We start from the raw sequence: 57,671 nt of genomic DNA, 5'->3' as shown, positions 1-57,671 counted from the left end.
GCCGCCGCCGCCACCGCCGACCAGAGCGGCAATGCCCTTGATCAGGTTGCCGGCGTGAGCGCCCTGCGCGATTGCTCCGTCGGTTGCGGTTGCCATGAGGTTTACCTTGTCGCCGCTCTTACTTGCGATCACGACAACGCCCTCACCGATCTTCTGTCTCAGCTGATCGCCGAGGTTGCGGAGCTCGTTCATCTCGACGTTCTCAACGGCGGTTGCGATGAACTTCACGCCTTTGATCTCGGAGATCTCGTCTTCTGCGGAACCGAGGGAAGCATTGGCGATCTCACTCTTCAGCTTCTGATTCTCGGAATTCAGCTCACGGATCTCGTTCTGGAGAGATTCGATCTTTTCGGTAACATCCGCCGGTGCGGTCTTTAGAAGCTGTGCCGCGCGGTGAAGCTCACTCTCGAGACCTGCGTAGTACTCAAACAGCCCCTTGGATGTCTGCGCTTCGATACGTCTGACGCCTGCTGCGACTCCGGACTCTGAGAGAATGTGGAATGCCTGAATATCTCCGGTATTCTTTACATGGGTACCTCCGCAGAACTCTCTGGAGAACTCGCCCATCTCCACAACGCGGACTTCCGCGCCGTACTTTTCGCCGAACTGTGCCACCGCACCGGTCTTTCTCGCCTCTTCAATCGGGAGAACCTCGGTGACAACCGGAATCTCCTCCGCAATCTTCTGATTGACGATGTCTTCAACCTTCTTCAGTTCCTCAGCGGTTACCGCCTGGAAGTGCGTAAAGTCGAAACGGCATCTCTTTGCTTCCACGAGAGAACCGGCCTGCTCTACGTGAGAGCCGAGAACTTCCATAAGAGCCGCGTGAAGAAGGTGGGTTGCGGAATGGTTTCTTGCCGTCAGGCTTCTCGCCTCGCGGTCAACCTTTAAGGATACCCTGTCGCCGGTCTGGAACATTCCCCTGACAACCTTACCGTGATGAGCGACTTTTCCGCCCTGAAGGTGAACGGTCTTCTCCACGATGAATTCGGCGCCGTCTTTTTCGATTACACCGGTGTCGCCTTCCTGTCCGCCCATGGTTGCATAGAACGGGGTGACATCGGTGATCATAACGCCGCGGTCGCCGTCGGTCAGAACCTCCACGATCTCGTCATCCGGATCGTCTTCATTTCCGCGGTTGATGACAAGCGCGGTTGCCGAAGCATCTGACTCCAGCTGATCGTATCCCACAAACTCGGTGGTGAGGGATGCGTCCAGCTGCTGATAAATGTCGGAGCGGCCCATGTAGTTGGATGTCTTGCGGGCACCTCTTGCAGTGTCCTTCTGAACCTTCATGGCTTTCTGGAAACCATCCTCATCGACGGTCCAGCCCTTGTCTTCCATGATCTCTTTGGTCAGATCGATCGGGAAGCCGTAGGTATCATAGAGACGGAATGCGTCTTCTCCGGAGAGAACGGTCTTTCTTTCCGCTTCCATCTGTTTTTCAATCTCTTCGAGGATCTCCAGACCCTTGTTCAGCGTCTGGTTGAAGCGCTCCTCTTCCTGTTCGATGACACGGGTGATCATCGCTTCTTTTTCTTTCAGTTCCGGATAACCGTCACAGGAAAGGTCGATGGCCTTCTGGGCCAGCTTGCTCATGAACTTCTCCGGCATACCGAGCATGCGGCCGTGACGGGCAGCACGTCTGAGCAGTCTGCGGAATACATAGCCTCTTCCCTCATTGGACGGAAGGATACCGTCGCTGGCCATGAAGGTGCAGCTCTTCACGTGATCGGCGATGATCCGGAAGGAAATATCCTTCACATCATCGGTTTCGTAGGTTGTTCCGCACATCTCTCCGATGAGATCCATCATCGCGCGGTTGGTATCGACATCGAACAGGGAGTAAACATCCTGACAGATGACTGCCAGACGCTCCAGACCCATTCCGGTATCGATGTTCTTGTGCTCAAGTTCGGTGTAATTGCCTTTTCCGTCGTTGTTAAACTGGGAGAAAACAACATTCCATACTTCCATGAAACGATCGCCTTCGCCGCCCATGACATCCTCCGGACCGGTGCCGTACTTCTCGCCGCGGTCATAATAGATCTCGGAACACGGTCCGCACGGACCAGCGCCGTGCTCCCAGAAGTTGTCTTCTTTTCCGAAACGGTAGATGCGCTCCTCCGGAACACCGATCTCGTTCTTCCAGATATCGTACGCCTCGTCGTCCTCCAGATAGACGGACGGGTAAAGACGCTCCGGGTCAAGTTCTACGACCTTGGTCAGGAACTCCCATGCCCATGCGATTGCCTGCGGTTTAAAGTAATCGCCGAAGGAGAAGTTTCCGAGCATCTCAAAGAAGGTTCCGTGGCGGCCGTCATGGCCGATGTTCTCGATATCGCCGGTACGGATACATTTCTGGCAGGTGGTGACCCTGTTTCTCGGCGGGATCTCCTGACCGGTAAAGTACGGTTTCAGCGGTGCCATTCCTGAGTTGATGATCAGAAGGCTGTTGTCATTGTGCGGGACCAGAGAAAAGCTCTTCATCTTCAGATGATCCTTGGATTCGAAGAAATCCAGGAACATTCTGCGGAGCTCGTTTACGCCATGGTATTCCACTTAAGTTTCCTCCTCTTAGTTACAAAAAATATAATCTGCAGCGTCATCTGTATCATGCCGACAAGCCGCAGATGACTGGATTTTTTTCGACAAATGGGAGTAATATCCCCATTTGACCATACATTTGAGAATTTTAGCATATACACGGGTTTTGCGCAAGCAGAACCACGCGCACATCATCTGTTTGCGGGGTACGTCTCTCCAGCCCCGGGTCGGCTATTTTTCCGGCCCGGATTGATACCCGGGGTTATGTCCGGATGGAAACTCAGATTCCCACCGCCTCCTTGGCCAGACGGTCCGCTTCCTCATTGCCCGCCACACCGGAGTGACCTTTGACTTTGATGAAACGGATGGAAATGTGCGCAAGGCTTTTGCGGATAAACTCATAATAGGCTTTTGTGCCCTCTTTGTTTCGTTTCCACTCGCCTCTCGCCCATTTCTCGATCCCCATATAGTCATAATAGATTGCCACTTCCGGAAGTCCCAGCTCTATGGCTTTTTCCACCGCCGCCCGGGAGCCCAGAATTTCGCCGGCGACGTTCCGCATGGATGCCAGATCCGGGTCATTGCCGGACCCCTGAAGGACGTATTTTTTTCCGTGATCGACCAGAAAACCGCCGTAGCCGTAGACCCCGGTGGAAATGTTGAAGGATCCGTCGACAAAAGCGTATACCGCCGGCTTGTCCTCCGACTGTGGGGTTCTGTCCGCGGACAGAACCGGAGACAATCCGGCATTCAGAAAGGCTTCGGCCTCTTCCAGACTCTCAAAACTCTTAAAATCCGCAGCCGGATACTGAAAGACCATCTTTCTGCATTCATCCCAGGTAGAAAAGATTCCCGTCTTTCTTCCGCGGCGGACCGCATAATATTTTTTCTTTGCCATTCTTCTTCTCCGTTTTGATTTGATAACGGGATTATTCTATCGGATTTTTCTTTCTCTGTACAGACAGAGGGCGAACTCTTTATCGGGGATGTTCTCTGTTTTCCGGTTTGACCGGAGTCATCTGCCTCCGCATGGCGATCAGCAGTCAGGCAAGGAAGCAAAACGCAAAAACGGCAAGCGCCTGCCGTGAATATACGAAAGACACTTGCCGTTTGTTCCGGCCTATGATTATAACCGGTCCGGGATTCGTCAAACCGGACCGTTCGTCAACCGACTTCCGTGAAAAATCCGAAGATCACGGATTATGACCGAAAATTACCGGTCCCATTTGTCGCACAGGCGGTTGATCTCCTGCGTAAATTTCTGAAGATCCCGGTTTGCCCCGTCTTTGTTGTGCATAACCGTCTCACGCAGCCGGTCTGCCGCGGCGAGGAGCGCCGCGAAAATGCTGTTCGCCTTCTGCCGTTCCGGAGTGATTCTCTTCTGCTCCACCGGAACGCCCTTGGTCATTGTGATAAACTCACCTTTGGCCAGATCATAGGTGGTTCCGCTGAAGGGAGCGTAAGCCTCAAAGCCGAACTTCTCGGTTACGAGGGCGGCGAAACGGTCCGTAACATCGTCATCGCCGTGAACGATGAAGACCTGAGCCGGATGATTCCGGAAATGGCCCACCCACTCCAGAAGACCGTTCTGATCGGCGTGGCCGGACAGACCTTCAATCTTTTCGATTCTTGCCTCCACATCAATGGACTCGCCAAACAGCCGGACTTCGCTTCTTCCGTCCAAAAGGCTCCGGCCGAGGGTTCCCAACGCCTGATACCCTGCAAAAAGGATCGTACATTCCGGTCTCCAGAGGTTGTGTTTCAGATGATGGCGGATTCGTCCGGCATCGCACATTCCGGAAGCGGAAATAATGACTTTCGGTTCCGGATTATTGTTGATCGCAACGGATTCTTCGGTTGCCACCGCCAGATGAAGCCCCGGGAAAGAACAAGGATTTTTCCCCTTTTTGACCAGTTCCAGCGCTTCCTCGTCATAGCAGTCGGCTTCATTTTCCTTGAAGACACCGGTAGCCTCCACGGCCATTGGGCTGTCCAGATAAACCGGGAAGTTTTCATGTCCGGTCACAAGATTCTGCTCTTTGATGATTCGGATATAATTCAGGACTTCCTGAGTTCTGCCGACGGCAAAAGCCGGGATGACCACATTTCCGCCCCGGTCCAGAGTCTCCTGAATGACCGCCGCAAAATCGGCGACGTGATCTCCTTTTTCGTTTTCGTGAAAACGGTCACCGTAGGTGGATTCCATAACCACATAATCCGCATCTTCGATATACTGGGGATTGCGGATCAGCGGTTTATTCTTGTTGCCGATATCGCCGGAGAAGACGATTTTTTTCTCCGTATCGCCCTCTTTCAGCCAGATCTCAATGGATGCGGAACCGAGAAGATGGCCGACATCGATGAACCGGATGTCGATACCGTCACAGATATTGACTCTCTCCCGATAATCCACCGGAACAAACAGATCCAGAACACCCAGCGCGTCTTCCATCTTGTAGATCGGTTCAACCGCCTTCTGTCCTGCACGCTTGGCCTTGCGGTTTTTCCACTCGGCCTCCTGTTCCTGAATATGCGCACAGTCTTTCAGCATGATCTCACAGAGATCGCAGGTTGCCCTGGTGGCAAAAACCTGCCCCTTAAATCCGCGGGAATACAGATACGGCAGCATACCGACATGGTCTATATGCGCGTGCGTGACAAAAACATAATCAATCTGATTGAACGGAATCGGGATCGGAACATTTTCATAAATGTTGATTCCCTGCTCCATGCCGCAGTCAACAAGAAAATTCTTTCCTCCGCTTTGAACCATGTGAAGACTTCCGGTAACCTCATGATCAGCGCCGATAAAGGTAAGTTTCATAAGCATGCTCTCCTGTCGTGATATATTTCCGTTTCGCCAATGATGACTGGACTGATCCCGGATATTCTATACACAATTATAATGTTTTGCACATTTTTTTGCAATATTTTCAGAAAAGAACCCAAAAGAGTTTTGGAATTCCGGGATAGAAGTCTGCTCTTGCAGCCATGGCTCACATGGTTCAAAAAATCGCCCGGATCCAGGGTGTCTGAATCCGGGCGTTTTTCCTTAGAATATCTCTTTTGCGGAGAGATACATTCGTTAGAAAAATGAGTGTGAAAGGATGGAATTCTTTACTCCGAAAGATACGCTTTCTTGATTCTCTCGTCATTCATCAGCTCATGGGCGTTGCCCCGGAGCGTGATGTTTCCGGTCTCAAGGACATAGGCCTTGTTGGCGATGGACAGCGCTTTTTTTGCGTTTTGCTCAACCAGAAGAACCGTTACTCCGTCCTTGTGGATGCTGTCGATGATGGAGAAAATCTCATTGACGTAAATCGGAGAAAGTCCCATGGACGGCTCATCCAGCAAAATCAGCTTCGGATGACTCATAAGCGCGCGTCCCATCGCCAGCATCTGCTGCTCTCCGCCCGACAGTGTGCCGGCCAGCTGATTCTTTCTCTCTTTCAGCCGCGGAAAACGCTGATAGATCTGCTCCAGCGTCGCATCAATCTCCGACTTGTCGCTTCGGGTGTAAGCCCCCATCTTCAGGTTCTGAAGAACGCTCAGCTGGGCGAATACCCGGCGGCCTTCCGGAACGTGTGCCATTCCCATACTCACCAGCTTGTGGCCGGGCAGATGGGTGACATCTTTTCCGTCAAACACGATACTTCCGGTTTTCGGTTTTAACAGTCCGGACACCGTGTGGAGCGTCGTCGTCTTTCCTGCGCCGTTCGCACCGATCAGCGCGATGACATCGCCCTGATCCACTTCGAAGGAGATTCCCTTCAGCGCCTGAATGACGCCATAGTAGACATTCAGGTCTTTAACTTCAAGCAGTGACATGTCCTCTCCCCCTTATTCTCCAAGATAAGCCACAATGACATCGTGGTTGTTCAGTACTTCCGCAGTCGGGCCTTCCGCAAGCATGTGACCGAAATTGAGAACCGTAAGCTTCTCACAGATTCCGGATACCAGTTTCATATCATGCTCGATGAGAAGGATAGTCATGTCGAAATGATCCCGCACAAAGCGGATCGTCTCCATCAGCTCCGCTGTCTCATTCGGGTTCATGCCGGCTGCCGGCTCGTCCAGAAGAAGAAGCTTCGGTTCGGTGGCAAGCGCTCTCGCGATCTCCAGTTTGCGCTGTTTGCCGTAGGGAAGATTGGACGCTTTGTAGTCGAATTCCCCGTCCAGTCCGAAGACTTTCAGAATTTCCATCGCCTTATCATCCATCGCCTTTTCCTGTCTGCGGTAGGACGGAAGCCTCAGAACCCCGCTGAGTGTGGAATACGGGTAATGGTTGTGAAGTCCGGCTTTGACATTGTCCAGTACCGAGAGTTCGGCAAAAAGCCGGATATTCTGGAAGGTTCTCGCAATACCCGCGCGGTTGATGTCAATGGTGTTTTTTCCGGTGATATCCTGACCGTCGAGAAACACTCTTCCGGCGGTCGGTTTGTACACTCCGGTGAGCAGGTTGAAGATGGTTGTCTTGCCCGCGCCGTTCGGTCCGATCAGGCCGTAGAGCTGCCCTTTCTCGATCGTCATGCTGAAATCGTCCACAGCCTTCAGGCCGCCGAACGAAATCCCGAGGTTTTTTACTTCAAGCATTGCCATGGCTCAGGCCGCCTCCTTCGCGTTTTTTTTGAATTTTGCGGACAGACGCTCACGATAGGAAATCATGGACGGAGCGCTTGTCACGATCATCATGATGATCAGAACCACCGCATAGATCAGCATTCGGTAATCATTGAGTCCGCGGAGCACCTCCGGAAGAAGGGTCAGCACGGTGGCAGAGATAACGGATCCGCGGATATTGGCGATTCCGCCGAGAACCACATAGACCAGAATCATAATGGACATATTATAGCCGAAACTCTTCGGTGTCGCGGCAAGGGAAGCGAGATTGTGCGCGTAGAGCACGCCGGCCGCTCCGGCCAGAGATGCCGAGACGGTAAATGCGAGGAGTTTATACTTCGTGATGTTGATTCCGACGGATTCCGCCGCGATCCGGTTATCACGAATTGCCATAACCGCACGTCCCGTGCGGGAATTGATCAGATTCAGAACAATCACGAGGGTCAGAAGAACCAGAATGATGCCGATGACGAAGGTTGCCGCCTTCGGGGTCCCGGTGATGCCCTGCGCGCCGTTGATGATAATCTTTCCGCCTTTTTCAAGGTTCAGCGATGCACTGTTCTTCAGCGAAAAATGAAATCCTTTGCCGTCGACGCCGACATACATTGCATTGATGATATTTTTGATGATCTCACCGAAGGCAAGGGTCACGATGGCAAGATAATCGCCCTTCAGGCGAAGAACCGGAATACCGATCAGAAAACCGCACAGAGCGGCGGTGAGCGCTCCGATCACAAGGGCGATGATGAATCTTGTCAGAATATCCGGAATCACAGCGGCTGCCGCATTGGTGAAAAATGCGCCTGCAAAGGCTCCGATGCACATAAAGCCGCAGTGTCCGAGACTCAGCTCGCCGAGAATGCCGACGGTCAGGTTCAGGGAAACGGCCATGATTACATAGATGCAGACCGGAACCAGAATGCCTTTCATATGGCTGGTCAGTCCGCCGCCGGATCCGATCATCTGGATGACTGCAAACGCTGCGATTACAATCGCATAAGTAATCAGATCTCTGCGGAAAATTTTGTTCTTGTATGATTTCATTCTGTCCAAAGCTGTCACCACCTTATACTTTCTCACTGATCTTGCGGCCCAGAAGACCGGTCGGCTTCACCAGAAGCACAATGATCAGTACCGAGAATACGATCGCATCGGAAAGCTGTGACGAAATGTATGCTTTCGTCAGATTTTCAATCACACCGAGGAGAATTCCGCCGATCATCGCGCCCGGGATGGAACCGATTCCTCCGAATACGGCTGCGGTGAACGCCTTGATGCCGGGCATGGAACCCGTGTACGGTGTCAGTGCCGGGTATGCCGAGCAGAGAAGAACGCCGGCAATGGCCGCCAGTGCAGAGCCGATGGCAAATGTCATCGAGATCGTCTTGTTGACATCGATTCCCATGAGGGTCGCCGCGCCCTGATCTTCCGATACGGCAAGCATGGCCTGGCCGAGTTTGGTTTTGTTGATAAAGGCGTTAAGCCCGAGCATGATCAGGATTGACACCAAGATGGTGACAATCGTCACGCTGGAAATGGAAAGCTGTCCATCCGCCAGAACCAGCGGCGGAAGTGTAATAATATTGGTGAACTGTCTTGCATTGGATCCGAAGACCAGCAAAGCAAAGTTCTGCAGGAAATAACTGACACCGATGGCCGTGATCAGAACTGCAAGCGGGGAAGCGCCTCGAAGCGGTTTGTATGCGATGCGTTCCGTCACGACACCGAGAACCGTGCACACCGCCATCGCGGCAAGGACACCTGCAACCGGAGATAATCCCATGGTGCTGACGATTGTAAATGTCGTGAATGCGCCGACCATGATGATATCGCCGTGCGCAAAGTTCAGCATCTTAGCGATGCCGTAGACCATCGTATAGCCAAGAGCAATGATTGCGTATACGCTGCCAAGGCTGATTCCGTTGATCAGATAGGAAAGAAAACTCATATCTGACACTCCTCTCTTACAGTATAAACAGCATATCGGGGGTTGTTTCCAACAACAGCCCCCGATCATCAGCGGTAATTTGCTGCTTCCCGGTTTACCGGCAAGTTACAAACACTTCTCAGTTCTCAAGCATTTTATATGCGCCGTTTGTGATCTGAACCGCCTTCGGTGCCTTGTTCGGCTCGCCGTCCGCTGTCCATGTCATATCTTTTCCGGTAAGTCCGTCCAGTTTGATCTCGGTCATTGCCTTCTTGAGAGCATCGCAGATCTCGGAAGCACTCTGATCCGGTGTGGCATTTGCCTGTTCCAGAGCAGTCTTTACAGCCATGAGACCGTCATACTCGTCTGCACCGAACTGAAGCGGATCATCCTTGTATGCATCGCGGTATGCCTTTACATAATCCTGAGAAGACTCCTCGTCGATGGAGAACGGTGTCAGAAGCATGAGGCCTTCCGCGAGAGACTTGTCAAAGTTCTCTACGCTCAGGATACCGTCCATACCGTCACAGCCGAAGAACTGCGGCTTAAAGTTCTTGTCAGCGGCCTGCTTCAGGATTACAGATGCCTCCTGATAGTAGATCGGAAGGAATACCAGTTCCGCACCGGCCTCTTTTGCCTTGTCCAGCTGAACAGAGAAATCGGTGTTGGTATCTGCGGTAAATGCCTCGTCGGACACGATCTCAAGACCCTGATTGGAGGACTCCTGAACAAAGGAATCGTGGATTCCGGTGGAGTACTCGCTGGAAGAATCGTAGATGATGCCGATCTTGGTCGCGATCTTGTTGGAGCCGATGTACTCGGCGGATTTGGTTCCCTGTGCCGGATCAGCGAAGCAAACGCGGAATGCATTGTCGCCGCTGATGCACTGAACTGCGGAACCGGACGGGGTAAACAGGAACATATTGTCTGCCTGCGCCTCTGCTTCAACCGCGATACACGGCTTGGATGTAACGGTTCCGAGAAGCATCTGCATGCCCCAGTCCTTCAGAGTGTTGTAGGCATTGACTGCGGACTGCGGGTCATTCTCGTCATCCTCAAAACGTACCTCAACCGGGTATCCGTTGATTCCGCCCTTTTCATTGATCTCTTTTGCTGCAAGTTCAAGAGAATTCTTGACAGAAGCGCCGTAAGCTGCGGCCGGTCCGGTGATCGGACCGATGGAACCGATCTTCCAGGAAGCGCCGTCTGCTGCCGGCTTTGCTTCCGCCTTGGACTCCTCTGCCTTGGATTCTGCTGCTTTCGTCTCTGCCGCGCCTGCTGTTGTGGCAGAAGCAGCGGAACCGCCGCATGCTGCCATGGAAGCGGTCATGGTTGCTGCAAGTAATGTAGCTGTTATTCTTTTCATGATGCATAACCTCCCTTTAAGCTTTAACTGCAAGTTAACTTTAACTCATGCAGTTATTCTCTCTTGTTATGTTGAAGTTTATACACATTATAGTTGATAGAATTTTAATGTCAATAAAAAAAACGTATTTTTTCGTTTTTTTATTCGAATAAAATCCATTATCACCCTTTTTTACACCTTGATTATAACCTATTTTTATAGAAAATAGTCATATGGCTCATAAAAACTTTTCAAAAAATAACCAGCGCAGATAATATGCATAAACATACGCAATAATGCAGACTTTGCCGACGCAGAACAAAGTCCGCTGGTCACCGTTAGGTGACAGCTTCCTTGGCGAAGCTCTTAGCGAGGTCTTTTCGAGCTTAGTGAATTTGCTTACAGCGGCGTGCGCATCCTCGCGGAGCGTTTTTATTTCATAGGAAATCTCGGAGAAATTTCCTATGAAATAAAAACGCCGTCTGACGGAAATGATCCGTCAGACGGCGTTCTGCGCGGGATGATACCTCGAATATTTATTCTGTTTTCTCTTCCGCTTTCTTGGCGGTTTTGGATCCGATCTTGTTCTCATTTCCCGCCAGAAGCCGACCGATGTTCGCCCGGTGCTGCCAGACAGCAAGGATCATCAGAAAAGCGGCGATGCCGATGATCTCCGGATAGAACGGCCTTTCCGCCTGATATGTTCCGTGAAGGCAGAAATACGCATTCATGGCGCAGAATGTAATCGAGACGAGGATAGATCCGAGGGAGACATATCTCGTAAGGAACACGATGCTGACGAACAGGATGAAACAGACCAGAGTCATGCGCAGGTCCATCACGGACATGATACCGGCCATGCTGGCGATTCCCTTTCCGCCTTTAAATCCGAGATAAAAGGGAAAATCATGTCCCAGGGTGACACCCAGCGCCGCGTACATGGCAAACAGGGAAGCATTTCCCGTCTCACGGAACAGCCAGCTGCAGATCAGCATGGCAAAGACCGCCTTGAAGACATCGCCGAGAAGTACGATAAACGCGGCTTTCTTTCCCAGCACTCGGAGCACATTGGTGGAACCCGCATTACCGCTTCCGTAATTGCGGATATCCAGCCGCTCCATCACCTTACCGTAAATATATCCCGTCTGAAACAGACCGAACACATATCCTATAAGAAGACTTACGATTCTTCCGGTCAGAATACTCATACATCCTTTTCCTTCTTTTCTCTGGTAATGAATTTCAGTGAGGTTCCGGCAAAACCGAAAGCCTCACGGATCTTGTTCTCAATGTATCTGGTGTACGAGAAGTGCATCAGTTCTTTGTCATTGACGAACAGGATAAATGTCGGCGGTTTGACACCGACCTGTGTCATATAATAGATCTTGAGTCTCCGTCCCTTGTCTGACGGCGGCTGCTGCATGGCTACCGCGTCGGCGAGAATCTCATTTAGTACACCGGTCTGAACACGCAGCGACTGGCTCTGGCGAACGAGATCAATCTCATCGAAGAGCTTGTCCACACGAAGCCCGGTCTTGGCGGAGATGAAGACATACTCCGCATAAGCCATGAAGGACAGCGTCTGCTTGATCTTGTTGCGGAATTCGTAGATGGTCTTGTCGTTTTTCTCGATGGCATCCCATTTGTTGACCACGACAATGATTCCCTTACCCTGATCATGGGCAATACCGGCGATCTTCGCGTCCTGCTCCGTCACGCCCTCGGTGGCGTCGATCATGACGATGACCACATCCGCTCTCTCCACGGCGGCCACACTGCGGAAGACGGAATATTTCTCGATCTCTTCCTTAATCTTGCCTTTTCTGCGAAGACCCGCGGTATCAATAAAGACATACTCGGTTCCGTTGTGTTTTACCGGAGTGTCGATGGCGTCGCGGGTGGTGCCGGCGATATCCGACACGATGACGCGGTCCTTTCCGGTGAGACGGTTGATCAGCGACGACTTGCCGACATTTGGTTTTCCGATGATGGCAACACGCGGTCTCTCATCCTCTTCGTCATCCCCGAGATCCGCCGGGAATTTTTCCACAACCACATCCAGCATATCGCCGAGACCGAGACGGCTCGCTGCGGAGATCGCATATGGATCGCCGATGCCGAGGTTGTAGAATTCATAGACGTCGGACTCAAACTTTTTGAAGCTGTCGACCTTGTTGACCGTGAGAACCACCGGTTTCCGGGATTTTCTCAGCATATCGGCAACCTTCATGTCGGCGTCGGTGAGTCCCTGGCGGACATCGCACAGGAAAATGATGACGTCCGCGGTATCGATGGCGATCTGTGCCTGCTCACGCATCTGTGCCAGAATAACGTCCTTGCTGTCCGGTTCGATACCGCCGGTGTCGATCAGCGTAAACTTCTTTCCAAGCCATTCCACGTCCGCGTATATGCGGTCACGCGTCACCCCCGGGGTGTCCTGAACAATCGAGATTCTGGATCCCGCCAGTACATTGAATAAGGTGGATTTTCCGACATTCGGACGGCCCACGACCGCTACCACCGGTTTTCTGCTCATATAAAACTCTCTCTTTCTTTAAAATAAAGGAACGGTAAACTGTAAAAAAGTGATTTTTCCGGACAGCTCCGGCACCACAGCCGCAATGAAGCGCTGCGCCGTGTCTTCCGTCAGTTTACAGCTCTTCATACTCGATAAATTCCCCTTCGTCCGGCTCGTACTCGCCGTGCATCGGGGCCGGTCCGTCGTAAGGCGCCGACATTGCCCGGATCAGTTCGTCACCGCCCTCCGGAATGATATCCACGCGGACCCCCAGTTCCCGCTCCACATCGGATTTTGTGACGTCGTCGAGAAAAACCTCCTCTCCGCTCCGGAACATGGCGGTAGTCAGAAGAAGCCGGGAACCGATCTCTTTTCCTTTCAGCTGCGCGATCAGATCCTTTCCGGTCAGAAGTCCGGCCACTGTGATCATATGACCGAAGAAGTCATTTTCAATCAGATAGACATGAATCTTCTTTTCCGGACAGATCTTCATGAATTTTTCCGAGATTTCCTTAATAAACGGATAGGCCAGCTTGGCGGTCGCAATCGAGATCACTTCCTCTTCCGCTTCGCGGTCCGGATCCCGGGAAAGTTCTTCCAGCGCCTCATCGGTTTCTTCCTTTAAAAGACGCAGCATCCCGACGCCGTTCTCATACTGAATATAACCGTCATACCGTTCCGCCTCGGGAAGAGGACGGCCGGCAATCAGATAAAACTCATCACTGGCATGGATGAAATGAACCCCGTGCTGTGGATAGATTAGTTTCTGCCAACGCTCGATCTGATCGATGGCGGCTGCTGCCGTCTCTTTGGTAAAAGAGGTCAGATGGCAAAGGCCGTCGCGGTATTTCGACAGCCCCACCGGAACCACCGATACGCTTCGCATATGCGGAAGATATTTGGTCAGATCGCCGATGGTGCGGTCCAGCTCCTTGCCGTCGTTCACACCGGGACACAACACAATCTGACCGTTCATGGGAGTCCCTGCCTCATAGAGCGTGTCTATTTTTTTCAGAGCCTCCCCCGCAAAGCGGTTGTGCAGCATTTTCACGCGCAGCTCCGGATTGGTGGTGTGCACCGAAATATTGATCGGGGCAAGCTTGAACTTGATGATCCTCTGCAGATCATGCTCTTTCATATTTGTCAGAGTGACATAGTTTCCCTGAAGGAAGGACAGTCTGGAATCGTCGTCCTTGAAATACAGGGTGTCACGCATACCCGGCGGCATCTGATCGATAAAGCAGAAGATACAATTGTTGCTGCATGAGCGGTAATCGCTCATAAGACCGTTCTCAAAATTCAGTCCGAGATCCTGATAATCATTCTCAATGTCCAGATCCCACTCTTCGCCGTTCTTTTTCAGAACGACCGCCGTGACCGTTTCGTTGTTCAATTTATATTGATAGTCAAAAATGTCCTCGATCGGGGCGTCATTGATGGAGAGCAGAATATCTCCCGCCTCAATGCCAAGCTGGTCCGCTATGGAGCCCGGATCGACAGACGCTATCAAATGTCCATTCTTATCCATATTAAAGAATTGTATCAATTTCATTCCTCTTTGTAAAGTTGAGTATTGACGCGGTGTTGCGGAAAATGATATTATTCGACGGGGACAAAGCGTTAATATCGTTATTTTTTATGCTTTGTTTTTATAAAAATACATATTGTTCTAAATTATTGGAGGCCGTCATGTCAGATAATCACGTATTCACAAACACTCTTCCGGTTGGACCGCTGAAGATTGCTGCCCTGGAGAGCTGTAAGGATCTTGCCGATAAGGTCAATCAGCATATCGTTGAGATGCGCCGCAGTGATGCTGCGGTAGACCAGAAAAAACAGGATCTGAAATATAAGGGTTATGAGGCAGATTCCTACCTCCTCAATATTGAATGTCCGCGTTTCGGAAGCGGTGAGGCAAAAGGTCAGGTCAATGAGTCCGTCCGCGGCGATGATATCTTTATCATGGTTGACGTGACAAACTACAGCCTTACCTACCGCATCAACGGTTTCACCAACCACATGAGTCCGGATGATCATTTCCAGGATCTGAAGAGAATCATCGGAGCTTCCGTATCCACCGCACACCGTGTCAATGTTGTCATGCCGTTCCTCTATGAGGGAAGACAGCACAAGAGAAGCGGCCGCGAGTCTCTGGACTGCGCTATGATGTTGCAGGAACTGGTAGCCATGGGTGTGGACAATATTATCACCTTCGATGCGCATGATCCGCGGGTACAGAATGCGATTCCGCTGACTGGTCTGGATAACTTCATGCCGACCTATCAGTTTATCGAGGCAATCTTCGACCGCGAGAAGAAACTGAAGATCGACAAGGATCACATGATGGTCATCTCCCCGGATGAAGGTGCGATGTCCAGAGCCGTATATTTGGCAAACAACCTCGGCGTCGATGTCGGTATGTTCTATAAGCGCCGTGACTACTCTACCATCGTAAACGGTAAGAACCCCATCGTTGCTCACGAGTTCCTCGGTTCTTCCGTAGAAGGAAAAACCGTTATCATTATTGACGATATGATCTCCTCCGGCGAATCCATGCTGGATACCGCCCGTGAACTCAAGGAGCGCAAGGCAGAGAGAGTCATCGTGGCAACCACCTTCGGCCTCTTCACCGACGGTCTGGACAAGTTCGATGAGTTCCACAAGAAGGGATACTTTGATTTCCTGATCACCACCAACCTGAACTACCGCACTCCGGATCTGCTTCAGCGTGACTGGTATGTGGAGGCGGATATGTCCAAGTTCATCGCTTCCATCATCAATTCCCTGAACCACAACGTATCTCTGGAGAGCGCTCTCGTTTCCACCGACCGCATCCAGACCCTGATCCGCAAGTACATGGAAGACTATGACGGCTATCAGTACTATAAGAGCCTGGTTTAATTCCCGCTCATCTGATTTTTGAAATAAATTATATATTGAATTGCACAAGAGCCCCTGCCACGTCGGCAGGGGCTCTTGTGTGTTTCCGATCAGAGATTGATCTCCCGGAATTTATCTTCCAGATATCCGTCCAGCATTCTCTTTAAGTCGGCGTTCTCCTCTTTTTCCAGCTTTGGATCCCGCTCCAGAAGGTCTCTGGCTTCGGCGGCGGCCGTCTTCAGAACTTCCGCATCGGTATAAATGTCTCCGAGCCTGAATTCCAGTTCGCCGGACTGCCGGACACCGAACAGATCTCCCGGGCCCCGGAGTTTCAGATCCTCCTCCGCAATGTAAAATCCGTCATCCGATTTCTTCAGAATCTCCAGCCGCTTTCCGGCATGTTCATCTCCGGAACCGTTGACCATGATGCAATAAGACTGAGCGTCTCCTCTTCCGACGCGGCCCCGGAGCTGATGGAGCTGCGCAAGGCCGAACCGTTCCGCATCCTCGATCATCATGACGGTAGCGTTGGGAACATTGATCCCGACCTCGATGACCGTGGTGGAGACGAGGACATGGATGTCTCCCGCCGCAAAGGCCTCCATGATGCGGTTTTTCTCATCCGTCTTCATCTGTCCGTGAAGAAAGGCGACTCGAATGCCGGTCCCCTGATACTCCGCCGTCAGTTTCTCCGAATAATCCAGAACATTTTCCAGATCCTGCATTTCCCCCGGCTCTACCATGGGACAGATCACATAGGCCTGATGCCCTTTCTGAACCTCTTTTGCGATGAACCGCCATGCATTGGGCCGATAATCCGTTCCGACCACCGCATTACGGATCGGAAGGCGCTTCGCCGGCAGTTCGTTGATGACAGAGATATCCAGATCTCCGTAAAGGATGATGGCAAGTGTTCTCGGAATCGGCGTGGCACTCATAACCATCATATGCGGCTCTGTGCCTTTTTCCTCCAGGACAGCTCTCTGATTGACGCCGAAGCGGTGCTGTTCGTCGGTGATCACCAGCGCCAGACGGTCATATTTCACATTTTCCGAGATCAGCGCGTGTGTGCCGATGATGAGATCCGCCTCGTGGTTCCTGATTTTTTCCAGTATTTCCCGCTTTTCCTTTGCCTTCATGGAACCGGTGAGAAGAACCGGTTTGAAATGAATGTCGAAGGTCCGGAACAGCTCGGAAACCGACTCGAAATGCTGTTTTGCCAAAACCTCGGTGGGAGCCATGAGGGCGCCTTGATATCCGTTTGCCGCACATTCCAGAAGTGAAAGGACTGCGATAATCGTCTTGCCCGATCCCACGTCACCCTGAACCAGCCGTTTCATCACACGGCCCCCGGTCAGATCCTGAAAAATCTCATTCAGAACCGTTTTCTGGGCGTGGGTCAGCTCATACGGAAGATGATCCAGAACTCTCTGGGCGGTCCCGGTGATTCGGAAACGGTTCCGGCTCATCACATCCTCTTTTTTCTCTTTCAGAAAACGCGCAGACAGCGTAAAGAGAAAAAACTCGTCAAACACCAGACGCTTTCGGGCATACATCAGCTCTTCCCGGTTTTCCGGGAAATGAATCCGGTCGACGGCAAAGTTGTATTCCGCAAGACCGTACCGCGCCCGAAGCGATTCCGGAAGGTATTCCCGGGCGAGATCCCGGGTCTCAAAGACCTGCCGCACCGTTTTGGCGATGGTCTTGTTTCCGAGCCCTTTGGTCTGCGGATAAATCGGCTGAAGCGTTCCCTCTTTGGTCCGATACTGATCTTCCGTGTAAATTTCAGGCTGTTCCAGAGTCAGCCGTCCCCGTTTTTTGGCGATGTGTCCTCGGAACACAAAGGTACTTCCCGCAGGGAGCTGTTTTTTCAGCCATGGCATATTGAACCAGACCACAGAAAGGGAAATGCCGTCTTCCTGCACACTGACGGAGGTCACCGGAAGCCGGCCGTAACGCAGAAGATCCGGATCCTTTTTCAGGGTGACCCGGACTGCGGCCTGCGTATCGGGGATCAGCTCACGGACCGGCACCGGCGCTTTGAATTCATCATACGCTCTTGGGTAGAAATGAATCATGTCCTCGATGGTTTTGACGCCGAGACGAGCAAAAAGCTCTCCGGTCTTTGCGCCGATTCCTTTTAATTCCGTGATTTTGTGTCCTCTCATGCTCTCTCTCCCGTTATTCTCCGTGACGATTGTGATGACCGAAAGCCCGGCCTGCGCGCGGAATGACACAGGCATGTTCGTAAATCTGTAAAAAGCCTGCAGCAGGAAATCCCGCCGCAGGCTGTATCGTCGTAATTCTGTTCTTTTTCCCGGGCAACGTGTCCTTCTTATTCTACCGAAAGAACGTAATAGTATACCGGCTGACCGCCGTTATGAAGCTCGAACTCGCATCCGCTGAACTCCTTCTTGGCCAGTTCGCACAGGCTTTCTGCCTTTTCCTGATCTGCTTCCTCACCGTAATAGATGGTAACCAGCTCGGAGTCCTCATCGATGAGCTCACGGAGTGCCATGAGAGCGGTATCTTCGATCTCTCGGCCCACCGCAACCAGACCGCTGTCGCCGATGGCCATGATATCGCCGTGATTGATCGGCTTGCCGTCGATGGTCGTATCGCGTACCGCATAGGTAATCTCGCAGGTCTTCACACCGGCAATTTCATCCGTCATGATTCCGAGATTCTCCTCGGGACTCATCTCCGGCACGAAATTAATGATCGCCTCAACACCCTGCGGAACGGTCTTGGTCGGAACCACCACAATCCGGCAGGATTCACAGATATCGCGGGCCTGATTGGCTGCAAGAATGATATTGGAGTTGTTCGGGAAGACGTATACCACATCCGCATTCGCGTTCTCACACGCTCTCAGAATATCATCGGTACTCGGATTCATGGTCTGTCCGCCGCTGATGACGTCGGTTGCGCCGATGCCGCGGAAAATCTCCGCCATGCCGTCACCTGCACATACAGCAATCATCGCATACGGAAGTCTCTCCTTCGTAGCGGCTGCTCTTTTTGCCTCTTCCTCTGCTTTCTGCTCTCTGGCCAGTTTCTCCGAATCCTTGATCAGCTTTTCCTGATGCTCGACACGCATGTTATCGATCTTCATATTGGTCAGGAAGCCGTAGCTGAGTGCCTTCTGAATTGCATTGCCCGGCTCGTTGGTGTGAACGTGAACCTTGACAATGTCATCCAGTGTGACAAAGACGATGGAATCACCGATGGATTCCAGATAAGCACGGAATTTATCCTGCTCCTTTTCGTCCATCTCCTCTTTGGTGTTGATGATGAACTCGGTGCAGTATCCGAACTTGATATCCGTGTTTTCGACGGCATTGTAATCCGCTCCGGCATTGTCGGTAACCGGCTTTACGCCCTCCGGCATCAGATCGCCGAGATCCTCGCCTTTGAGACCGGCCAGGACACCCTTTAAAACGGTCATGAGACCCATGCCGCCGGAATCCACCACGCCGGCCTCCTTCAGTACCGGAAGAAGATCCGGTGTCTTCTGAAGTGTCTCATCGCCGTAGGCAATAACCTTCTCGGCAAATTCAATCACATCGTCCGTATCGAAAACCAGCTCCGCTGCCTTATCGGCCATTCCTCTGGCTACCGTGAGAATGGTTCCCTCTTTCGGTTTGATAACTGCCTTATACGCTGTCTCCGTCGCGCGGCCGAAGGCATTGGCCAATGTTGTGACGTTGATCGTCTCGACCGTCTGGATCTCCTTGGAAAAACCGCGGAACAGCTGGGACAGAATGACACCCGAGTTTCCTCTCGCTCCGCGAAGGGAACCGGAGGACATTGCCTTTGCCAGTTTCTCCATCGTCGGATCTTCGATTGCGGCAACTTCTCTTGCCGCCGAAAGGATCGTCATCGTCATATTCGTTCCCGTGTCACCGTCCGGTACCGGGAAAACATTGAGCTCGTTGATGAACTCTTTATTCATTTCCAGATTTTTTGCGCCGGAAAGAAACGCTTTTTTCAGCGCCTGCGCATCGACTGAATTCATAACCACAAGTCTGGTCCTCCTTAATCTATCACTCTCACGCCTTCGACATAGATGTTAATCTTGTCGACAGTCATGCCGGTGAATTCCTCGACCTTGTACTTGACACTTTCGATCAGGTTATCCGCAACCGTAGCGATGCTGACGCCGTATGCTACAATCACATGGAAGTTGATGCTAATGGAATTATCATTAATGATGACATTAATGCCGTGTGTCAGGCTGTCTCCTCGAAGCAGTTTTACAAGACCGTCTTTCATATTAACAGCGGCCATACCAACAATACCGAAACACTCGACTGCTGTCGTGCCTGCGTACATGGCAATTACTTCCGGGTCGATGGTGATCGAGCCTAATTTGTTGTCTATGCGTCCTTTCATTATGACAGCCTCCGTTCTTTCATAATATGATTCACCATAATTCGTGATGATGTGAGTATAACCTATTTTGAGTAAAAAGAAAACAATTTTTTAGATTGCACTTGCAATAGCGAAAAGATTCTGCTATTATATCATCGTTATGGACTTTGGAAATGAAGTCCTACGATCTTCAGTAAGGGAGGTGCGATAAGATGGCAAAATGTGCAATCTGTGAAAAGGCTGCTCACTTCGGTAACAATGTGAGCCATTCACATAGAAGATCCAACAGAATGTGGAAGGCAAACGTTAAGTCCGTTAAGGTTATTACCGATAATGGTCCGCGCAAGATGTACGTATGTACTTCCTGCCTGAGATCCGGGGCTGTAGAGCGCGCTTAATCAAGCTCACATACATTCATGTGATTTAAAAGAACCGCCTTCGGGCGGTTCTTTTGCTTTATCACGACATAATATAACGCGCAGAAGAACATTCGCTCTTCCGCGCGTTTGTCATTTCACGGCGCTTATTCCGCGCTGCTCTCCTCTTTTTTCTCTTCTGCGCCGGGCTCGTCTTTCAGCTCTTCGGCGATGGTTTCGGCCTGATGAACCGCATCCTCGGTCACCTGATTCTTTTTTGTAAACCGGTTGATCAGATCCGGCACCATATCCATCGCTTTGGAAACGGCATCCTGGTGCTTGATGCTGACAAGCTTGGTCGCTCCGTTCTGGATTACCAGAACCGCGGAAGGAGACATTTTCGCATTCAGACCGCCTGCCCCGTCATTCTTGGAATCCTTGTTGAACGCCCCGGCAGCCATTCCGCAGCTGACGTCGATCAGCGGTACGATCACTGTCTCCTCATCGATATGAACGGCTTCTCCCACCACGGTTTTCGATGTGACAAACCGGTCCATGCCGTCAAAAAGTGCTTTTACCGTATCATTAAAATGGTTCTCTGCCATCGTAAGCCTCCTGTAGATATATGGTCAGTATAACATAAAAAATCAATGATGCATGAGCCGTTTCAGCCATTTCCGGAAATTCCGGTCAAGGAACATGCGGAGAACAATCCACAGAACCGTGCCGATCCGCACACGCCCGGTTACCATAAGTTCGCCCTCAAGGCAGTTCCGGTCAAAATACGGGGTGACGGACACACATCCCCTGTAAAACGGATATAGAAATGCGCAGACTTCCAGAACGCGGGCGGTAGTTTCCGGATCCTCAAAGCCGAAGGATACATATCCGTCTGCCTTTCGGGGAAGAATATGACCGGCCAGCCGCCGGATCTGACGAAGAAGCAGCCGGACCGTCCTGCGGTTCCTCTCATCTTCAATGACGTTCCGAATATACCGGTATTTCTTTTCCACCCGGCGCCATTTCCTCCGGACATTCCGGAATGCGGAGGAAATCCTGCTTATCACCCGGGAGATAATTCTTTCCAGCCACTTCACAAACGAGAGTTTCTTTCGACGGCGCTGTTTTTTTTCCGTGTGACTTTTTGACAGGGACTCCGGCAGATCCACGTGGACAAGATCGTCCGGAGCGGCATTTTCTTCCGGTAACGAATCCTTTTCTGCGGAAATCATCCCGCCATCGGAATCCGGCACGGAGTCGGTGAGGGAAAACGCTTCCTCAAGATTCTCTTCGCCTGTTCCGCCGGCTGTGTCCTGTGCGGTTCCGTCAGCTTCTGCCGTCTCCTCCGGACCGGAATCGGCAAACACATGGCCGGCAATTTTCAGAGAGTAACAGACCTCGTCCCGATACCCGATGGTGAGATGGATCAGATGCAGCAGCCACGTAAGATCGGCGGTTCCCTCGGGATTTTCGTGATATCTGCCCCGGGCCCGGTATCGGACCGGAACAAGCAGAATAATGAGAAGAATCGCAAGGACCGTTCCGAGCAGGATCAGAAGAAGGATTCCGATGATTTTCAGAACCGTCAGCAGTACGCCCATCATAGATAGGCCTCCAGATTAAAATCTCCTCGTTCCCGGAACATGCCTGCCACGATCGTTCCGGCCAGTTCGCAGGCCTCGTCATAGCCCTTCGCAGCTCCGATAATCAGCGCATCGCGGTAAATCCCGTGCTGCTCCGACAGCGCAGCAGCCGGGAGAATATCCATAATATTCTCCGGATTGGAACTGGGCACAAGAACATACAGCCCATCCACCCATTTCTGATGCCGGATGCGCTGCAGTACCGTAAATCTGTGTTTTGCGGCCTTCGGGCCGAGAAACAGCTTGTCATACATTCTCATGTCGTCTGGTATTCCTTATGCATTTTCCATACCGCTTCATTCCCGATGCAGATGTTCCGCTCTATGCCTACGGCCGGGAGCATCCGAACTTTTTTCAGAGAATGAGAATCATTCCATGTGTATTGTATCAAAATATCCGGGTTCCGTCCATATCCGCCGTCCGCGGACTGGAACCGGAAACCCGGATACTTTTAGATATCTCCCTTCAGGAGAATTTGATAATTTTTGGCAATGTAGTCCACCAGCGAAATGATGGTGAGAATCAGTGCAATCCAGGTGCAGGCTGCGGTGGCCGGCGCAAGAACGGGAATGTCCAGAATCATCAGGATCACGGCGATCATCTGAAAGGTTGTCTTGAATTTTCCCCAGTAGCTTGCGGCAATCACGACGCCGTTGTCAGAAGCAACCAGCCGGAAGCCGCTGATGATGAATTCTCTGGAGATGATCACCACAACCATCCATGCCGGAATGGCATCGAGATCAATCAGACAGATCAGCGCGGAGCAGACCAGAAGCTTATCCGCCAGCGGATCCATAAATTTCCCGAAGTCCGTGACCATATTGTGCTTTCTCGCCATCCGGCCGTCGATGAAATCCGTCAGACTGGCCACAATAAAGATCACCAGTGATATCATGCGGAATGTATGATTTTGACCATGTTCGAGAAGCAGAAAAACCACGAACAGCGGAACCAGAAGTACGCGCAGTGTTGTCAGTTTATTCGGCATATTCATCGTAAAACCCCTCCTCAGATTTGCGAATCATTCCTCTTCTTCGTCGTCCCAGTCGGCAATCTCTTCGCCGATCAGATCATAACCGTCACTGTCGGTCACAGTGCACCGGACAAAATCGCCGCTCATCAGATCGCGTTCCGAATGCACAAAGATCTGGCTGTCGATGTTCGGCGCATCCATATAAGTACGGCAGGTATACACGCCGAATCCGTAGTCCTCCTCCGGCATACGGCCTTCAACCATCACGCGCATCTCGCTTCCGATCTTTTCTTTTTCTTTCCGGAATGCGATTTCCTGCTGAAGTGCCATGATCTCATCTCTTCTGCGCTCTTTCACCTCTTGTGGAATCTGATCCTCCATCGCCGCAGCCGGAGTATCTTCTTCCTGAGAATAGGTAAACACGCCGAGGCGGTCAAACTCAACTTCTCGGACAAAATCCATCAGGATCTGATGATCTTCCTCGGTCTCCCCCGGAAAACCGGAGATCAGTGTGGTCCGGAGCGCAACGTCCGGAATCAGCTCACGGATTCTGCGAATCCGTGAAATAATCTCGTCATGCGTGGTTCTTCTTCCCATGCGCTTCAGAATACGGTCGCTGGCGTGCTGGATCGGAAGATCGATATAATGACAAACCTTCGGTTCTTTGGCAATGGCCTCAATGATCTCGTCGGTGATCTCTTCCGGATAGCAGTACTGCAGACGGATCCATTCCAGCCCCTCGATGCGGCCCAGTTCCCGAAGAAGGGTCGGCAGCATTTTCTTCTGTGACAGATCGGTGCCGTAAAGCGTCGTCTCCTGGGCAACCAGAATCAGCTCCTTCACCCCGTTTTCCGCGATCTTTTTCGCCTGTGAGATCAGTTTCACCATCGGTTCGCTGCGGTACGGCCCGCGAAGATACGGAATGATGCAGTAGGTGCACCTCTTATTACAGCCTTCGGCGATCTTGAGGTAGGAATAAGCGGAACCGGTGGTAAATACACGGTGATCGTCCTCCGGCATTCTGGAGAGATCCTCGTATACCTCAATGTGCTTTTCACCGTCCTGAAGGCGCCTCAGAACTTTGCTGATCTCTCCGTAAGTTGTGGTTCCGAGAACGGCATCCACTTCCGGGATCTCCTTCAGCACTTCTTTTTTGTATCTCTCCGCCATACATCCGGTTACCACCAGTGCCTGACATTTGGCGTCCTCTTTCAGGCGTGCCATGTCCAGTATCGTATTTATACTTTCCTCTTTGGCCGCATCGATGAAGGCACAGGTATTGACAATGACAACATCTGCCTCCTGGTCGTCATCGGTAAGCTGATATCCGTCTTTGGTCAAAAGACCGAGCATCATCTCCGAATCCACCAGATTTTTGTCACAGCCAAGCGAAACGCATAAAATTTTCATGTAAACAGAACCTTTCAGTCAAATAAAACACCACCACCGTCCAGATGAGCAGTGGTGGCATAGTCAGAATTGAGTGTCCGGAGAATATCAGTCGATATCCGCAGTATCATCCTCAGAAAGAATCTGAACCTTTCCCTGATAGATCTCATCAATGGCGATGGAAAGCGGCTTTCTGCCCTTCGGGTCAACCAGCGGCTCGTCGCCGTCGATCAGCTGTCTTGCTCTCTTCGCAGCAGCGATAACGATGGAATAGCGGCTCTCAACAACCGGTTCCTCCTGACCGGAATACTTGTTTGCTGCATCTACCAGTTCATTGAAAGACGGACGTAACATCATAATATCATATTCTCCCTTCAGAATTGTTTCATCTGTTCCTTAATATTGTTTACCAGCTCCAGATGGTTTCCCATCCTTGCATGCGCTGCCATAATCACTCCGTGAAGTTCCTCGGCACAGCGCTCAATGGAGTCATTGACCAGAAGATAGTCATACTGTTCCATCCCCTTGGATTCCTCATCCGCGCGGGCAAGACGCTTTTTTATTGTCTCCATATCTTCCGTTCCGCGGCCGACCAGACGCCGTTTTAATTCCTCGGCGTTGGGCGGTGTGACAAAGATCAGGACAGTATCCGGATACTTCTCCTTCACCTGAAGCGCTCCCTGCATCTCGATTTCAAGAAGCACATCCTTTCCCTGATCCAGCTGATCGAAAACATACTGTTTCGGAGTTCCGTAGGAATGATCCACATACCGCGCATATTCCAGAAAACCGTCTTCCTCGATATGACGGTCAAACTCTTCCTGGGTGCGGAAGAAATAGGACACTCCGTCTTCTTCGCCTTCGCGCGGTTTTCTGGTTGTCCAGGACACGGAAAGTGCATAATTGTCATATTTTTCAAGGAGCGCTTTCATCAGCGTTCCCTTTCCCGAACCGGAAAACCCCGAAATCACCGCTAAAACACCGCGATTATCCATTGTAACTCTTCTTTCTGTGATATATTTGCGAAAAATGTCCGGCGTCAGATCCGGTCAGACGCACAGCCTTCCTTTTTACTCAAGATTCTGAATCTGTTCGCGGACTTTTTCAATTCCTGTCTTCAGCAGGATTGCCCGGTCGCTGACCGAAATGTCGTTTGCCTTTGAGAGAATCGTGTTCGCTTCACGGTTCATCTCCTGTGCAATAAAATCAAGTTTTCTGCCGACACTGCCGCCCTTTTCGAGTTCATTTCTCGTCGAACCGATATGACTCTTTAAGCGGACGGTCTCCTCGTCGGTGCAGATCTTATCGGCATATGCCGTCACTTCCGTCGCAATCAGACTCTCATCCACCTGCGTTCCGCCGATGAGTTCTCTCACTTTATCGAGAAGCTTCGCCCGGTACTCTTCGACGATTGCCGGAGATCTCTCGATAATCTCATCTACAAGAACCGTCATCTCGTCCAGCTTCGCCAGCATATCCGCGCGAAGGTTTTCGCCCTCACGGACTCTTGCTTCCACGAATTTCTCCGCTGCGCTTCGGACAACCGGTTCCAGGATCTTCCAGAGATGCTCTTCATCGTCGTCCTCTTCTTCCATCAGAAATACTTCCGGGAGAGAGGCCATCCGGCTTGTCGTAATATCGTTGGCAATTCCGAATTCCTCCGTCATCTGACCGAAATATTTCACATACTCCGCCGCCATACTGCGGTTGTATTTCAGAGAAACGCGATTTTCCGCATAATCCTCATAGTTGATGTAGACATCGACTTTTCCGCGTTCCATATACTCTTTGAGTACGGCACGGATCTGCGCTTCCAGAGAATTGAACCGTCTCGGCATCTTGATGGAAAGGTCGAGGTATCTGTGATTGACTGCCTTCATCTCAACAGCCATACGGTATTCCGGAGTGATCACTTCACTTCTTCCAAAACCCGTCATACTTTTTACCATAATGAATCACCTCTGACTTTCATCCATAGTTCTAAATATTATACTTCGAATCAAAGTTCACGTCAACCATCTCTGTGCCGTCCCTTGCCGCCTCTTTTCGATTATGATAAAATGTTTATCATATAATTTATCGAATTTCAAAGAAAGTTGTGAATCAATATGGCATTTGACGGCATTACCGTAGCCGCTCTGGTACGGGAATTCAACGATCGCCTGACCGGCGGTCATATCTCAAAAATCGCGCAGACCGAAAAGGATGAGCTGCAGCTCACCGTCAAGACGCCGGACCGGAAGAATCTCCGTCTGACGCTCTCGGCCAATGCATCGCTTCCGCTGGCGGCCATCACGGAGGACGGAAAACCTTCTCCGCTGACCGCACCGAATTTCTGTATGCTTCTGCGGAAGCACCTCGGCGGCGGACTGATCAAAAGCATCACCCAGCCGGGTCTGGAGCGATGCATCCGCTTTGACGTGGAACACCGGGACGAAATGGGCGATCTCGGAACCAAAACCCTTGTCATTGAACTGATGGGCAAATACAGCAATATCATTTTCCTGTCGGATGACAATGTCATCATCGACTCCATCAAACACGTTCCGGTTTCGCTGTCATCAGTCCGGGAAGTATTGCCGGGAAGACCGTATTTTCTTCCGAATACCGTCGGGAAAACCGATCCGCTGAAGGAAGCGGAGGAGAACATTTTCCATGTCCTGTCGGCCTCAAACGTGCCGGCAGCCAAAACGCTCAGCAGCACCTACACCGGCATCAGTCAGTCCATCGCCTCGGAAATCGTTCATCTCTCCGGCGTGGATGCGGATCTGCCGGCGTCCGGACTTTCCGAGGCTGCCCGCGTCCATCTCGCCCACAGCTTCCGCCGTGTGATGGAGGATGTGGCTGCGGGGGCATTTGCGCCCTGCGTGCTCTATCAGGGCGAGGAACCGGTGGAATATTCCGCTTTTCCGATCACCCGCTTTCCGGAAGATTCCCGCATGGTCTCCATGGCTTCCATGAGCAGTGTCATCGTGACCTACTATCGTGACCGTGATGTGACCAGCCGGATCCGCCAGAAATCCGCGGATCTCCGGAAGATTGTCACCAATCTTCTGGAAAAGGACTACAAAAAGCTTGATCTGCAGGAAAAGCAGCTTGCGGACACAGACAAGAAAGATAAATACCGCGTCTACGGCGAACTCCTGAATACATACGGCTACGAACTGCAGGGCGGTGAAAAGTCTCTCACCTGTACGAATTACTATACCGGGGAAGAAATCACCATCCCCCTCGATTCCCAGAAAACCGCACAGGAAAACGCCCGGAAATTCTTTGACCGCTACGGGAAACTCAAGCGCACACAGGAAGCGCTCTCTGTCCAGACCGCGGAGACCAGACAGGAAATCGAGCATCTGGAGTCCATCTCCACCTCTCTGGAGATTGCGCTGAAGGAAGAAGATCTGACGCAGATCCGACAGGAACTGACGGAATACGGCTTCATCCGACACCACGGGCCCCGCGGAAGAAAAGAGAAAGTGACCAGCCGCCCCTTCCATTACATTTCCAGTGACGGCTTTGATATGTATGTCGGAAAGAACAATTATCAGAACGAGGAACTCACCTTTAAGACCGCATCCGGCAATGACTGGTGGTTTCACAGCAAAAAGGTTCCGGGGTCTCATGTCATCGTGAAGACCGGAGGCCGCGAGATGACTGACCGTGCCTTTGAGGAAGCCGGTGCCCTGGCCGCCTATTACAGCAAGGGGAGAAATGCGGACAAAGTCGAGATTGACTACGTTCAGCGCAGAGAACTCCGCAAAGTGGCCGGTGCCGCTCCGGGTTTTGTCATTTACCACACCAACTATTCTCTCATGGCCGTGCCGAAGCTTCTGCTGCGGGAGGCCGAAGAAAAATAATTCTTTACAGTATAATACCGACTCAAATATTAAGACGGTTGTTTCGGTTCACAGGGAGGATGCGCACGCCGCTGTAAGAAAGCTGTCACCTAACGGTGACCAGCGGCGGACTTTGTTCTCATCACTGATCACGGTGCAGAACAGTCCCGTACTTCTGCATATAAAACAGCCCATACCGGTGGTCCGGAGCCTGAGGGCTCCGGTCGGTATGGGCCGTTTCGCATATGAGAATCTCCCGTGGGGATTCATTACGGATTCAATTACTGTTTGTTCTGGGCAGCCTTCTCGATGCTGTTGTAGTTCGGAACAAGAACTTCTTTGCCGCCCATGTACGGTCTGAGCACTTCCGGAATCCGGATGGAACCGTCTGCCTGAAGGTTGTTCTCCAGGAACGCGATGAGCATTCTCGGCGGAGCGACAACAGTGTTGTTCAGGGTATGAGGAAGATACTTTTTGCCGTCCTCGCCGTTGATACGGATCTGAAGTCTTCTCGCCTGAGCGTCGCCCAGATTCGAGCAGCTTCCTACCTCGAAGTACTTCTTCTGGCGCGGAGACCATGCCTCCACATCAAGGGATTTCACCTTGAGGTCCGCAAGGTCACCCGAGCAGCAGCAGAGGGTTCTGACCGGAACGTCCATGGAACGGAACAGATCAACGGTATTCTGCCAGAGTTTGTCGTACCACATATTGGATTCTTCCGGCTTGCAGACGACGATCATCTCCTGCTTTTCAAACTGGTGAATGCGGTATACGCCTCTCTCCTCGATGCCGTGTGCACCCTTCTCTTTGCGGAAGCACGGAGAATAAGATGTCAGAGTGATCGGAAGCTGCTGCTCCGGTACGATCTGATCGATGAAACGGCCGATCATGGAGTGCTCGGAAGTACCGATCAGATAGAGATCCTCACCCTCGATCTTGTACATCATCGCATCCATCTCGTCAAAGCTCATTACGCCATTGACAACATTGCCGTGGATCATGAACGGCGGAATGACATAGGTGAATCCGCGATTGATCATGAAATCACGGGCGTAAGCCAGAACGGCGGAATGAAGTCTCGCGATGTCGCCGATCAGGTAGTAGAAGCCGTTACCGGCAACTCTTCTTGCCGCATCCAGATCGATTCCGGCAAAACTCTCCATGATATCGGTGTGATACGGGATGTCAAAATCCGGAACAACCGGCTCTCCGAACTTCTCCACCTCCACGTTCTCGGAATCGTCTTTTCCGATCGGAACGCTAGGATCGATGATGTTCGGGATTACCATCATGATCTTTTTGATTTTTTCCGCATACTCTTTTTCAAGTCCGGAAAGTTCCTCAAGGCGTGCCGCATTGGCCGCTACCTGCTTCTTAACTTCCTCCGCTTCTTCCTTCTTGCCCTGAGCCATCAGCGCGCCGATCTGCTTTGAGATCTTGTTCTTCTGCGCTCTCAGCTCCTCCGCCTCGGCAATCGCCTCGCGGTTCTTCTTGTCAAGCTCGATGACTTCATCAACCATCGGAAGCTTTCTGTCCTGGAATTTGTTGCGGATGTTCTGTTTAACAGCCTCAGGATTCTCTCTGAGGAACTTTAAATCTAACATAATGACCTCCCACCATGTCCTTAATATAATAACTTTTTCGATTATACACCATCTGCCGGAATCATGAAAGCAAAAATTACCGGCGGATGAACGATTTGTCGCACGATTCGATGACGATCATTTCCCCGCCGTCATAGGTGATTTCCGCCGTGTCGTCCGCAATCTCATTGCTGATCAGAAGGGACCGGCCCATCTCCACATCCCTTTTTTTCAGCGGATATTTGAACCCCCGCAGCGTAATCCCGGAGACCTTTGTTGTCAGCGGAAGAAACGAGATGTACTTTCCGAATTGATCGTCTTTCCGGAACAAACGGCCGCTCCACGCCATGCTGATGCGGTTCTGGGGATCGATCAGAGAAATGAAGGCCCCCTTTTTCCGGTATTCGTAAAGAAGCTGGATATTGGCCATTTCATGGTCAATGCGGCCCCCCAGCGCGCCGAGAACATCCATGCGGTAAAAGCCTGCGTTCAATGCGTCCATCAGGGCAAGCTCCGTGTCCGTCTCATCCTTTTCGGGTTTGTGAATATCCCGCTGAATGCGGTCATCTCTCCCGAACCGTTCAAAAATCTCCGGCTCCAGCGTATCGAAGTCCCCGACGATCTGATCGGGAAGAATCCGGGCCTGTGCGAGAAAACGCAGGCCGGCATCCGCAGCGATGATTCTGCCGTAGCTTCTGCTGCGAATGAAGTCTGCGGCAAAAGCCGGGGCGAGATCTCCGCCGGTCACGATCAGACAGCAATCACTGTCCGGTTTCGTGATCCGGGAAAGACCGCCTTCCGGCTTCTGTTCAAAGTCATATCTGCTCATGCGTTATATTTGCGGAAAATTTCCATAAAATCGGCCGCATTCTTCTCGGCATCGCCGCTGAAGACACCGGAACCGACGACAATGGTATCTGCACCGGCCTGAAGAATCTCCTCGACATTGGAAAGCTTTACGCCGCCGTCGATTTCGATGCGGCATTTCAGACCCTGCTCATCGATCATCCGGCGAAGGGCGCGGATTTTCTCCAGCGTGTACGGGATAAACTTCTGTCCGCCGAATCCCGGGTTGACGCTCATCACCAGTACCATGTCCACATACGGAAGAATGCAGGAAAGTGTTTCCACCGGTGTTGCCGGATTCAGCGCAACCGCCGGACTCATTCCGGCCTCACGGATCTGATTGACCGTTCTGTCCAGATGTCTGCAGGCTTCCTGATGAACACAGACAATGTCTGCTCCTGCCTTTTTCAGGTCATCGACAAATCTTCCCGGCTCTTCCACCATCATGTGAACGTCGAAGATTCGCCCGGTGCATCCCCGGATCGAAGCGATCACCGGCATTCCGAAGGAAATGCTCGGCACAAAGCTTCCGTCCATCACATCCAGATGAATGTACTCAGCTCCTGCTCTGTCAACAGCGGCAATCTGCTCTCCGAGTTTTGTGAAATCTGCTCCGAGAACAGACGGTGATAAGATGATCATGATACTCTCCTTTGCATGTTTCGTAATAAATATTGAGACCCGGGCATACTGCTGTCTTACGCCGGCGGACCTTCCTTTCTCAGTATCTTCTCTTATTCTTGAGTTCCTCGTAGATGAGAAGATAATTCTCATAGCGGGACGCCGCGATGGTTCCCGCGGCAACCGCATCCTTTACGCCGCACTCCCGCTCACCGACATGAACACAGCCGAGAAAGCGGCAGCCGTCCTCATGCTCCGCAAATTCCGGATAATAGGCCTGAAGATCCCTCGCCTCGATTCCGTCGACATAGATCGAACTGAATCCCGGGGTATCGCAGACAAAGGTTCCGTCTTTCACGAAGAAGAGTTCCGAATGTCGGGTCGTATTCTTGCCGCGGCTGATTTTCCGGCTGAGCTCTCCGATCTCCATCGCCGCTTCCGGCTGAAGATGGTTTGTGAGAGACGATTTTCCGACGCCGGAAGGGCCGGCGAGCACCGTCGTCTTTCCGGCCAGAAGCCCGTCCAGCCGGTCAAGTCCCTGCTGTTTGCGGGTGCTGAAAAAGCATACGGTGCAGCCGGCATGTTCATAGATTCTGCGGAGTCTTTCCTCACCCTCCGGATCGGTGAGATCCGCCTTGCTGAAGGCAATGATCACCGGCACCTTCTGCATCCGCATCATGATCAGAAAGCGGTCCAGAAGGTTCAGATTCGGCTCCGGATCGGTCACGGCGAAAACCACCAGCGCCTGATCCACATTGGCAACAGCGGGCCGGATCAGGCTGTTCTTCCGTGGAAGGATCCGGTCCACGCTGCCGATCTTGTTCTCCCCGTCCAGAACCGTGATCTCCACGTCATCTCCGACCAGAGGTTTTTCTTTCCGGTTGCGGAACACGCCCTTCGCACGGCACTCATAAACCGAACCGATTCCGTCGTGGACATAATAGAAGCCCGCGATGCCTTTCACGATCTTTCCCTGCATTATTTGGCCACCTCGACAAACGTGAGATTATAGGTCTTCAGCACACGGTCATTCGTCAGATCCAGAACCTGAAGGGTTCCTCTCCGGACGCCCTCAGCCCCCTCGATGCTGTACTGCACCGGAAGCGCGGTATTCGCCATAATGGTCGTCGGGTCCATCACGACTTTGGTGTGATTTTCTCCATCCACCACCTGTTTCATGACAATGGAGATCTTCAGTTCCGTGTTGCCGGAACTGGGTCCGAAATAATCCTGCAGCGAAAGCGTATCGTTCACTGCCGCCACAAAATGCGTGTCTCTTCCCTCACTGACCACATAGTCGATGGATGAACCCTTTGCGATCTCAGACTGCGGCTCCGCCGACTGGGAAAGGATCGTTCCGGCCGCAGCATCGTCTTTGGTCCGGGTTTCCATGCCGAGAGAAAGACCGATGGTCTCCAGTACCACCTTTGCGTTTTCCACGGACATTCCGGTGATATTCGGAACCGGGACCATGATTTTTTCCGGCCCCAGACTGCTGGTCAGCGTCACCGTGTCCCCCGCCTCGGCTTCCGCCGGGGAGTAACGGATGATTTTTCCCTTCTCAACATCCGTGTTGTTCTCTTCCTCGATTTTGACTTCCAGTTTTTTGTCCGACAGCACCTGCTTCGCATTTTCCAGAGTCATGCCGACCAGATTCAGGGAGTCCAGACGGATGATTTCGCCCGAGCTGCTCTCCTCCGCTACGCTCTCGGCTTCGGAGCCGCTCTCCGATTCACTCTCGGAAGCAGCTTCTTCCGTTCCGCTCCCGGCACTGATTTCCGTGCTCTTGCCGGAATCGGAAAAACTGTCATTGAACAGGCCGGAAAGCTTTACACCGATCACAATAATGATGATGACAATAATCATCGCGGCGGCAATACCGATGGCATTCAGCATCTTGTCCAGCGATGCGGTTTCCTTGTGTTTATGGCGGTTTGCCTCATGGCTGATTCCACGGGATGCGCCGTTCTTCGGCTTTCCGTTGGCCGCGGCCGGTTTTCCGGTCTTTTCCGGCGTTCCGGCGTTTTCTTTTTCCGCTGCGGGCTTCGCATTTTTTCTCTTGACAGATTCCGCGCTGTCCGCAATCCGGTCCAGAATGATCGTCGGGCCGTCATTATCCGCTCCGCGGACCTGTGTCGGCGCGTCGTCGCTCTCCGCCTGACGGTTCAGCTGTTCGTCCTCCGGATCCACCAGAGCTCTCCTGAGTTCGCTGATCAGGTCATAGCAGTCCTGATAGCGGTTTTCCGGCATCTTCTGGGTACACCGGGAAATGATACGGCTGAGGGCCGCGCTCACCTCCGGGTTCAGGCTCTCCGCGTGGGGCATCGGCTGCTGCAGATGCGCAAGCGCGATTTGAACCGGGGTATCTCCCTCAAAAGGAGTCTTTCCGGTTACCATCTCAAACATCGTGATTCCCAGCGAATAAATGTCGCTGCGCGCATCGCTGTACTCGCCCTTTGCCTGTTCCGGCGAGATATAGTGCACCGACCCCACGGCATTGCCGTTGACCGTCTGACAGGAAACGGCTCTTGCAATGCCGAAATCGGCCACCTTCACCTTTCCGTCCTTGTTGATGATCATATTCTGCGGTTTGATGTCGCGATGAACAATGTGCTGATCGTGCGCGGCCGCAATACCCTGGGCCACCTGAATGGCAATCCCGATGGCTTCCCGATTCTCCAGACGCCCCTTGTTGCGGATATAGTTTTTCAGGGTGACGCCCTCGATCAGCTCCATGACGATGTAGTGCAGACTGTCTTCATCGACGACATCGTAAATGCTGACGATGTTGGGATGGGAAAGACCGGCTGCAGACTGCGCTTCCATCTTGAAGCGGCTGACAAAATTCGCGTCGGTGCTGTATTCTTCTTTCAAAAGTTTGATCGCCACCAGCCGGTTGAGCACGTGGCATTTTGCCTGATAGACTTCCGACATGCCGCCGGTGCCGATCAGCGACAGAATCTCATATCGATTCTGCAGATACTGTCCTACCTTAAGCATCATGTCGGTTCACCTCTTTCGTTTCCGGCTCCGCCAGGATGACAGAGATATTATCTCTACCGCCATGTTCATTGGCCAGATGAATCATTTTTTCCACTCTCTGTTTCAGACCGGTGTTCTCTTCGGCAATGGCGAGGATTTCCGCATCACTCAGCATATTGGTGAGACCGTCCGAGCAAAGAAGAATCTTATCCCCCTTCTGAAGTTCCTCCTCAAAAAAGTCGCATTCCACCGTCCGGTCAATGCCCACCGCCCGCGTAATAATGTTCTTGCTGCGCCGGTAGGAGTCACTTCCGCGGGACATCTGCCCCTTCTCGACCATCTCCTCCACATAAGAGTGGTCACGGGTGATCTGACGGATTCTTCCGCCGCGGATCAGGTAAAGTCTGCTGTCACCGACATTGGCGGCATAGAGAATCCCCTCCGACGTGGTTCCGGCAACGACAGTCGTTCCCATCCCCTTGCACTCGTCCCGCTCAAGGGATATGCGGAAGAGCTGAAGGTTTGCCTTTTCCAGCGCTTCACGCATCACGCGGATCGGCGAAGCATCTGCGGACGCGGAAACCGCTTCCGTGAAATGATCCACCAGATACCGGGATGCAAAGTCCCCGGCTTTATGTCCGCCCATGCCGTCGGCGATGATCATCAGATTGTCCAGCGGACCCACCGGCGTTTCGACGGCAGCCAGGCAGTCCTCATTTACCGGTCTTTTCCTGCCGATATCCGTTGCTGCATAAATCCTCATTCGGAAGAATCTCCTTTTCGTTTACTCAGTCACATTCTTATCCATATAACTCTTGCGGAGCTGGCCGCAGGCGCCATTGATATCTCTTCCCATTTCCCGGCGGATGGTCACCGGAATGCCCTTCTGCTCCAGGTAATCCCGAAATGCCTCGATCGCACGGCGGTCCGACTGTCGATAATCTCTCTCCTTAATCGGATTGACCGGAATCAGATTGACATGGCCGTGCTGACCGCGGATCAGCTCGGCGAGCTGCCGTGCCTCCTCAAGATTGTCATTGACACCGGCCACAAGGCTGTACTCAAAGGTCAGCCTCCGCCCGGTCTTCTCAAAATATTCATGGCAGGCGGCCAGGATATCTTTCAGCTGATAGGAATTCGCCACCGGCATCAGAGTCTTCCGCACCGCATCATTCGGCGCGTGAAGGGACAGTGCCAGCGTCACCGGCAGATCCTCTTCGGCAAGTTTCCGGATGCCCGGAACGATGCCGCAGGTGGAAACGGTCACATTGCGCTGACTGATGTTCAGTCCGGCCGGTGATGTGAGAAGCCGGATAAAACGGATTACATTGTCGTAGTTGTCCATCGGTTCGCCCGATCCCATAATGACAACATTGGAAACCCGCTCGCCGGAATCCTTCTGGATCTCATACACCTGATCAAGAATCTCGGAAGCTCTCAGATTCCGCTCCAGTCCGTCCAGGGTGGATGCACAGAAACGGCAGCCCATGCGGCAGCCCACCTGGCTGGACACGCAGACGGAATTGCCGTGATGATAGCGCATGAGAACGCTCTCGATCACATTGCCGTCCGCAAGGCGGAAAAGATATTTTCTCGTCCCGTCGATCTGGGAAATGCGGACGTCCGCGATCTCCAGATGAACGTATTCGGAGTTCTCCGCCAGTTTTGCCCGGAGATCTTTGGACAGATTCGTCATCTCCTCAAAGGAGGAAGCCAGTTTGACGTGCATCCACTGGTAGAGCTGGGCCGCACGGAAAGGCTTCTCCCCGATTCGGGTCATATATTCTTTCAGTTCCTCAAGGGTGAGGGACCGGATGTCTGTTTTTTCACTCATTGTTTATCCTGTTATATCATGCAGGCAGTCGATGGAACACTTCTCTTTGCCGCCCGCTTTCCCAAACAGAGAAAACGGGCGTTCCGTCATGCCCGCCGATTTCGCGCTGCGTATGTTAAATTCTGCGGAAGACCGCGATAAAGAAGCCGTCGCAGGGGTGCGCTCCCGGAAGAAGCTGAACGTATCCTTCTTTCAGCGTCGCATCCTTCAGGCCGTCTCCGAAACGGCCGGTGATATCCACCGCCTCAAAGGGGAAATGTTCCAGAAACCATCTCCTGTTATCTTCGTTTTCTTCTCTTGTCACGGTGCAGGTGCTGTAGACCAGCGTTCCGCCGTGTTTTACGTATTTCCATACTGTTTCAAGAATTGTCCGCTGAAGCTTTGCCAGATCCCGGATCGCCTCCTCGGAAGCGTGATACCGGATGTCCGGTTTTCTGCCGATGACGCCCAGACCGGAACACGGAAGGTCGCAGATCAGGACATCGCAGGCTTCCTCATCTTCCGCCGCAAACCGGGATGCATCCCGAACCTCGGCGGTCAGATTGGAGAGCCCCGTCTGGGCAATATTTGCCTCCGTCAGAAGAATCTTATTCTCCGACAGATCCCGGACCGTGACATGGCCTTCCGGCCCCACAAGCTCCGCGGCGTGAATCGCTTTTCCGCCCGGCGCGCCGCACACATCTATGACGGTATCACCGGCCTTGAAGCCGGCGGCATATCCCTGCAGAGCGGAGCTCAGATCCTGAATCCGGATCTTTCCTTCCTGAAATGCGCGGAGCATATCCGGCTGATCTACTCCGTCAAGGCGGAGGATTCTTCTGTCCGGCCAGAGTTCCGTGACGGCGGCACCGTCCTCCTTCAGCGACCGGATCACCTGCTCCGGTTCCAGTCCTTCCACGACGCGAACCGTCATTCCGGAGGGCTCGGAAAAAGCTTTCAGCATGGCAGCGCATGCTTCCTTTCCGCAGTCTCTGTCCCAACGGTCAAGGATCCACTGCGGCATGGAGTACTGCACCGAACGGTCCGGCCATGTGACGGTTTCTTTTTTCCGGGCAATATTGCGCAGAACGCCGTTGACAAAGCCGCGAAGCCCCGAAAAGCCTCTGGACATCGCCAGTTTTACGGCTTCATTGCAGACGGCCGAATCCGGCACACTGTCCATATGGAACAGCTGATAGACGGACATCCGCAGAATCGTGCGGATCACCGGCTTCATTTTTTTAATCTTCACGGTGGAGAACTGACCGATGACATAATCCTCCTGAATCCGGCACTCCACCGTGCCTTCGATCAGGCGCTTCAAAAACGCGCGCTCCTGACGGCTGAGATAGCGGAACTTGTCCAGCGTCCGTCCGACGACGATGTGGCTGTAGCGGTCATGCTCCAGAATTTCCAGCAGAGCGTCCAGCGCGATGTCTCTCACGGTATTCTTAGTCGTCACGTCGTCTTCCTCCGAACAGGATCAGCAGACGAAGCAGCTGAAGGAGTGATCCGATGGTGGCGGCAACATAGGTGAGCGCCGCAGCCGTGAGCACTTTTCTTGTGTCGTTCACTTCGTCACGGATCAGAATTCCGGTGGACTCCAGAAGCCGGAGCGCACGGTGGGAGGCATTAAACTCCACCGGGAGCGTGACAAGCTGGAAGATCACCGAAAACGAAAACAGCACGATTCCAAGGCTGATCAGACGCCCCTGACTGAGAAATACGCCGATCAGAATCATCGGCCAGGACAGGGAGGAACCGATGTTGACCACCGGGACCATGGCGCCGCGCACCTGCAGCGGAACATACCCAACCGCATCCTGAACCGCGTGGCCGCACTCGTGCGCGGCAACACCGACCGCCGCGATGCTGGTCGATGCATAGACCGGATCGCTGAGATTCACGGTGCGTGTTCTCGGATCATAGTGGTCTGTCAGCTCGCCGGCCACATGAACCACCTGAACGTCATAGATTCCCTGGCTCTCGAGAATGCGCTTTGCCGTCTCCGCCCCGGTCAGACCGAGACGGGAGGAAACGCGGGTGTATTTGAGAAAGGTCGACTTCATCTTCATCGATGCGATGCCGGAGATAGCAATCGCGATCAGAATCAGAAAATACGTCGGATCAAAATAGTAACCATAATATCCGTAATACAAAACAAAACCACCCTTTCATGTTGCGGACCGCGGATCGGCCCGTGCAGAGAACAGAAGGTTACGGGAAATTTATGCTTTTACGAAGCGGTCGCCTTCCTTTACCGGATATCCCCGGAGAAACGCGTCCGCAGCCATGCGTTTTTTTCCGGAAGGCTGGAGTTCCAGAATCCGGAGGAGTCCCTTTCCGGTTTTGACATCAAAGGCAGTCTTGGAAACCGAGACCACTTCTCCCACTTCTTTCTTCTCGGAGGAAGCACTCTCCGGAAGAACCTGAGCCTTCCAGATCTTGATCACCTTTCCGTCCAGAGCGGAAAATGCGCTGGGCCACGGGTTCAGTCCCCGGATCAGCCGTTCGATGGATTCGGCGTCTTTCGACCAGTCAATGTCTCCCATCTCTTTGGTGAGCATGGCGGCATGGGTCGCCTCCTCTTCGTTCTGTTTTTCCGGATGGAGTTCTCCGGCCTCCGCCTTTCGCAGCGTTGACTGGATCAGTTCCGCTCCGAGAACGGCAAGACGGTCAAAAAGGCTTCCGCCGGTCTCATCCGGTGCAAGCTCAATCTCGGCTTTTTCGAGCATATCGCCCGTATCCATGCCGATATCCATCTGCATCGTCGTGACACCCGCCGTGCGGTCTCCGTTGATGACGGACCACTGAATCGGCGCACTTCCACGGTATTTCGGCAGAAGCGACGCGTGAACATTGATGCAGCCGAGTCTCGGAATCTCCAGCACTTCTTTCGGAAGAATTTGTCCGAAAGCGGCAACCACCATGACATCCGGAGCCATATTCCGGAGCAGCTCCACAAATTCCGGATCCTTTTTGATGCGGACCGGCTGATAGACCGGAAGCCCGAGTTCCATTGCTCTCGCCTTGACATCGGAGATCTGAACCGCTTTTCCTCTCCCCTTCGGGCGATCCGGCTGTGTCACAACCGCCGTCACTTCCACGCCCATCTCAATCACCGCGTCGAGAATGGAGACCGCAAAGTCCGGCGTTCCCATGAAAACTGCTCTCATGCTTCTTCCTCGTCTTCCCCGGCCTCCACGTCACGGAGTCCGCCTTCCACTTTATCGACATACAGGACACCGTCCAGATGATCGCACTCATGGCAGATGCATCTTGCCAGAAGGTCTGTGCCTTCGAGGCGGAATTCCTCCATGTTTTCATCGAGCGCGCGGACAATGACGTGCTCTGGTCTGGTCACCGTACCGGTCTTCCCCGGAACGCTAAGACACCCTTCATCGCCGACCTGTTCGCCGTCTGTCTCCTCGATCACCGGATTGATGAGGACATACTGGTTTCCGTCCTCGACATCCATCACGACAATGCGCTTGAGCACACCGACCTGCGGAGCCGCAAGACCGACACCGTTTGTCGCGTACATGGTCTCAAACATATCTTCAATCAGCTGACGGAGTGTCGGAGTCATCTCCTTCACTTCCTTGCATTTTTTTCTCAGCACTTCATCGCCTTCGGTTCTGACTTCTAAAACTGCCATATCTATAATCCTTTCTTATACATCGGTATCGCATGAGACGGCAACTTTTCCCGCATCCGGGAGTTTTTGTGCCATCTTAAGGGCATAGTTCCTGATTTTTAAAAGTATATCATATTTCATGCCCTTTATATATAACATTTTTCGGTAGACATCCTTTACACGGTAGACCGGAGCATCCGCCGGACCGATGATTTCAATGCCGTATTCCGCCGGATCTTCACCGCGTTTTGCCACGCTCTCAAGCGATTTCTCCACCCCGCGCCGGAGAAGTTCCGCGGTTCCCTCCGCCATGCGGATCACCGCGACCTCGTCCGGAGACTGGAACCGGATCTCCATCATGGCGCACACCGGCGGATAACCGGAGATCCTGCGGTAGGCGATCTCCGCCCGGTAAAATGCGTCATAATCCTGTGCCGCCGCAGTCTGCACCGCATAGTGGTCCGGCATGTAGGTCTGAATCACGACGTGCCCCGGCTTCTCTCCTCTGCCCGCCCGGCCCGCAGCCTGCGTGATCAGGGAAAATGTCCGCTCACTGCTCCGGTAATCGGGCGTGTTCAGCGACATATCCGCCGCCATGATTCCCATCACCGTGACGGCCGGAAAATCGTGTCCCTTGACAATCATCTGCGTTCCGATCAGAATGTCGGCCTCATGTTCCGAGAATTGTTCGAGAATCTCTTCTAGGCTTCCCTTTTTCCGGGTCGTGTCTGCATCCATCCGCAGTATCCTCGCGCCCGGGAACTCCTTTTCGGTCATCCATGCAAGTTTCTGCGTTCCGGTTCCGAAACCGGCAAGATACCGGGAACCACAGGCCGGACAGGTCTGCGGAAGCTCCGTCTCATATCCGCAGTAGTGGCAGACCAGCCGTTTTTTTCCGTGGAGCGTCAGCGACACATCGCAGTGCGGACAGTGAAGCGGTTTTCCGCAGGATCGGCAGGATATAAATCCGGCGTATCCCCTACGGTTGATAAAGAGCATCACCTGTTCGCCGCTCTTCAGTGCTGTCTCGATATGACGGTGAAGAGTGCGGCTGAATATGGACCGGTTTCCCCCGGCCAGTTCCTCTCTCATATCCACGATCTCCGTCTGCGGAAGCACGCTTCCCGGAACCGCCCGTCCTGTCAGCCTGGACAGAGAGTATTTTCCCGACTCGGCCCGGAAGAAGGATTCCATGCTGGGCGTTGCGCTCCCCAGTACCACGCAGGCACCGGAAAGCCGGGCTCTCGCCTCCGCTGTTTCCCTTGCGTGATAGCGGGGGACATTCTCACTCTTATAGGCATTTTCATGCTCCTCATCAATGATGATGAGGCCAAGACGGTCAAAGGGCGCAAACAGGGCACTCCGGGGGCCAATCATGATGGACACCTCCCCTTTCTGCGCCCGCATCCACTGATCATACCGCTCTCCGGCGGAAAGCCGTGAGTTCAGAATCGCAATCCGGTCGCCGAACCGGCGGTAAAAGCGCATCACCGTCTGATAGGTCAGCGAGATCTCCGGAATCAGCAGGATTACCTGTTTTCCCTGGGAGAGAACGTGGTCCATCAGTTCCATATAAACTTCGGTTTTACCGCTTCCGGTCACGCCGCAGATCAGCCTTGTTCCCCGGATTCCGGCATCGTATTCGGCCCTGAAATCCGAGACGGCAAGCGCCTGCTCTTCATTCAGCACCGGTTTTTTCCCGGTGTCCTGCCCGGCTCCGCAGCTGCCCCGGATCACCGTCTCTTTCTCCATCCGTATGGTTCCGTCCTCCAGAAGCGGCTCCAGCGACGAGTCCGAGATGTGAAGCTGGGTCCGGGCAATCTCCAGCGGTATGGCCCGCGCCAGGCGGAACTCGGTGAGAAGCCGAAGACGGGCACGGTATTTTTTCCGTTCCGCCTCACGGATCGCCGCCTCCAGTGCATCCTGATCCAGAAGGCAGAGAATGGTCTTCTTTTCCTGAGGACGAATCTTCTGTTTGACCGGAAGAACGGTCTTCAGGGCCTGATTCATGGTTCCGCCGTAGTTTTCCCGGATCCATTTTGCCAGAACAATCAGCTGGGACTGTACGCCAAGGGATCCGTCATCACAGGATAAAATATCTTTTATTTTTTCGGGATCAAATTCCGGCTCCTCACAGATCTCCACAACATAGGCACTCCTCTGCCGGTTGCCCTGGCCGAACGGAACGTGCACACAGGAACCGATGCGGACGTCCGCCTCCAGGCGCGCCGGAATCCGATATTCAAATATCCGGTCGACACTCGATGCCGAGATGTCGACGATAACCTTTGCGTACATCGTTTTCGCTATCCCTCCTGACAGATAAGGGCCTTTACCCCGTGGTTATGGTTTAAAATGAGGCGGACCGTTCGTGATCCGCCTCCTGTGATGGAACAAAGTCCGCAAGCGGACCTCGGCTCCCCTGTTCATTTATGCCTCATCCGTGAACTCGGCCGCTATGGTGCCAAGCTTCATGCTGTTGGAGCCCTTGAACAGAACCGCATCGCCCTCAGTGAGTTCATTCTTCAGAAATTCCGTCATTTCATCCCGGTCTTCCTCCAGAAAGCTTTCAATCCGGAGATTTTCCCGCATGCCGCCGGCCGCAAACGCCCCCTTTGCAATCTCCTTTGCAAGACTTCCGTATACCACCAGAAGATCCAGATGCATGGCGGAAACCGTTGCACCGATGTCCCGGTGGAACCGGATTTCCTCTTCGCCCAGTTCTTTCATATCCGCCAGAACCGCGATGCGGCGTTTGGAGTCACGCATCCCGTTCAGAACGGAAAGTGCGGCGCGCATGGAATCCGGACTTGCATTGTAGGTATCGTCGATCACAAGAATCCCGTTCTTCTCGGAAATCTGGAGACGTCCCTTGAAGCCGCGGAATTCCTTCAGCTTTGCCGCAGCCGCATGAAGATCGACGCCGAAATGCTCCGCCACCGCCATGGCGGCGAGGGCATTGGAGACATTGTGCACACCCGGAACAGAGAGTTCGACGGGAACGCGGACATCACCGTGAACATAGGTAAATGTGCCGCATCCGTGTTTCGGCATGAGATCCTCCGCGTGACATTCGTTCTTCTCCTCACGGCCGAAGTGCAGAATGGAAATGCCGTCTTTCGGGGTTACATCCGCCAGAAGATCGTTATCCCCGTTCACCAGAAGAAGACCTCCCTCCTTCATTCCGTCCTGAATGTGAAGCTTTTCTTCCAGAATGTTCTCGCGGGAACCGAGATTCTCAATGTGAGCCACGCCGATGTTGGTCATCACGGCGCAATCCACTTTCGCGATTTCGGAAATCTTATGCATTTCTCCGGGATTGCTCATTCCGAGTTCCAGAACCGCGATCTCATCCTCTCCGGAGATCTCGGAAACGGTCATCGGAACGCCGACCTGACTATTGTGGTTGGCCGGAGTCTTAAAGGTGCGGTATTTGGCGGAGAGAGCCGCCGCGACCATCTCCCTCGTGGTGGTTTTTCCGACACTGCCGGTGATGCCCACCAGCGGAATGGTAAGACGGTTCCGGAGCCATGCACCGATGTCCTGAAGCGCCTTTACGGTATCCTCCACGCGGATCAGCGCACCGCTCATCTCCTCCGGTGCCTCGTCGTGTTCCGAGGTGAGTGATGCCGCCGCGCCGTTCTGCATTGCCTTGGCAATGAACGCGTGGGCATCGTTTTTTTCGCCGATGATCGGGACAAAGAGATCATTACCGCGCATCACGCGGGAATCAATCGCGATGTTTTCAAGCTTCTGATCCGGGTCTCCGCAGAGAATACGGCCGCCGACTGCCTCCGCAATATCCTTTACTGTAACATTTTCCATAACGTGATCTCCTTTATCTCAGGCTAAGCCGAGCTCGGCAGCGGCCTTTCTTACTTCTTCCTGATCGGAGAAATGATGCTTCACTCCCTCGATTTCCTGGTAGTCTTCGTGTCCTTTTCCGATCACCGCGATGATGTCGCCGTCCTCCGCGTGTTCGAGACTGTAGCGGATTGCATCGCGGCGGTCCGGGATCTCGACATATTTTCCGTCGGACCGCGCGAGACCGGTCTTGATATCGTTCAGAATATCCGTCACGTTCTCAAAGCGGGAATTATCCGCCGTGATAATGTTCAGGTCCGCGTAGCGCCCGCCGATCTCGCCCATGTCGTAGCGGCGGTCTCTTGCCCGGTTGCCGCCGCAACCGAAGACAACCACGAGACGCTTCGGATGATAGCTCCGGAGTGTTTTCAGCAGCGTCTCCATGGAAACGCCGTTGTGGGCATAATCGACAATAACCGAACATTTTGCCGATTTATAGACAATCTCCATTCTTCCGTTGATGTGAAGGTTTTCGAGACTGTGTTCAAACCGGTCTTCCGGAAGATCGAAATGCGAGCATACTCCGGCTGCCGCCAGCGCGTTGCAGGCATTAAAGATGCCCGGAACCGAGACGCGGAAGCGGTGATGTCTCTTCTCTCCGTCTTTTTCGTAATTCATGGTGAATCCGATTCCCACAAAATCATGTTCACGGATATAGTCGATCGCCTCCGCTGTGAAATCCGCGGACTGTTCCAGTGAAAAGGTTTTGATCTCCGCCTTCGCTCCGTCGGTGATCTCGTCAAAATGAGGATCATCCCGGTTTACCAGGCAGACATCGCTGTTCGCCAGAAGCATTTTCTTAAAGCCGATGTACTCCGCGAAATCCGCATGCTCGTTCGGGCCGATATGGTCGTTGGAAATGTTCATAAATATCGCGTAGTTATAGTGAATTCCGTTCACACGCCGCATCTTGTAGCTCTGGGAGGACACCTCCATCACCATGTATTCACAGCCCTCCTCGACCATTCTTGCAAAGCTCTGCTGCAGAATATAGGATTCCGGCGTGGTGTTTGCCGTCGGTGTATGGGTATCGCCGATGACAATGCCGTTGGTGCCGATCAGCCCGGTTTTCTTTCCGCAGGCCTCCAGCATCGCCTTGATCATATAGGTCGTGGTGGTCTTTCCCTTTGTTCCGGTGACGCCGATGGTCGTCATCTTGCGGGCCGGATAGCCAAAACGCGCGGCAGAAAGAAGCGCAAGTGCATCTCTTCCGTCCGAAACACGGAGAACAGTCACATCTGCCGGCACCTCCACCTCATGCTCGGCGACGATGACTTTCGTCCCCTTCGCCACCACATCCGGAACAAACCGGTGCGCATCCACATTTGCTCCCCGCATGCATACAAACACGGTTTGCGGCGCGGCCTTTCTGGAGTCATAGACGACTTCCGTCACTTCCTCATCCAGATTTCCCTGGAGAAGCGTATAGTTCAGTTCTCCCAACCATTCCCGTAATTTCACGGTTTTATCCCCCTGATTCTTTTACATCATACTGTTTTCAAACTGCTCCATGCTCATCAGGATCTCGCGGGGCTTCGTTCCCTGCTCCCCGGCGACAACGCCGGCTTCTTCGAGCTGATCCATGATTCTTGCCGCACGGTTAAATCCGATCTTAAACATTCGCTGCAGCATGCCGATGCTCGCCTTGTCCTTTTCAATGATAAAGCGGGCGGCCTGCTCAAAGTACGCATCGCGCTCACCGCCGCCTCCGCCGAAGCTTCCGACGCTGCTTGCGCTGATCTTGGACTCGATGTCGTCCGCATACTCGGCTTCATATCCCTCATCGGTCAGATAGCGGACCACCTCTCCGACTTCCTCATCCGAGACAAATGCGCCCTGCACGCGTTTCGGCTTCGGATAACCGGACGGATAAAAGAGCATATCGCCCTTTCCGAGAAGTTTCTCGGCTCCGTTCATATCGATAATCGTTCGCGAATCGACGCCGGAGGAAACCGAGAAGGCGATTCGGGACGGAATATTTGCCTTGATAACGCCGGTAATGACATTGACCGACGGTCTCTGGGTCGCGATGACCAGATGAATGCCGGCCGCACGGGCAAGCTGTGCCAGACGGCAGATCGCCTCTTCCACATCGCCCGGTGCCACCATCATGAGATCGGCAAGCTCGTCGACAATGATGATGATCTGCGGCATTTTCTTCGGCTTTTCCTCTCCTTCCAGATCGGAAATGCCGTCGACACGGGCATTGTATCCCTTGATGTCACGAACGTTGTACTTGGCAAATGTGTTATACCGCTCAGTCATCTCCTGTACCGCCCAGTTCAGCGCGCCGGCCGCCTTCTTCGGGTCGGTTACAACCGGAATGAGGAGGTGCGGTATGCCGTTGTAGACGCTGAGTTCGACGACCTTCGGGTCGATCATGATCATCTTGACTTCTTCCGGCTTTGCCTTGTAGATGATGCTCATGATCAGCGTATTGATGCAGACGGATTTACCGGAACCGGTGGCACCGGCAATCAGAAGATGCGGCATCTTTGCCACGTCTGTGACCACCGTCTGTCCGCCGATGTCTTTGCCCACGGCAAAGGCAACCCTGGACTTGTGCTTGGAAAATTCCTGAGATTCTAGCAGCTCACGCAGATAAACCGTCTTCTGTTCTTTGTTCGGAACCTCGATGCCGATGGCCGCTTTTCCCGGAATCGGCGCCTCAATTCGGATATCCGCGGCGGCCAGGTTCAGTTTGATGTCATCCTGCAGGGCGAGAATCCGGCTGACTTTGACGCCCATATCCGGCTGGAGTTCATACCGCGTAACGGTCGGACCGCAGCTGATATTGGTCACGGTGACGCCGACGCCGAAATTCTTCAGTGTCTGCTGAAGCTTCACGGCAGTGTCCTCGTAATAGGATGCGTCAAACTCGCCGCCCGGGCGCATGTCTTTCCGTAGAAGGCTCAGCGGTGGGAAGACATATTCTTTCTTGGGCTGCATTTCCTTCTGTGCGGTGAGCTGGGCCTGAACATCCGCCGCTTTCCGCAGAGCGTCCTGCTGTTCCCGGATCTTGTCCGCCTTTGCCTCAAGCGCCGCCTTCTTCACCAGAATTGCATCCGCATTCGGATCCCGGGGCGGAAGAACCGCGCCGGTGGCTGTGATCACCGGCTGATCCCTGCGATCATATGACGAAGATGCCGGAATCGCAGAGGATGCCGACTGTGAAAACGGACGTGCTTCAGGAGCCGGTGATCCGTTAGGCCGCGCCGTGGAATTTACGGCAAGCGCCGCGGCGGAAAAACCGTCGTCTTCTTCCGTATCATATCCGTTTTCATCGGATTCACCGTTCAGCTCATCGTTTTCATTCTCCTCTTCCGCTTCCTCGTCATCCCCGTCATCCGGCTCCGAATCATGGGCGGAGGATCCGTTTTCGAAAGTATATTCTCCGGACGTTTCATCCGCTCTGTCGAGTGTCTCAGACGATCCGGCTGCTCCGTCGGATGTTTCAGACGATCCGGCCGTTCTGTCGAATATCTCCGAAGAAACGGCTTCTCTGCCGAATGACTCCGGTTCTCCGGCAGTACTGTCAAACGTCTCCGGCTCCCCGTTCTGCCAGTCATGATTGCGAGCAGCCTCCTCGGGAAGCGGATTTCCGCTGTACATTTCTTCAAACGTCCGGGTATCTCTGCGGATATAGACCGCCTTCAGAATATTGTCATCGCTTCGGTTCTCATCCTGATAACGCACCGCGGCCCGGATTCCCTCATCCGGATCCTCTTCTTCCTCAAAGGAACCATCATCACCGTCCCAAGATTCCGACCCGGCGTATTCCTTTTCGTTTTTCGATGAGAACTCCGCAGAAAACGCGCTGTCATCCCCTGACGCATTGTCCCATTCCTCATCCGTCTGTTTTTCCGGTTCCGTCTCCCATTCCGAATCAACATCGTCATCCGGAGTATCTCTCCGGATATCTTTGGTCATCTCATTTGCTCTGTCCGGATATCTCGGAGACGGACCGGTTTTCCCGGTTCCGGCGTCCGGCCCGTCAGATTCCGTCATGTCTCCGGATGCCGAAGCCGAATCCTCATCCGTCTCATTCATGCCGGAGTAACGGATCTTTCCGCGGAATACCGAAGCAGGATCTGTTTCATCCGCCGCCCTGGACGCCGCGGCCAGAACTTCTCCCGCCTTGCGGAGACGCGAATCCATCTCCTCCGACTGTGCGGTAAGGTGTTCGGAGACTTCCGGTACCATCTCCGGAGAAGGTGCACTTTCCCCGGCGGGCGACGGGAAGTCAACCACCCGGTCGCCGCGGGAAGTGACGGAAAAGATCGGTTCCGGTCCGTTTTCCTCTTTTCTTCCGAGAATCCGCTCTTCATCAAACTCCGCATCTTCCGGACGGCGTCTGCGCGCCGGAAGCTCCTTTGCGGCATTCTTAAAGGACTGGCTGAGTGTCGCACCGCGAAGTTCGGCCGCCTCAAGATTTACCCCGCGGACATTCTGGTCCTCCAGCCGTTTCGCCTCCCGGATTTCCCTCTCGGCCGCTCTCATCTCTCTTCTCCGGGAGATGTCCTCTCGCGCATACTCATAGGTTGACTCGCTCTTTTCCCGTACCACTTTGACCAGAGATTTTCCGGTAACCAGCACACAGCCGATGGCCATGAGCGCGGTCAGAATCAAAAAGGTTCCGACACCGCCGACCACCGCATGGAGTGCCATGTAGAGAAGGCCGCCGAAAAAGCCGCCGGCGCCGCCCTGCAGGTAATAATCCGCCGGAGATCCGGTTCCCGCTTCACCGATAAACAGCTGAATCATCGAGCCGAGAGCCCAGAGGAACAGCACGCTCCCGCCAAGACGCACGCAGGCACGCATGCTTCCGTTATTGGACAGATAAAAGCACACGCCGATAAAAATGGCGATGGGCGCAAGATAGCCGAGCACGCCGAAAAGTCCCAGAGTAAACGCGCTGAGATAACTGCCGAATGTTCCGATCACTCCGAAATTGCTCAGGAAAAAGAGCGCACAGAGGGCAAAGGACAGGATGATGCCCAGCTCAGTGCTGAGTTTTCCGTCCTCATAATAAATCTCCTCCTGCTCTTCCTCCGCTGTATTCCGCGCAGTTCTGGTTTCTCTCTGCGCAGCAGTATTTTTCTTCTTATTTCCGTTTTTCGAAGATCCTCGTTTTGTCTTCTTTTCCGATGCCTCCGCCGGTGCAGAGGTTTTCTTTCTTGATGCCATTCAGAACCTCCATGTCATCATTTGCCTAACTTCATAAGTATACAAAAAGTCACGGAAAATTGCAAGATTTAAGAGAACGCATGTGCGATAATGTGCGATAAACCGGCGACAGAGTATCTCACTCCGCCGCCGGTTTATCCGCTGTCAATATCCCATTACAAAGCCATCGGCCCGCGGATCGGAAGCTCCAACCAGCGTTCCCTCATCATTTCTCAGAATGATCTGACCTCTTCCGTAGGAGATCCGGTTCTCCGCGATCTGAACATCATGTCCTCTTCGGATCAGATCTTCCCGGATTCTCTCCGGCATTTCTTTTTCTAGTCCAATCTCCAGTCCCTTCATCCACTGCCAGCGGGGACGATCCAGCGCTTCCTGCGGATTCATGCGGTAATCAATCATGTTAGTCAGCGCCTGCAGCTGTCCCTGCGGCTGCATGAACGCACCCATTACGCCGAAAGGGCCCACCGCTTTCCCGTTTTTTGTGATGAAGCCCGGGATGATCGTGTGAAATGCCCGCTTCCCCGGCGCAAGTACATTCGGAGAGTCCTCATCGAGAGAGAAACCGAAGCCCCGGTTCTGAAGGGAAATGCCGGTTTCCGGAATCACGATGCCGCTGCCGAATCCCTTGAAGTTGCTCTGAATGTAGGAAACCATGTTTCCCTCGCTGTCCGCAGTACACAGATAGATCGTTCCGCCGGACATGGGGTCTCCCGCCGACGGAACCGCGGCGTGTTCACCGATCCCGCGTCTGCGCTGCTCCGTATACTCCTCCGAGAGAAGTCTCTCCACCGGCACCCTCATCGTGTCCGGATCAGAAATATACCGGAGGCCGTCCGCATATCCAAGTTTCAGCGCTTCAATCATCCGGTGCACATTTTCCGGGTCATCCGGGTCCTCGTGATTTATGTTCATTCCGTTCAGAATCGCCAGCGCCATCAGAACGACGATGCCGTCTCCGTTCGGCGGAATTTCCCATATATCGTATCCCCGGTAATTGACGCTCACCGGCTTTACCCAGGACGGATGGTATGCCGCCAGATCTTCTTTTCGCAGAAACCCTCCGGTTTCCCGGGCAAAAGCATCCATTCTGTCTGCCAGATCTCCGCGGTAGAATGCCTCAGCCCCGGTGTCCGCGATCCGTCGAAGCGACCGGGCCATATCCTCCGATTTCCACACCTCTCCTGCTGCCGGCGCGTGTCCTCCCGGCGCGAAATGCTCCATCCAGGGGCGAAACTCCGGCTCGGTTCTCTGCGAAAACTCCTCGAAGGCGGCGTTCCAGAGATGGGCGATCACTGGTGTGACCGCATATCCATCTTCGGCGTACCGGATGGCCGGCGCCAGAACCTGACGGAGCGGAAGTTTTCCGAAACGCTCGGAAAGCGCAGCCCACCCGGCGGGAGCCCCCGGCACCATAATCGGCAGCCAGCCACGGACCGGCATCTGTGAAAATCCCATTTTCCGGACCATTCCTGCCGAGAGATTCATCGGCGCCCTTCCGCTGGCATTGAGGCCGAACATTTCGTCCTTCACCCATACGATGGCAAAGGCATCACTTCCGAGTCCGTTGCTGGTGGGTTCCAGAACGGTCATACAGGAAGCGGCCGCAATCGCCGCATCGACGGCGTTGCCTCCGGCTTTCAGGATGTCCAGGCCTGCCCCTGCGGCCAGCGGCTGTGTTGTGGATACCATACCGTTCCTCGCATAGACAAGGCTTCTTCTGGAAGAATAACGGTAGGAAGAAGGGGAAAATTCAATCGGAAACGGCATGGTGCATATCCTCCTGTTTCAAGTCTGCTGTTCAGTAATCCACATTCATCATGCAGAGACCCTGAGGCGGCGCGGTGGGGCCGGCAAATTTTCTCTGCTGCTTTTCCAGAATGGCATCGATCTCTTCCGGCTCCATATGGCCGAGACCGATCTCCAGAAGCGTTCCGGACATAATCCGCACCATATTCTGAAGGAATCCGCTGCCGTGGAAATAAATCCGGATATAGGGCCCCTGTTCTTTGATCTCCGCGTCGAAAATGGCACGGACCGTCGATTTCTTCATCTTATTGTTGCCGCAGAAACTTTTGAAATCGTGGGTTCCGACCAGCCGTTCCAGTCCCCGTCTCATCCGGTCCACATCCGGCCGTTCTTCGATGACGGTTACATATTTGCGGTCAAATACCGGCTTCCGGTCCGCACACCAGAATGTGTAACAGTAGGTCTTACCCTTCGCCTTAAACCGGCTGTGAAAACGGTCGGCGCAGACCTTTAGTTCATTCACACTGATGTCCTCCGGAAGATACTGATTCATATATGCGCGGATCTCATCCTCGGTTTTGCCGGTGTCTAGAAGAACATTTGCCGTCATCGCTCTGGCGTGAACGCCCGCGTCCGTTCTTCCCGCTCCGATCACCGTGACCGTCTCTCCTTCCGGAAGCTCCAGCATACGGTTCAGAACGTTCTCCAGTTTTCCCTGAATTGTCATATCGGTGGTCAGCTGACGCTCCCATCCGTAAAAGCGGGTTCCGTCATAGCTGATGGTCATTTTGTAATTCCGTTTCATGTACTGCATTCGTCCGATTGCGCCGCGGCAGTCGGACGATTCCTTTCCCTTTCTCTTATCGTTTCACTTCGTCTCAGTCTTCCATCCTGCCGCTATCGGTTCAGAACCTTATCGCGGCATTGAAGGAGTCGCTCAAGAAGCCCCTCATAATCGGCATCTGCCCCGGTGCGAAGAAGTTCCGTCATCTCGGACGCCGTCTCGTAAAGCGGCGTGAGCGACAGATTCGCCGTCACTCCCTTGATGGCGTGAACAGCCTCAAAGGCGGTCTTTTTGTCTTCCGCTTTCAGGGCGGAAACCAGCCTGTCAAAATTCGCGTCGTGCAGCGCCATATCCACAAGGCGAAGATACATCGACTCATTGTTCATACAGCGCATCAGCCCGTCTTCGATGTCTGCGCCAAAGGCGCGAAGTGCCTCGACTGTCAGCATTTCACATCACTCCATTCTTTCACAGATCCGTCCCCGGGTCAATCCCGGATCAGTCTTTCCAGTGTTTCAAACAGCATTTCCGGCTGAATGGGCTTGGTCAGATGCGCATTCAGTCCCGCCTGCATGCTGCGCTGCACGTCCTCGTCAAATGCGTTCGCCGTCAGGGCGATGATCGGAATGGTCTTTGCGTCCGTCCGGTCCATGGCACGAATCGCCCGGCTCGCCTCCAGACCGTCCATCTCGGGCATTCTCATATCCATCAGAATGGCATCGTAGTATCCCAGTTCATGGGACGCAAACATCTCCACCGCAATCCGTCCGTTCTCGGCATGCTCGACTTCCATCTGACGCATCTGCAGAACCATCAGCATAATCTCCGTATTGACCTGCACGTCTTCCGCAAGCAATACTCTCCGTCCGGTCAGATCTGCCCTGCCCGCCTCCTGACTTGCCTTGATGCCCTTTCGTATCATAGCGGACCGGAACTCTTCCAGAACCGTCGCCGCAAAGAGAGGTTTGGCAAGAAAACTGTCCACACCTGCCTGCACCGCCGTTTCCAGAATGTCGTCCCACCGATAGGCCGTCAGGATAATGATGGCGGAATCATCCCGCACAATCCGGCGGATTCTTCGGGTGGTCTCCACGCCGTCCATCTCCGGCATCTTCCAGTCAACCAGAATCAGGTTGTAGGGTTCCATTCTCGCGCTGCGAACCGTAATCATTTCCAGGGCTTTCGCTCCGGAGTCGGCGGTCTCGGATGAAATCCCTGCTTTTTCCAGAACCAGTTTTGCATGTTCACAGGCAATCGGATCGTCGTCCACGATCAGGACGCTCATCTCGCGGGGATGAATGACCGCCGCCTCTGCTTCGGAGTGATCGTTCTCACAGTCCATCAGGGTAACCGTTACCGTAAAGACAGAACCGCGGCCCTTTTCGCTCTCAGCCTCAATTCCGCCGTTCATCATTTCCACAATGTTTTTGGCGATTGCCATGCCCAGCCCGGATGACCCGTACTTACTGGTGGAAGACGAATTTTCCTGACTGAATGCGTCGAAGATGTGAGGCAGAAATTCCTTGCTCATGCCGATGCCGGTGTCCGCGACCCGAAACTGAAGTGTTGATCTGCGGTCATAGTGTGCCGTGCGGCTTACGGTCAGCGACACCTTTCCGCCTTCCGGCGTAAACTTCACCGCATTTCCCAGAATGTTGATCAGCACCTGGCGCAGTTTCATGTCATCCCCGATGTAATAATCGTCCACTTCACCCTGAATGTGACACTGATAGTCTAGCCCTTTATCACTGCACTGCCCGCTGATCATGGTATTGATCGCTTTCAGAAACTCGCAGAAGGAGAATTCCTCATTCTTCAGGGATAATTTTCCGGATTCGATGCGGCTCATATCCAGAATGTCATTGATCAGATACAGAAGATGCTCTGCGGACGCCTCGATCTTTTCCAGATATTCACGGGTCCGGTCGGAAATATCCGGATCATTCAGTGCAATATTGTCCAGTCCGATGATGGCGTTCATCGGCGTTCGTATCTCATGGCTCATATTGGAGAGAAATGCCGTCTTTGCCTTGCTGGCTTCCTCCGCCAGCGCCAGGGCATCGCTGAGCGCCTGGCTTTGCTGCTCCAGCTTCTCCTGCAGCGCAATGCGCCGCTCCAGTTCTTTCTGCTTTCCGCGGATTTCCGCCTGTGCGGTCTCGGATTCCAGCGTAAGGCGTGCGTTCTTCCGGATCTGCATATACCCGAAGCCGGACAGAGCCAGAAGTATGGCCGCCGTCAGCGCCGATTGGAAAAAGCTCTGCCGAACAATGTTTTCGGATACCGCGTTCATTTTTTCGCTGATCAGACTTTCCCGAATCAGATACGTCAGCATCCAGTCTGTCCCGGCCACGGGACGGTAGCTTAAGGTTTCCCGGATTCCGTCATAGGTAAAAGATACTTCGCCGTCTTTTCCCTCCGCGAAATCGGCTGCCGCCTGCTCATAGGAATAACCCTCGTCGTATTTTGCGTTTTTCAGGGCCTCCAGAAGATTATCTTCCACCGCAAGGCCGCCCAGAACCGTGTTGCTGAGGGCATTTCCTTCACGGGTGTAAATATTGCAGAACGTGGTGTCCGAACTCTGAAAATCCATGGAGACCCCGGCCAGAAGTTCAGCCATACCGATTTCCATAAAGCAGACGGACAAATCTTCTCCGCAAAACGAAAGCCGTTCAATCGGCACGGCAATCACCGCTTTCTTATTCATGGCCCCGGGATTCAGCACAAAGATGTCGGGCTCAGAGAGCGTTTTGTAATCAAAACCGTAGTCCGCGATATTGGTCTGCGTGCCCGTGGAGGTGTAAATCAGGCCGTTTCGGTCCACAAAAGCAAACTTGTCCAGCCGGAACAGCTTCTTCATTCTGGACTGATACGCCTGCAGATGTTCCGCATCCTTCAGGTCATCCTCTGTCATTAAGGAAACTGCGACCCGGATCACTTCGATTTTATCCTTAAGATTATTTGCCACCACCTGTTCCCGCCGTCCGGTGAGCTCATCCAGATAGAGAAGGCTGACGGAATGAACGGCGGATTTGGTCCCGTTTTTCGCATTTTGTCCCATCCAGATTGTGCTGAGAATCAGAATCAGGGCAACCACTGTGATGCCTGCGCTGGCAATCGCGGTCAGACTGTTCTGCTTGTGCTTGTGCTTGTGCATGTTCATCGTTCCATCCCCCATCCTCTCATTCCTGAAGAAAACGGTTCAAAACTTTGGTTCGGATTTCTTTTCTGCGTTCCAGCGCGACATCCGCATCCCGGAAAACCGCGCCTCCCGTCTTGTCGGTATCGGAAAATGCCACGCCCACGCTCAGTGCAACCGGTATAAGTTCTCCCGGCATTTCCCGCAGCTCCTCGTTGATGCGGTCAATCTTTGACGAAATCCGGTTCCGGTCGGTACTTCCGGAATGGATCATGAGAATGACAAATTTATCCTCGCGAAGGCGGACAATGCAATCCATGCGCCGGAAATTCTTCCGGAGCACCCCTGCAACATGTCTGATGACGCGGTCTGCGTACTCTCTGCCGTGTTCATGCCGTATTTCAGCATAATGATCCACCTCGGCGGAAAGCACGGTAACCTGCTTATGTGCTACCCCCTGCAGCAGAATTTCAAACGCATTTTTGTTGTAGAGTCCTGTCAGCGGATCGTGCAGGGAGTCCGGCTCATCCCGGTCCGTGCCGGACTCTTCCGGGCCGGAAGGACGGAAGACGTTCCGCTTTTCTTTGAGAAAAACTTCAAATTCTTCTGACGGCAGGGGTCTGGAAAAATAATATCCCTGAATGACGTCACAGCCCATGATTTTGAGTGTGATCATCTGTTCCTCCGTTTCCACGCCCTCCGCAATGGTGGGAACGTCAAAGCGGTCCGCCAACTGAATCATCGCCTCCAAAAGCCGGGTATCCTTCTGCTCCCGGAAAGCGCTGCGGATAAACTGCATATCCAGCTTCAGCGCATCAATGGGCAGAGAGGAAAGCATACTCAGCGAGGAATAGCCGGATCCAAAATCATCCATCTCAATGCGGAAACCGGTTTTCCGAAGCTCGCAAACCGTTTCTATCATCTGATTCGAGTCTTCGGTATAAGCGGATTCGGTAATCTCCAGAAGGAGTTCTCTGCTGCTCAGACCATTTGCCGCCAGAATGCTCTTCAGATTCTCCACAAGAGACGGATCCAGCAGATCGACCCGGGACACATTGACCGACACGGGAAGTGCGATGTCGAGCTGTTCCTTCCATCGCCGTACCTGTGCGGCTGCCTCGGCCCATACATACTGATCCAATGCCCGGATCAGGCCGTTGTGCTCGAACAGCGGCACAAATACGCAGGGGCTGATCATGCCCAACGCCGGATGATTCCAGCGCACCAGCGCCTCGGCGCTGACCAGAACCGGTTTGTTCGGGCGCACATCAAATTTAGGCTGGTAATAGACCCGAAACTGTTTTTCCGCAATCGCGGCGGGAAAATCTTCCATCAGCTGGTCTGACAGAAGCTCCGCATCGCGCATCTCATTGCTGTACATTCCGATTGCGCTGGCAAATTGTCCCCTTACCGTTTCCGCCGCCATCTTCGCACGGTCAAACCGCCGCTCCAGATCCAGTGTCTTGTCCACATCGGCATATACTCCCATCCGGATCCGGATCCGGCTTTCTCCTTTCCCGTCTCCCGGTATGGAAATGCCGGCGCGGTTCAGAATCTCTCCGTAATCACTGCGGTGCGGACAGTAGATCAGAAAGGAATCCGCTTCGCTCCGGCATACGATTCCGCCGTTTTCTCTGACCGCCTCCCGGACGCTGCCGGCAAGACGGCGAAGAATCTCATCACCAACGCTTTTTCCATATCGGTCATTGATGGTGTGAAAACGGTTGATATTCAGGAAAATAGCGTCAGCGGAGGCGTTTTTGTGATAGAGGTCCAGCTGTGCGGCGTGATGATAGAAGAATTCTTTATTGTACAATCCCGTCAGATGATCCCGTTCCGTCCACCGGAGTATATCTCTGTTCTCGGACAGTTCGATGGTGCGCAGGATTCGGGCAAGGATGACTTTTTGCTGCGGATATGGTTTCGGAATAAAGTCAATGGCTCCAAGAGTAAGACTTTCCACCTCGGCTTCACTGTCCGCGGTCATGACAATGACGGGAAGACCGGCCAGCACCGGATCGCCTTTCATCCTTCGCAGCACTTCCAGACCATGAAGATCCGGGAGATTCAGATCCAGAAGCACCAGACTCAGTGTCTTGTGCCGGGCGCGGATGAGTTCCATCGCTTCCTGTCCGTTATACGCGGAAAGAACTTCATAGGTGTCGCCGATCAGCATCTTCAGAATTTCCTGATTGACCGGCTCATCCTCCACAACGAGGATACGTCTTTTCTCTTCCGAAAGATCAAAGGAATAATGTATTCCTGACTTCATGCGACACCCCCTAATGCACTCTTTTTTATACATTTTATGGTAACGCAAGAGGAGGCCAATTTCAATCTCAGAGAAGTTTCCTGTCACGCGGAACGAAATTCGCAAGCGGCCTTTGGTTCTCCCATCCCCGGGGTACTGAGGAAAGCCCCGGGGACTTTGCGCGCCCGCCGCGCGGAGCTTTTTCATAGGGATTTTCGAAGAAAATCCATGAAATAAAAAAATCCCCGGAACCATCGTTCCGAGGATTACTCTCTCCGAAGCTACTGACCGGACTTGAACCGGTGACCTGCTGATTACGAATCAGCTGCTCTACCAACTGAGCCACAGTAGCATAACCATGACCTCGCCGGGAATCGAACCCGGGATTACGCCGTGAGAGGGCGTCGTCTTAACCGCTTGACCACGAGGCCTTATTCAATCTATATGAGCCGAACCGCGTTTCACAGTTTTGCTCAATATAATCGAGGCGACAAGATTCGAACTTGCGGCCTCTGCGTCCCGAACGCAGCGCTCTACCAAACTGAGCCACGCCTCGATTCCGGATGTTTCCATCCCATCGCACCGCTCTCGCCGCGCGACTTGTATAATATATCATATCATTTTATGGATTGCAAGTATAAATTTTAAAACAAATCAGAATATTTTTCATGCAAAAAAAGGCACAAAAAAATCCGGAGAAAAATCTCCGGAGTTTCTGGAATGACCTCGCCGGGAATCGAACCCGGGATTACGCCGTGAGAGGGCGTCGTCTTAACCGCTTGACCACGAGGCCTTATTGAATTTATATGAGTC

At 53.1% G+C, this 57,671-nt stretch carries 45 protein-coding genes and 4 tRNA genes (1 of these 49 running past the window's edge); 3 read left to right on the top strand and 46 right to left on the bottom strand.

Going from position 1 to position 57,671, the window contains the following annotated elements:
• The 11 genes from alaS to BMW41_RS05985 form a co-directional block, all read right to left on the bottom strand.
• Positions 1–2,529, bottom strand: the 5' portion of a protein-coding gene (alaS, locus tag BMW41_RS06035; RefSeq protein ID WP_242870300.1) for an alanine--tRNA ligase. 96 nt of this gene lie to the left of the window's left edge; 2,529 of the gene's 2,625 nt are visible here — the first part of the coding sequence; it begins with the start codon at positions 2,527–2,529; the stop codon falls past the left edge of the window.
• 298 nt (positions 2,530–2,827) lie between these two features.
• Positions 2,828–3,445, bottom strand: coding sequence for a ribonuclease H1 domain-containing protein (locus BMW41_RS06030; RefSeq protein ID WP_074649301.1), 618 nt, complete (start codon positions 3,443–3,445; stop codon positions 2,828–2,830).
• A 315-nt stretch (positions 3,446–3,760) separates the two neighbouring features.
• On the bottom strand, positions 3,761–5,371 hold the full coding sequence (locus BMW41_RS06025; protein ID WP_074649307.1) for an MBL fold metallo-hydrolase RNA specificity domain-containing protein: 1,611 nt from the start codon (positions 5,369–5,371) through the stop codon (positions 3,761–3,763).
• A gap of 293 nt (positions 5,372–5,664) precedes the next feature.
• Positions 5,665–6,375: an ABC transporter ATP-binding protein gene (locus tag BMW41_RS06020; protein ID WP_074649300.1), complete on the bottom strand. Its 711-nt coding sequence runs from the start codon at positions 6,373–6,375 to the stop codon at positions 5,665–5,667.
• A 12-nt stretch (positions 6,376–6,387) separates the two neighbouring features.
• Positions 6,388–7,146 (bottom strand): ABC transporter ATP-binding protein, encoded by a 759-nt coding sequence (locus tag BMW41_RS06015; protein ID WP_074649299.1) that lies wholly within the window; start codon positions 7,144–7,146, stop codon positions 6,388–6,390.
• 3 nt (positions 7,147–7,149) lie between these two features.
• Entirely contained in the window at positions 7,150–8,211 is a 1,062-nt protein-coding gene (locus BMW41_RS06010) for a branched-chain amino acid ABC transporter permease (protein ID WP_074649306.1), read from the bottom strand.
• A 22-nt stretch (positions 8,212–8,233) separates the two neighbouring features.
• Positions 8,234–9,115, bottom strand: a complete 882-nt coding sequence (locus tag BMW41_RS06005; protein ID WP_074649298.1) for a branched-chain amino acid ABC transporter permease — start codon at positions 9,113–9,115, stop codon at positions 8,234–8,236.
• A 118-nt stretch (positions 9,116–9,233) separates the two neighbouring features.
• A complete protein-coding gene (locus BMW41_RS06000) occupies positions 9,234–10,463 on the bottom strand; it encodes an ABC transporter substrate-binding protein (protein WP_074649305.1) in 1,230 nt (409 codons plus the stop codon).
• 512 nt (positions 10,464–10,975) lie between these two features.
• Positions 10,976–11,647: a glycerol-3-phosphate 1-O-acyltransferase PlsY gene (gene plsY / locus BMW41_RS05995; RefSeq protein WP_074649297.1), complete on the bottom strand. Its 672-nt coding sequence runs from the start codon at positions 11,645–11,647 to the stop codon at positions 10,976–10,978.
• Positions 11,644–12,975, bottom strand: coding sequence for a ribosome biogenesis GTPase Der (gene der / locus BMW41_RS05990; protein WP_074649296.1), 1,332 nt, complete (start codon positions 12,973–12,975; stop codon positions 11,644–11,646). The genes plsY and der overlap by 4 nt, the downstream gene beginning before the upstream one ends.
• Positions 12,976–13,090: 115 nt before the next feature.
• Positions 13,091–14,485: a DUF512 domain-containing protein gene (locus tag BMW41_RS05985; protein ID WP_074649295.1), complete on the bottom strand. Its 1,395-nt coding sequence runs from the start codon at positions 14,483–14,485 to the stop codon at positions 13,091–13,093.
• Between the two features lie 161 nt (positions 14,486–14,646).
• Here BMW41_RS05985 and BMW41_RS05980 point away from each other — a divergent pair, with 161 nt between their 5' ends.
• On the top strand, positions 14,647–15,858 hold the full coding sequence (locus BMW41_RS05980) for a ribose-phosphate pyrophosphokinase (protein ID WP_074649294.1): 1,212 nt from the start codon (positions 14,647–14,649) through the stop codon (positions 15,856–15,858).
• A gap of 89 nt (positions 15,859–15,947) precedes the next feature.
• Here the strand turns inward: BMW41_RS05980 and recG are convergent, their stop codons facing one another.
• From recG to BMW41_RS05965, 3 genes are all read right to left on the bottom strand, one after another.
• A complete protein-coding gene (gene recG, locus BMW41_RS05975; protein WP_074649304.1) occupies positions 15,948–18,005 on the bottom strand; it encodes an ATP-dependent DNA helicase RecG in 2,058 nt (685 codons plus the stop codon).
• A 167-nt stretch (positions 18,006–18,172) separates the two neighbouring features.
• Positions 18,173–19,861, bottom strand: a complete 1,689-nt coding sequence (locus BMW41_RS05970) for a DAK2 domain-containing protein (protein ID WP_074649293.1) — start codon at positions 19,859–19,861, stop codon at positions 18,173–18,175.
• Between the two features lie 14 nt (positions 19,862–19,875).
• Positions 19,876–20,232: an Asp23/Gls24 family envelope stress response protein gene (locus BMW41_RS05965; RefSeq protein WP_074649292.1), complete on the bottom strand. Its 357-nt coding sequence runs from the start codon at positions 20,230–20,232 to the stop codon at positions 19,876–19,878.
• 191 nt (positions 20,233–20,423) lie between these two features.
• On the opposite strand from BMW41_RS05965, the gene rpmB reads away from it, so the two are divergent.
• Positions 20,424–20,609, top strand: coding sequence for a 50S ribosomal protein L28 (rpmB, locus tag BMW41_RS05960; RefSeq protein ID WP_074649291.1), 186 nt, complete (start codon positions 20,424–20,426; stop codon positions 20,607–20,609).
• A gap of 125 nt (positions 20,610–20,734) precedes the next feature.
• Here the strand turns inward: rpmB and BMW41_RS05955 are convergent, their stop codons facing one another.
• From BMW41_RS05955 to BMW41_RS05920, 8 genes are all read right to left on the bottom strand, one after another.
• Complete coding sequence (locus tag BMW41_RS05955) at positions 20,735–21,172, bottom strand: GerW family sporulation protein (RefSeq protein ID WP_074649290.1); 438 nt, start codon at positions 21,170–21,172, stop codon at positions 20,735–20,737.
• A 42-nt stretch (positions 21,173–21,214) separates the two neighbouring features.
• Entirely contained in the window at positions 21,215–22,171 is a 957-nt protein-coding gene (locus tag BMW41_RS05950) for a hypothetical protein (RefSeq protein ID WP_074649289.1), read from the bottom strand.
• A complete protein-coding gene (locus BMW41_RS05945; protein WP_074649288.1) occupies positions 22,168–22,470 on the bottom strand; it encodes a hypothetical protein in 303 nt (100 codons plus the stop codon). Before BMW41_RS05945 ends, BMW41_RS05950 begins: the two co-directional genes overlap by 4 nt.
• A gap of 191 nt (positions 22,471–22,661) precedes the next feature.
• The gene (gene pgsA / locus BMW41_RS05940) at positions 22,662–23,204 is read right to left on the bottom strand and encodes a CDP-diacylglycerol--glycerol-3-phosphate 3-phosphatidyltransferase (RefSeq protein ID WP_074649287.1); all 543 of its coding nucleotides are present in this window, start codon (positions 23,202–23,204) and stop codon (positions 22,662–22,664) included.
• Between the two features lie 27 nt (positions 23,205–23,231).
• Positions 23,232–24,593 carry a 30S ribosomal protein S12 methylthiotransferase RimO gene (gene rimO / locus BMW41_RS05935; protein ID WP_074649286.1) on the bottom strand — a complete coding sequence of 454 codons (1,362 nt, stop codon included), beginning with the start codon at positions 24,591–24,593 and terminating at the stop codon, positions 23,232–23,234.
• Positions 24,594–24,680: 87 nt separating this feature from the next.
• Positions 24,681–24,926 (bottom strand): DNA-directed RNA polymerase subunit omega, encoded by a 246-nt coding sequence (rpoZ, locus tag BMW41_RS05930; RefSeq protein ID WP_177171173.1) that lies wholly within the window; start codon positions 24,924–24,926, stop codon positions 24,681–24,683.
• Between the two features lie 20 nt (positions 24,927–24,946).
• On the bottom strand, positions 24,947–25,567 hold the full coding sequence (gene gmk, locus BMW41_RS05925; protein WP_074649284.1) for a guanylate kinase: 621 nt from the start codon (positions 25,565–25,567) through the stop codon (positions 24,947–24,949).
• A 75-nt stretch (positions 25,568–25,642) separates the two neighbouring features.
• Complete coding sequence (locus tag BMW41_RS05920) at positions 25,643–26,521, bottom strand: YicC/YloC family endoribonuclease (RefSeq protein ID WP_074649283.1); 879 nt, start codon at positions 26,519–26,521, stop codon at positions 25,643–25,645.
• Positions 26,522–26,680: 159 nt separating this feature from the next.
• On the opposite strand from BMW41_RS05920, the gene BMW41_RS05915 reads away from it, so the two are divergent.
• Positions 26,681–28,429 carry an Rqc2 family fibronectin-binding protein gene (locus tag BMW41_RS05915; protein ID WP_074649282.1) on the top strand — a complete coding sequence of 583 codons (1,749 nt, stop codon included), beginning with the start codon at positions 26,681–26,683 and terminating at the stop codon, positions 28,427–28,429.
• 260 nt (positions 28,430–28,689) lie between these two features.
• Here BMW41_RS05915 and serS read toward each other — a convergent pair whose 3' ends face one another.
• From serS to BMW41_RS05790, 24 genes are all read right to left on the bottom strand, one after another.
• The gene (gene serS / locus BMW41_RS05910; protein WP_074649281.1) at positions 28,690–30,012 is read right to left on the bottom strand and encodes a serine--tRNA ligase; all 1,323 of its coding nucleotides are present in this window, start codon (positions 30,010–30,012) and stop codon (positions 28,690–28,692) included.
• A gap of 76 nt (positions 30,013–30,088) precedes the next feature.
• A complete protein-coding gene (locus BMW41_RS05905) occupies positions 30,089–30,820 on the bottom strand; it encodes a thiamine diphosphokinase (protein WP_083378806.1) in 732 nt (243 codons plus the stop codon).
• A complete protein-coding gene (gene rpe, locus BMW41_RS05900; RefSeq protein ID WP_074649280.1) occupies positions 30,817–31,479 on the bottom strand; it encodes a ribulose-phosphate 3-epimerase in 663 nt (220 codons plus the stop codon). Before rpe ends, BMW41_RS05905 begins: the two co-directional genes overlap by 4 nt.
• A 79-nt stretch (positions 31,480–31,558) precedes the next feature.
• Positions 31,559–32,437 (bottom strand): ribosome small subunit-dependent GTPase A, encoded by an 879-nt coding sequence (gene rsgA / locus BMW41_RS05895; protein WP_074649279.1) that lies wholly within the window; start codon positions 32,435–32,437, stop codon positions 31,559–31,561.
• Positions 32,437–34,458 carry a protein kinase domain-containing protein gene (locus tag BMW41_RS05890; protein ID WP_420341567.1) on the bottom strand — a complete coding sequence of 674 codons (2,022 nt, stop codon included), beginning with the start codon at positions 34,456–34,458 and terminating at the stop codon, positions 32,437–32,439. Before BMW41_RS05890 ends, rsgA begins: the two co-directional genes overlap by 1 nt.
• Complete coding sequence (locus tag BMW41_RS05885; protein WP_074649277.1) at positions 34,451–35,203, bottom strand: Stp1/IreP family PP2C-type Ser/Thr phosphatase; 753 nt, start codon at positions 35,201–35,203, stop codon at positions 34,451–34,453. The genes BMW41_RS05890 and BMW41_RS05885 overlap by 8 nt, the downstream gene beginning before the upstream one ends.
• Before the next feature lie 21 nt (positions 35,204–35,224).
• On the bottom strand, positions 35,225–36,274 hold the full coding sequence (rlmN, locus tag BMW41_RS05880; protein ID WP_074649276.1) for a dual-specificity RNA methyltransferase RlmN: 1,050 nt from the start codon (positions 36,272–36,274) through the stop codon (positions 35,225–35,227).
• Positions 36,275–36,389: 115 nt separating this feature from the next.
• Positions 36,390–37,715, bottom strand: coding sequence for a 16S rRNA (cytosine(967)-C(5))-methyltransferase RsmB (gene rsmB / locus BMW41_RS05875; RefSeq protein ID WP_074649275.1), 1,326 nt, complete (start codon positions 37,713–37,715; stop codon positions 36,390–36,392).
• Entirely contained in the window at positions 37,705–38,412 is a 708-nt protein-coding gene (locus BMW41_RS05870) for a zinc metallopeptidase (RefSeq protein WP_074649274.1), read from the bottom strand. The genes rsmB and BMW41_RS05870 overlap by 11 nt, the downstream gene beginning before the upstream one ends.
• 69 nt (positions 38,413–38,481) lie before the next feature.
• Positions 38,482–39,429, bottom strand: coding sequence for a methionyl-tRNA formyltransferase (fmt, locus tag BMW41_RS05865; protein ID WP_074649273.1), 948 nt, complete (start codon positions 39,427–39,429; stop codon positions 38,482–38,484).
• Entirely contained in the window at positions 39,426–39,911 is a 486-nt protein-coding gene (def, locus tag BMW41_RS05860) for a peptide deformylase (protein WP_031471579.1), read from the bottom strand. The genes fmt and def overlap by 4 nt, the downstream gene beginning before the upstream one ends.
• Before the next feature lie 15 nt (positions 39,912–39,926).
• On the bottom strand, positions 39,927–42,188 hold the full coding sequence (priA, locus tag BMW41_RS05855) for a replication restart helicase PriA (protein ID WP_074649272.1): 2,262 nt from the start codon (positions 42,186–42,188) through the stop codon (positions 39,927–39,929).
• A 132-nt stretch (positions 42,189–42,320) separates the two neighbouring features.
• Positions 42,321–43,715: a UDP-N-acetylmuramoyl-tripeptide--D-alanyl-D-alanine ligase gene (locus tag BMW41_RS05850; RefSeq protein ID WP_074649271.1), complete on the bottom strand. Its 1,395-nt coding sequence runs from the start codon at positions 43,713–43,715 to the stop codon at positions 42,321–42,323.
• Positions 43,716–43,733: 18 nt separating this feature from the next.
• Positions 43,734–45,215 carry a UDP-N-acetylmuramoyl-L-alanyl-D-glutamate--2,6-diaminopimelate ligase gene (locus tag BMW41_RS05845; RefSeq protein ID WP_074649270.1) on the bottom strand — a complete coding sequence of 494 codons (1,482 nt, stop codon included), beginning with the start codon at positions 45,213–45,215 and terminating at the stop codon, positions 43,734–43,736.
• A gap of 21 nt (positions 45,216–45,236) precedes the next feature.
• Complete coding sequence (locus BMW41_RS14135; protein ID WP_083378805.1) at positions 45,237–48,941, bottom strand: DNA translocase FtsK 4TM domain-containing protein; 3,705 nt, start codon at positions 48,939–48,941, stop codon at positions 45,237–45,239.
• Positions 48,942–49,085: 144 nt separating this feature from the next.
• Positions 49,086–50,708, bottom strand: coding sequence for a gamma-glutamyltransferase family protein (locus BMW41_RS05830; RefSeq protein WP_074649269.1), 1,623 nt, complete (start codon positions 50,706–50,708; stop codon positions 49,086–49,088).
• Between the two features lie 31 nt (positions 50,709–50,739).
• Positions 50,740–51,492 carry a tRNA pseudouridine(38-40) synthase TruA gene (gene truA, locus BMW41_RS05825; protein ID WP_031471585.1) on the bottom strand — a complete coding sequence of 251 codons (753 nt, stop codon included), beginning with the start codon at positions 51,490–51,492 and terminating at the stop codon, positions 50,740–50,742.
• A gap of 92 nt (positions 51,493–51,584) precedes the next feature.
• Positions 51,585–51,920: an Hpt domain-containing protein gene (locus BMW41_RS05820; RefSeq protein ID WP_074649268.1), complete on the bottom strand. Its 336-nt coding sequence runs from the start codon at positions 51,918–51,920 to the stop codon at positions 51,585–51,587.
• Between the two features lie 38 nt (positions 51,921–51,958).
• Entirely contained in the window at positions 51,959–54,631 is a 2,673-nt protein-coding gene (locus BMW41_RS05815; RefSeq protein ID WP_074649267.1) for a response regulator, read from the bottom strand.
• Between the two features lie 19 nt (positions 54,632–54,650).
• Complete coding sequence (locus BMW41_RS05810) at positions 54,651–56,879, bottom strand: EAL domain-containing protein (protein WP_074649266.1); 2,229 nt, start codon at positions 56,877–56,879, stop codon at positions 54,651–54,653.
• Positions 56,880–57,137: 258 nt separating this feature from the next.
• A tRNA-Thr gene (locus BMW41_RS05805) sits at positions 57,138–57,210 on the bottom strand.
• A 7-nt stretch (positions 57,211–57,217) separates the two neighbouring features.
• Positions 57,218–57,289 (bottom strand) — tRNA-Glu (locus BMW41_RS05800).
• Positions 57,290–57,340: 51 nt separating this feature from the next.
• Positions 57,341–57,414: transfer RNA gene (locus BMW41_RS05795), tRNA-Pro, on the bottom strand.
• A gap of 165 nt (positions 57,415–57,579) precedes the next feature.
• A tRNA-Glu gene (locus tag BMW41_RS05790) sits at positions 57,580–57,651 on the bottom strand.
• Positions 57,652–57,671: the final 20 nt, after the last annotated feature.

The sequence above is a fragment of the [Clostridium] aminophilum genome (assembly GCF_900101295.1).
GTDB classification, from domain to species: Bacteria; Bacillota; Clostridia; order Lachnospirales; family Lachnospiraceae; genus Clostridium_R; species Clostridium_R aminophilum_A.
This window is presented reverse-complemented; position numbering and strand designations above follow the sequence as displayed.

What these genes read in the sequence shown, in the direction of transcription:
- BMW41_RS06030 (WP_074649301.1), bottom strand. Translation starts at nt 3,445, where the DNA reads ATGGCAAAGAAAAAATATTATGCGGTCCGCCGCGGAAGAAAGACGGGA.
- BMW41_RS06025 (WP_074649307.1), bottom strand. Translation starts at nt 5,371, where the DNA reads ATGAAACTTACCTTTATCGGCGCTGATCATGAGGTTACCGGAAGTCTT.
- BMW41_RS06020 (WP_074649300.1), bottom strand. Translation starts at nt 6,375, where the DNA reads ATGTCACTGCTTGAAGTTAAAGACCTGAATGTCTACTATGGCGTCATT.
- BMW41_RS06015 (WP_074649299.1), bottom strand. Translation starts at nt 7,146, where the DNA reads ATGGCAATGCTTGAAGTAAAAAACCTCGGGATTTCGTTCGGCGGCCTG.
- BMW41_RS06010 (WP_074649306.1), bottom strand. Translation starts at nt 8,211, where the DNA reads ATGAAATCATACAAGAACAAAATTTTCCGCAGAGATCTGATTACTTAT.
- BMW41_RS06005 (WP_074649298.1), bottom strand. Translation starts at nt 9,115, where the DNA reads ATGAGTTTTCTTTCCTATCTGATCAACGGAATCAGCCTTGGCAGCGTA.
- plsY (WP_074649297.1), bottom strand. Translation starts at nt 11,647, where the DNA reads ATGAGTATTCTGACCGGAAGAATCGTAAGTCTTCTTATAGGATATGTG.
- der (WP_074649296.1), bottom strand. Translation starts at nt 12,975, where the DNA reads ATGAGCAGAAAACCGGTGGTAGCGGTCGTGGGCCGTCCGAATGTCGGA.
- BMW41_RS05985 (WP_074649295.1), bottom strand. Translation starts at nt 14,485, where the DNA reads ATGGATAAGAATGGACATTTGATAGCGTCTGTCGATCCGGGCTCCATA.
- BMW41_RS05980 (WP_074649294.1), top strand. Translation starts at nt 14,647, where the DNA reads ATGTCAGATAATCACGTATTCACAAACACTCTTCCGGTTGGACCGCTG.
- recG (WP_074649304.1), bottom strand. Translation starts at nt 18,005, where the DNA reads ATGAGAGGACACAAAATCACGGAATTAAAAGGAATCGGCGCAAAGACC.
- BMW41_RS05965 (WP_074649292.1), bottom strand. Translation starts at nt 20,232, where the DNA reads ATGAAAGGACGCATAGACAACAAATTAGGCTCGATCACCATCGACCCG.
- rpmB (WP_074649291.1), top strand. Translation starts at nt 20,424, where the DNA reads ATGGCAAAATGTGCAATCTGTGAAAAGGCTGCTCACTTCGGTAACAAT.
- BMW41_RS05955 (WP_074649290.1), bottom strand. Translation starts at nt 21,172, where the DNA reads ATGGCAGAGAACCATTTTAATGATACGGTAAAAGCACTTTTTGACGGC.
- BMW41_RS05950 (WP_074649289.1), bottom strand. Translation starts at nt 22,171, where the DNA reads ATGATGGGCGTACTGCTGACGGTTCTGAAAATCATCGGAATCCTTCTT.
- BMW41_RS05945 (WP_074649288.1), bottom strand. Translation starts at nt 22,470, where the DNA reads ATGAGAATGTATGACAAGCTGTTTCTCGGCCCGAAGGCCGCAAAACAC.
- pgsA (WP_074649287.1), bottom strand. Translation starts at nt 23,204, where the DNA reads ATGAATATGCCGAATAAACTGACAACACTGCGCGTACTTCTGGTTCCG.
- rimO (WP_074649286.1), bottom strand. Translation starts at nt 24,593, where the DNA reads ATGAAAATTTTATGCGTTTCGCTTGGCTGTGACAAAAATCTGGTGGAT.
- rpoZ (WP_177171173.1), bottom strand. Translation starts at nt 24,926, where the DNA reads ATGTTACGTCCGTCTTTCAATGAACTGGTAGATGCAGCAAACAAGTAT.
- gmk (WP_074649284.1), bottom strand. Translation starts at nt 25,567, where the DNA reads ATGGATAATCGCGGTGTTTTAGCGGTGATTTCGGGGTTTTCCGGTTCG.
- BMW41_RS05920 (WP_074649283.1), bottom strand. Translation starts at nt 26,521, where the DNA reads ATGGTAAAAAGTATGACGGGTTTTGGAAGAAGTGAAGTGATCACTCCG.
- BMW41_RS05915 (WP_074649282.1), top strand. Translation starts at nt 26,681, where the DNA reads ATGGCATTTGACGGCATTACCGTAGCCGCTCTGGTACGGGAATTCAAC.
- serS (WP_074649281.1), bottom strand. Translation starts at nt 30,012, where the DNA reads ATGTTAGATTTAAAGTTCCTCAGAGAGAATCCTGAGGCTGTTAAACAG.
- BMW41_RS05905 (WP_083378806.1), bottom strand. Translation starts at nt 30,820, where the DNA reads ATGAGCAGATATGACTTTGAACAGAAGCCGGAAGGCGGTCTTTCCCGG.
- rpe (WP_074649280.1), bottom strand. Translation starts at nt 31,479, where the DNA reads ATGATCATCTTATCACCGTCTGTTCTCGGAGCAGATTTCACAAAACTC.
- rsgA (WP_074649279.1), bottom strand. Translation starts at nt 32,437, where the DNA reads ATGCAGGGAAAGATCGTGAAAGGCATCGCGGGCTTCTATTATGTCCAC.
- BMW41_RS05890 (WP_420341567.1), bottom strand. Translation starts at nt 34,458, where the DNA reads ATGCTTAAGGTAGGACAGTATCTGCAGAATCGATATGAGATTCTGTCG.
- BMW41_RS05885 (WP_074649277.1), bottom strand. Translation starts at nt 35,203, where the DNA reads ATGAGGATTTATGCAGCAACGGATATCGGCAGGAAAAGACCGGTAAAT.
- rlmN (WP_074649276.1), bottom strand. Translation starts at nt 36,274, where the DNA reads ATGAGTGAAAAAACAGACATCCGGTCCCTCACCCTTGAGGAACTGAAA.
- fmt (WP_074649273.1), bottom strand. Translation starts at nt 39,429, where the DNA reads ATGAGAGCAGTTTTCATGGGAACGCCGGACTTTGCGGTCTCCATTCTC.
- def (WP_031471579.1), bottom strand. Translation starts at nt 39,911, where the DNA reads ATGGCAGTTTTAGAAGTCAGAACCGAAGGCGATGAAGTGCTGAGAAAA.
- priA (WP_074649272.1), bottom strand. Translation starts at nt 42,188, where the DNA reads ATGTACGCAAAGGTTATCGTCGACATCTCGGCATCGAGTGTCGACCGG.
- BMW41_RS05850 (WP_074649271.1), bottom strand. Translation starts at nt 43,715, where the DNA reads ATGGAAAATGTTACAGTAAAGGATATTGCGGAGGCAGTCGGCGGCCGT.
- BMW41_RS14135 (WP_083378805.1), bottom strand. Translation starts at nt 48,941, where the DNA reads ATGGCATCAAGAAAGAAAACCTCTGCACCGGCGGAGGCATCGGAAAAG.
- BMW41_RS05830 (WP_074649269.1), bottom strand. Translation starts at nt 50,708, where the DNA reads ATGCCGTTTCCGATTGAATTTTCCCCTTCTTCCTACCGTTATTCTTCC.
- truA (WP_031471585.1), bottom strand. Translation starts at nt 51,492, where the DNA reads ATGAAACGGAATTACAAAATGACCATCAGCTATGACGGAACCCGCTTT.
- BMW41_RS05820 (WP_074649268.1), bottom strand. Translation starts at nt 51,920, where the DNA reads ATGCTGACAGTCGAGGCACTTCGCGCCTTTGGCGCAGACATCGAAGAC.
- BMW41_RS05815 (WP_074649267.1), bottom strand. Translation starts at nt 54,631, where the DNA reads ATGAACATGCACAAGCACAAGCACAAGCAGAACAGTCTGACCGCGATT.
- BMW41_RS05810 (WP_074649266.1), bottom strand. Translation starts at nt 56,879, where the DNA reads ATGAAGTCAGGAATACATTATTCCTTTGATCTTTCGGAAGAGAAAAGA.